Origin of the sequence: Haloarcula rara, from assembly GCF_029338235.1 — an archaeon.
GTDB lineage: Archaea > Halobacteriota > Halobacteria > Halobacteriales > Haloarculaceae > Haloarcula > Haloarcula rara.
Map to the genome: position 1 here is coordinate 170,028 of NZ_CP119785.1, position 56,593 is coordinate 226,620.

The 56,593-nt window shown below is 64.2% G+C and carries 53 protein-coding genes (2 of these 53 only partly in view); 19 read left to right on the forward strand and 34 right to left on the reverse strand.

Annotated elements, in window-relative coordinates; genetic code table 11:
- The 3 genes in view from P1K32_RS00875 to P1K32_RS00885 are tightly spaced (each overlapping or abutting the next) and all read right to left on the reverse strand, a layout consistent with a single transcriptional unit that may run on beyond the window.
- Positions 1 to 1,174: the 5' portion of a nucleotide sugar dehydrogenase gene (locus P1K32_RS00875; protein ID WP_276250849.1), read on the reverse strand. Its footprint begins 194 nt before the window's first position; the window shows 1,174 of its 1,368 coding nt (coding positions 1–1,174); the start codon lies at positions 1,172 to 1,174; its stop codon lies beyond the left edge, outside the window.
- Positions 1,155 to 2,150, reverse strand: a complete 996-nt coding sequence (locus P1K32_RS00880; RefSeq protein ID WP_276250850.1) for a Gfo/Idh/MocA family oxidoreductase — start codon at positions 2,148 to 2,150, stop codon at positions 1,155 to 1,157. Before P1K32_RS00880 ends, P1K32_RS00875 begins: the two co-directional genes overlap by 20 nt.
- Entirely contained in the window at positions 2,147 to 3,247 is a 1,101-nt protein-coding gene (locus tag P1K32_RS00885; RefSeq protein ID WP_379690594.1) for a DegT/DnrJ/EryC1/StrS family aminotransferase, read from the reverse strand. The genes P1K32_RS00880 and P1K32_RS00885 overlap by 4 nt, the downstream gene beginning before the upstream one ends.
- 809 nt (positions 3,248 to 4,056) lie before the next feature.
- Between P1K32_RS00885 and P1K32_RS00890 the strand changes: the two genes are divergently transcribed.
- Entirely contained in the window at positions 4,057 to 4,338 is a 282-nt protein-coding gene (locus P1K32_RS00890) for an ArsR/SmtB family transcription factor (protein WP_220587307.1), read from the forward strand.
- On the opposite strand, the gene P1K32_RS00895 is transcribed toward P1K32_RS00890, so the two are convergent.
- Together P1K32_RS00895 and P1K32_RS00900 are read right to left on the reverse strand one after the other, a co-directional pair.
- Entirely contained in the window at positions 4,339 to 4,470 is a 132-nt protein-coding gene (locus tag P1K32_RS00895; protein WP_276250851.1) for a hypothetical protein, read from the reverse strand.
- A gap of 104 nt (positions 4,471 to 4,574) precedes the next feature.
- Positions 4,575 to 5,768, reverse strand: a complete 1,194-nt coding sequence (locus P1K32_RS00900; protein ID WP_276250852.1) for a carboxylate--amine ligase — start codon at positions 5,766 to 5,768, stop codon at positions 4,575 to 4,577.
- Between the two features lie 302 nt (positions 5,769 to 6,070).
- On the opposite strand from P1K32_RS00900, the gene P1K32_RS00905 reads away from it, so the two are divergent.
- Together P1K32_RS00905 and P1K32_RS00910 are read left to right on the forward strand one after the other, a co-directional pair.
- Positions 6,071 to 7,171, forward strand: coding sequence for a DegT/DnrJ/EryC1/StrS family aminotransferase (locus P1K32_RS00905; protein WP_276250853.1), 1,101 nt, complete (start codon positions 6,071 to 6,073; stop codon positions 7,169 to 7,171).
- Positions 7,168 to 8,172, forward strand: coding sequence for a Gfo/Idh/MocA family protein (locus P1K32_RS00910; protein WP_276250854.1), 1,005 nt, complete (start codon positions 7,168 to 7,170; stop codon positions 8,170 to 8,172). Before P1K32_RS00905 ends, P1K32_RS00910 begins: the two co-directional genes overlap by 4 nt.
- Here the strand turns inward: P1K32_RS00910 and P1K32_RS00915 are convergent.
- The 8 genes from P1K32_RS00915 to P1K32_RS00950 form a co-directional block, all read right to left on the reverse strand.
- Positions 8,169 to 9,020, reverse strand: coding sequence for a methionyl-tRNA formyltransferase (locus tag P1K32_RS00915; RefSeq protein WP_276250855.1), 852 nt, complete (start codon positions 9,018 to 9,020; stop codon positions 8,169 to 8,171). The two genes, P1K32_RS00910 and P1K32_RS00915, sit on opposite strands and share 4 nt — an antisense overlap.
- 78 nt (positions 9,021 to 9,098) lie before the next feature.
- A complete protein-coding gene (locus P1K32_RS00920; protein WP_276250856.1) occupies positions 9,099 to 10,568 on the reverse strand; it encodes a flippase in 1,470 nt (489 codons plus the stop codon).
- Entirely contained in the window at positions 10,565 to 12,403 is a 1,839-nt protein-coding gene (locus tag P1K32_RS00925; protein WP_276250857.1) for a hypothetical protein, read from the reverse strand. The genes P1K32_RS00920 and P1K32_RS00925 overlap by 4 nt, the downstream gene beginning before the upstream one ends.
- A 105-nt stretch (positions 12,404 to 12,508) precedes the next feature.
- Entirely contained in the window at positions 12,509 to 13,453 is a 945-nt protein-coding gene (locus tag P1K32_RS00930) for a glycosyltransferase (protein WP_379691321.1), read from the reverse strand.
- A 5-nt stretch (positions 13,454 to 13,458) separates the two neighbouring features.
- On the reverse strand, positions 13,459 to 14,460 hold the full coding sequence (locus tag P1K32_RS00935) for a GNAT family N-acetyltransferase (RefSeq protein WP_276250859.1): 1,002 nt from the start codon (positions 14,458 to 14,460) through the stop codon (positions 13,459 to 13,461).
- 76 nt (positions 14,461 to 14,536) lie between these two features.
- Positions 14,537 to 15,430 (reverse strand): polysaccharide deacetylase family protein, encoded by an 894-nt coding sequence (locus tag P1K32_RS00940; protein ID WP_276250860.1) that lies wholly within the window; start codon positions 15,428 to 15,430, stop codon positions 14,537 to 14,539.
- Complete coding sequence (locus P1K32_RS00945) at positions 15,427 to 16,464, reverse strand: DUF354 domain-containing protein (RefSeq protein ID WP_276250861.1); 1,038 nt, start codon at positions 16,462 to 16,464, stop codon at positions 15,427 to 15,429. The genes P1K32_RS00940 and P1K32_RS00945 overlap by 4 nt, the downstream gene beginning before the upstream one ends.
- Positions 16,465 to 16,519: 55 nt before the next feature.
- Positions 16,520 to 17,101, reverse strand: coding sequence for an acyltransferase (locus tag P1K32_RS00950; RefSeq protein WP_276250862.1), 582 nt, complete (start codon positions 17,099 to 17,101; stop codon positions 16,520 to 16,522).
- A gap of 225 nt (positions 17,102 to 17,326) precedes the next feature.
- Here P1K32_RS00950 and P1K32_RS00955 point away from each other — a divergent pair, with 225 nt between their 5' ends.
- Positions 17,327 to 18,268: a polysaccharide deacetylase family protein gene (locus tag P1K32_RS00955; protein WP_276250863.1), complete on the forward strand. Its 942-nt coding sequence runs from the start codon at positions 17,327 to 17,329 to the stop codon at positions 18,266 to 18,268.
- A gap of 57 nt (positions 18,269 to 18,325) precedes the next feature.
- On the opposite strand, the gene aglF is transcribed toward P1K32_RS00955, so the two are convergent.
- From aglF to P1K32_RS00975, 4 genes are all read right to left on the reverse strand, one after another.
- Positions 18,326 to 19,117: a UTP--glucose-1-phosphate uridylyltransferase AglF gene (gene aglF / locus P1K32_RS00960; protein WP_276250864.1), complete on the reverse strand. Its 792-nt coding sequence runs from the start codon at positions 19,115 to 19,117 to the stop codon at positions 18,326 to 18,328.
- Between the two features lie 90 nt (positions 19,118 to 19,207).
- Entirely contained in the window at positions 19,208 to 20,080 is an 873-nt protein-coding gene (locus P1K32_RS00965) for a 3-keto-5-aminohexanoate cleavage protein (protein WP_276250865.1), read from the reverse strand.
- 65 nt (positions 20,081 to 20,145) lie between these two features.
- A complete protein-coding gene (locus tag P1K32_RS00970) occupies positions 20,146 to 20,346 on the reverse strand; it encodes a hypothetical protein (protein ID WP_276250866.1) in 201 nt (66 codons plus the stop codon).
- Positions 20,347 to 20,348: 2 nt separating this feature from the next.
- Positions 20,349 to 22,097 (reverse strand): hypothetical protein, encoded by a 1,749-nt coding sequence (locus P1K32_RS00975; protein WP_276250867.1) that lies wholly within the window; start codon positions 22,095 to 22,097, stop codon positions 20,349 to 20,351.
- A 266-nt stretch (positions 22,098 to 22,363) separates the two neighbouring features.
- On the opposite strand from P1K32_RS00975, the gene P1K32_RS00980 reads away from it, so the two are divergent.
- A complete protein-coding gene (locus P1K32_RS00980) occupies positions 22,364 to 23,974 on the forward strand; it encodes an alkaline phosphatase family protein (RefSeq protein ID WP_276250868.1) in 1,611 nt (536 codons plus the stop codon).
- Here the strand turns inward: P1K32_RS00980 and P1K32_RS00985 are convergent.
- Both P1K32_RS00985 and P1K32_RS00990 read right to left on the reverse strand, forming a co-directional pair.
- The gene (locus P1K32_RS00985) at positions 23,971 to 25,260 is read right to left on the reverse strand and encodes a hypothetical protein (protein WP_276250869.1); all 1,290 of its coding nucleotides are present in this window, start codon (positions 25,258 to 25,260) and stop codon (positions 23,971 to 23,973) included. The genes P1K32_RS00980 and P1K32_RS00985 overlap by 4 nt on opposite strands.
- Positions 25,261 to 25,467: 207 nt before the next feature.
- On the reverse strand, positions 25,468 to 26,496 hold the full coding sequence (locus tag P1K32_RS00990; protein WP_419181054.1) for a glycosyltransferase family 2 protein: 1,029 nt from the start codon (positions 26,494 to 26,496) through the stop codon (positions 25,468 to 25,470).
- Between the two features lie 304 nt (positions 26,497 to 26,800).
- Here P1K32_RS00990 and P1K32_RS00995 point away from each other — a divergent pair, with 304 nt between their 5' ends.
- Positions 26,801 to 27,910 carry a Gfo/Idh/MocA family protein gene (locus P1K32_RS00995; protein WP_276250871.1) on the forward strand — a complete coding sequence of 370 codons (1,110 nt, stop codon included), beginning with the start codon at positions 26,801 to 26,803 and terminating at the stop codon, positions 27,908 to 27,910.
- Positions 27,911 to 28,073: 163 nt separating this feature from the next.
- Here P1K32_RS00995 and P1K32_RS01000 read toward each other — a convergent pair whose 3' ends face one another.
- Positions 28,074 to 29,114 carry a DUF1616 domain-containing protein gene (locus tag P1K32_RS01000; protein WP_276250872.1) on the reverse strand — a complete coding sequence of 347 codons (1,041 nt, stop codon included), beginning with the start codon at positions 29,112 to 29,114 and terminating at the stop codon, positions 28,074 to 28,076.
- 239 nt (positions 29,115 to 29,353) lie between these two features.
- On the opposite strand from P1K32_RS01000, the gene P1K32_RS01005 reads away from it, so the two are divergent.
- Complete coding sequence (locus tag P1K32_RS01005) at positions 29,354 to 30,355, forward strand: GNAT family N-acetyltransferase (RefSeq protein ID WP_276250873.1); 1,002 nt, start codon at positions 29,354 to 29,356, stop codon at positions 30,353 to 30,355.
- A 68-nt stretch (positions 30,356 to 30,423) separates the two neighbouring features.
- Here the strand turns inward: P1K32_RS01005 and P1K32_RS01010 are convergent, their stop codons facing one another.
- Positions 30,424 to 30,768 carry a DUF7344 domain-containing protein gene (locus P1K32_RS01010; RefSeq protein WP_276250874.1) on the reverse strand — a complete coding sequence of 115 codons (345 nt, stop codon included), beginning with the start codon at positions 30,766 to 30,768 and terminating at the stop codon, positions 30,424 to 30,426.
- A gap of 397 nt (positions 30,769 to 31,165) precedes the next feature.
- Here P1K32_RS01010 and P1K32_RS01015 point away from each other — a divergent pair, with 397 nt between their 5' ends.
- Complete coding sequence (locus P1K32_RS01015) at positions 31,166 to 31,696, forward strand: HTH domain-containing protein (RefSeq protein WP_276250875.1); 531 nt, start codon at positions 31,166 to 31,168, stop codon at positions 31,694 to 31,696.
- A 63-nt stretch (positions 31,697 to 31,759) separates the two neighbouring features.
- Here the strand turns inward: P1K32_RS01015 and P1K32_RS01020 are convergent, their stop codons facing one another.
- The 6 genes from P1K32_RS01020 to P1K32_RS01045 form a co-directional block, all read right to left on the reverse strand.
- Entirely contained in the window at positions 31,760 to 32,116 is a 357-nt protein-coding gene (locus tag P1K32_RS01020; RefSeq protein WP_276250876.1) for a DUF5658 family protein, read from the reverse strand.
- 107 nt (positions 32,117 to 32,223) lie between these two features.
- Positions 32,224 to 32,562, reverse strand: coding sequence for a HalOD1 output domain-containing protein (locus tag P1K32_RS01025; RefSeq protein ID WP_276250877.1), 339 nt, complete (start codon positions 32,560 to 32,562; stop codon positions 32,224 to 32,226).
- A gap of 543 nt (positions 32,563 to 33,105) precedes the next feature.
- Complete coding sequence (locus tag P1K32_RS01030) at positions 33,106 to 33,630, reverse strand: DUF7344 domain-containing protein (protein WP_276250878.1); 525 nt, start codon at positions 33,628 to 33,630, stop codon at positions 33,106 to 33,108.
- 277 nt (positions 33,631 to 33,907) lie between these two features.
- On the reverse strand, positions 33,908 to 34,804 hold the full coding sequence (locus P1K32_RS01035) for a phosphoribosyltransferase HisG-related protein (protein WP_276250879.1): 897 nt from the start codon (positions 34,802 to 34,804) through the stop codon (positions 33,908 to 33,910).
- A 112-nt stretch (positions 34,805 to 34,916) separates the two neighbouring features.
- On the reverse strand, positions 34,917 to 36,074 hold the full coding sequence (locus tag P1K32_RS01040) for a hypothetical protein (RefSeq protein ID WP_276250880.1): 1,158 nt from the start codon (positions 36,072 to 36,074) through the stop codon (positions 34,917 to 34,919).
- 81 nt (positions 36,075 to 36,155) lie between these two features.
- Positions 36,156 to 36,986: an MBL fold metallo-hydrolase gene (locus P1K32_RS01045; RefSeq protein ID WP_276250881.1), complete on the reverse strand. Its 831-nt coding sequence runs from the start codon at positions 36,984 to 36,986 to the stop codon at positions 36,156 to 36,158.
- Positions 36,987 to 37,088: 102 nt separating this feature from the next.
- On the opposite strand from P1K32_RS01045, the gene P1K32_RS01050 reads away from it, so the two are divergent.
- Positions 37,089 to 37,370, forward strand: coding sequence for a hypothetical protein (locus P1K32_RS01050; RefSeq protein ID WP_276250882.1), 282 nt, complete (start codon positions 37,089 to 37,091; stop codon positions 37,368 to 37,370).
- Between the two features lie 54 nt (positions 37,371 to 37,424).
- Here P1K32_RS01050 and P1K32_RS01055 read toward each other — a convergent pair whose 3' ends face one another.
- Together P1K32_RS01055 and P1K32_RS01060 are read right to left on the reverse strand one after the other, a co-directional pair.
- Positions 37,425 to 37,844, reverse strand: a complete 420-nt coding sequence (locus P1K32_RS01055) for a hypothetical protein (protein ID WP_276250883.1) — start codon at positions 37,842 to 37,844, stop codon at positions 37,425 to 37,427.
- 178 nt (positions 37,845 to 38,022) lie between these two features.
- On the reverse strand, positions 38,023 to 38,421 hold the full coding sequence (locus tag P1K32_RS01060; RefSeq protein ID WP_276250884.1) for a YlbF/YmcA family competence regulator: 399 nt from the start codon (positions 38,419 to 38,421) through the stop codon (positions 38,023 to 38,025).
- A gap of 103 nt (positions 38,422 to 38,524) precedes the next feature.
- On the opposite strand from P1K32_RS01060, the gene dph2 reads away from it, so the two are divergent.
- The 3 genes from dph2 to P1K32_RS01075 all read left to right on the forward strand — a co-directional run bounded on the left by dph2 (position 38,525) and on the right by P1K32_RS01075 (position 42,263).
- Entirely contained in the window at positions 38,525 to 39,571 is a 1,047-nt protein-coding gene (dph2, locus tag P1K32_RS01065; protein ID WP_276250885.1) for a diphthamide biosynthesis enzyme Dph2, read from the forward strand.
- Between the two features lie 88 nt (positions 39,572 to 39,659).
- Positions 39,660 to 41,582 carry a PAS domain-containing sensor histidine kinase gene (locus P1K32_RS01070; RefSeq protein WP_276250886.1) on the forward strand — a complete coding sequence of 641 codons (1,923 nt, stop codon included), beginning with the start codon at positions 39,660 to 39,662 and terminating at the stop codon, positions 41,580 to 41,582.
- Positions 41,583 to 41,636: 54 nt separating this feature from the next.
- The gene (locus P1K32_RS01075) at positions 41,637 to 42,263 is read left to right on the forward strand and encodes an METTL5 family protein (RefSeq protein WP_276250887.1); all 627 of its coding nucleotides are present in this window, start codon (positions 41,637 to 41,639) and stop codon (positions 42,261 to 42,263) included.
- 7 nt (positions 42,264 to 42,270) lie between these two features.
- On the opposite strand, the gene P1K32_RS01080 is transcribed toward P1K32_RS01075, so the two are convergent.
- Both P1K32_RS01080 and P1K32_RS01085 read right to left on the reverse strand, forming a co-directional pair.
- On the reverse strand, positions 42,271 to 43,905 hold the full coding sequence (locus tag P1K32_RS01080; protein WP_276250888.1) for a rhomboid family intramembrane serine protease: 1,635 nt from the start codon (positions 43,903 to 43,905) through the stop codon (positions 42,271 to 42,273).
- A gap of 47 nt (positions 43,906 to 43,952) precedes the next feature.
- Positions 43,953 to 44,372 (reverse strand): DoxX family protein, encoded by a 420-nt coding sequence (locus P1K32_RS01085; RefSeq protein ID WP_276250889.1) that lies wholly within the window; start codon positions 44,370 to 44,372, stop codon positions 43,953 to 43,955.
- A gap of 136 nt (positions 44,373 to 44,508) precedes the next feature.
- Between P1K32_RS01085 and P1K32_RS01090 the strand changes: the two genes are divergently transcribed.
- Both P1K32_RS01090 and P1K32_RS01095 read left to right on the forward strand, forming a co-directional pair.
- Positions 44,509 to 44,883 (forward strand): winged helix-turn-helix transcriptional regulator, encoded by a 375-nt coding sequence (locus P1K32_RS01090; protein ID WP_276250890.1) that lies wholly within the window; start codon positions 44,509 to 44,511, stop codon positions 44,881 to 44,883.
- Between the two features lie 79 nt (positions 44,884 to 44,962).
- Complete coding sequence (locus tag P1K32_RS01095) at positions 44,963 to 45,289, forward strand: DUF5789 family protein (RefSeq protein ID WP_276250891.1); 327 nt, start codon at positions 44,963 to 44,965, stop codon at positions 45,287 to 45,289.
- A 45-nt stretch (positions 45,290 to 45,334) separates the two neighbouring features.
- On the opposite strand, the gene aglJ is transcribed toward P1K32_RS01095, so the two are convergent.
- Positions 45,335 to 46,339 carry an S-layer glycoprotein N-glycosyltransferase AglJ gene (gene aglJ, locus P1K32_RS01100; protein WP_276250892.1) on the reverse strand — a complete coding sequence of 335 codons (1,005 nt, stop codon included), beginning with the start codon at positions 46,337 to 46,339 and terminating at the stop codon, positions 45,335 to 45,337.
- Positions 46,340 to 47,249: 910 nt separating this feature from the next.
- Between aglJ and P1K32_RS01105 the strand changes: the two genes are divergently transcribed.
- Entirely contained in the window at positions 47,250 to 48,098 is an 849-nt protein-coding gene (locus P1K32_RS01105; RefSeq protein ID WP_276250893.1) for a TrmB family transcriptional regulator, read from the forward strand.
- Positions 48,099 to 48,159: 61 nt separating this feature from the next.
- On the opposite strand, the gene P1K32_RS01110 is transcribed toward P1K32_RS01105, so the two are convergent.
- Positions 48,160 to 49,038, reverse strand: a complete 879-nt coding sequence (locus tag P1K32_RS01110; RefSeq protein ID WP_276250894.1) for a glycosyltransferase — start codon at positions 49,036 to 49,038, stop codon at positions 48,160 to 48,162.
- A gap of 369 nt (positions 49,039 to 49,407) precedes the next feature.
- Positions 49,408 to 50,979, reverse strand: a complete 1,572-nt coding sequence (locus P1K32_RS01115) for an ArnT family glycosyltransferase (protein WP_276250895.1) — start codon at positions 50,977 to 50,979, stop codon at positions 49,408 to 49,410.
- Positions 50,980 to 51,899: 920 nt separating this feature from the next.
- Between P1K32_RS01115 and P1K32_RS01120 the strand changes: the two genes are divergently transcribed.
- The 4 genes from P1K32_RS01120 to P1K32_RS01135 form a co-directional block, all read left to right on the forward strand.
- Entirely contained in the window at positions 51,900 to 53,036 is a 1,137-nt protein-coding gene (locus P1K32_RS01120; protein ID WP_276250896.1) for a glycosyltransferase, read from the forward strand.
- Between the two features lie 580 nt (positions 53,037 to 53,616).
- A complete protein-coding gene (locus tag P1K32_RS01125; RefSeq protein ID WP_276250897.1) occupies positions 53,617 to 54,240 on the forward strand; it encodes a sulfatase-like hydrolase/transferase in 624 nt (207 codons plus the stop codon).
- Between the two features lie 3 nt (positions 54,241 to 54,243).
- The gene (locus P1K32_RS01130) at positions 54,244 to 55,104 is read left to right on the forward strand and encodes a sulfatase-like hydrolase/transferase (RefSeq protein WP_379691325.1); all 861 of its coding nucleotides are present in this window, start codon (positions 54,244 to 54,246) and stop codon (positions 55,102 to 55,104) included.
- Between the two features lie 112 nt (positions 55,105 to 55,216).
- Positions 55,217 to 56,593, forward strand: the 5' portion of a protein-coding gene (locus P1K32_RS01135; RefSeq protein WP_276250898.1) for a sulfatase-like hydrolase/transferase. The gene runs 15 nt beyond the window's last position; 1,377 of the gene's 1,392 nt are visible here — the first part of the coding sequence; it begins with the start codon at positions 55,217 to 55,219; its stop codon lies off the right edge, out of view.

Sequence of the window (56,593 nt, forward strand, 5' to 3'; positions counted from 1 at the left end):
GTAGATCTGGGACGGACGGCACGTCGACGGCCGGGTCGGCCGCCCAGACGTCCGCCCCGAGTTCGTCGAGTTCGGCGACGACGGGCCGCGTGGGCGATTTACGCGTCTCGTCGACACCGGCGCGATAGGCGACGCCAAGCACCAGGACCGTGGCGTCCTCGATAGCGACACCGTGGTCCTCTAGCAGGTCGACGGCGGCGTCGGTGACGAACGACGGCATCTGGTCGTTGACCGCGCGGCCCGTCTCGACGAGCGGCAGGTCCCTGTCGACCGTGGCCGTGAGGAAGTGCGGATACAGCGGGATACAGTGGCCCCCGACGCCGGGCCCGGGGTCGTGGATATCACAGAACGGCTGGGTGTTGGCGACCTCGATGGCCCGGGTCACGTCGACGTCGAGCGGTTCGGCTACCGTCGCGAGTTCGTTGGCAAGCGCGATGTTGACGTCGCGGTAGATGCCCTCGAACACCTTCACACACTCCGCGGTGGTGGCGTCCCCCGCGTGGATGACGTCGTTGCTCGTCAGCTCGTCGTACAGCAGGCCGGCGACGCGCTCGCTCTCGTCGTCCACGCCGCCGACCACCTTCGGGTAGGCGCCCCGTATGTCCTGGATCGCACGGCCGCTCGCGGTCCGCTCGGGACAGAAGGCGACGCCGAACTCGGTGGGGTCCAGCCCGCTACGCTCGGCCAGTCTGGGCGTGACGACGTCCCGGGTCGTGCCGGGGGGGACCGTCGATTCGATTATCACCAGGTCGCCCGTGTCGAGTCCCGTACCGATGGCGTCGACGGCCGCGAGTAACATCGAGAGGTCCGGCTCCGTCCCCTCGATGAGCGTCGGGACGATGACGACGTGGACCTGCGCGTCCGTGGCCGCCTGTCCCGACTCCCTCGTCGCCGACAGGGAGCCGTCGGCGCTCGTCTCGGCGACCAGTTCCGACAGCCCGGGCTCGCCGTCGACCGGACTCTCCCCGGCAGCGACGGCCTCGACGACCGTCTCGTCGATGTCGACGCCGACGACGTTTCCGGTGACGTCAGCCAGAACCGCGGCCAGGGGCAACCCCATCTTCCCCAGGCCGTAGACGGCGACCGGAATCTCCCCGGTGGCAAAGGCCGACTGGAGCGCCGTGCCGGCGCGGTCACCGGCGTACACCGCCGCCTCAGATTGTGCTGCGGTCACCGACGCTCACCTCCTCCAGGGCGAGAGTCCGCGAGTCCGCTATCGAGCTTATCTCGTCGGCGAGCAACATGGCGTAGAGCCCGTCGCTCCCGGTGGTCCGCGGGGTCGAACCGGTTCGAACACAGTCGACGAACGAACGCAGTTCCCGCTTGAGCGGTTCGTCACTGTCCACGGCCGGGCGCTCGATGATGCTCTCCTGGCTGTAGCGTACGTCGCCGTTCTCCGTGTGATAGGACGGGTCCGAGTGTCGATAGATGCGCACCGACTGGTCCATGAAATCGACGTTGACGTGGCACTCGCGAGCGGTCACAGAGAGATCCCTGATGCGTTCCTGCGTGACACGGCTTGCCGTCAGCGAGCAAAGCGTCCCGCCGTCGAACTCTATCTGGGCGTCGGTGTAGTCGCCGTCACAGGCACCGATGGCGGTGACACCGGCCACCGCGTCGCCGAACAGCGAACAGGCGATATCGATATCGTGTATCATCAGGTCCATCACGACGTCGTCTCTGACGTCCCGCGAGACCGGTGGGCCGAGCCGGCGGGCCGACGCCGCGATGGGTTCGACGTTCGCGAGGACGTCTTCCAGCACGTCGACGACCGGGTTGAACCGCTCGATGTGACCCACCTGCAGGGTCACGCCGGCGGCTTCAGCCCGGTCTATGAGTTCGCGGCCCTTCTCGGCGTCGGTCACGAACGGTTTCTCCACCAGTACGGAGACGCCCGCATCGATGGCCGTCGAGGCGACCTCGTAGTGGTATCGCGTGGGGACGGCGATAGAGACGAGGTCGACCATCCCCAGCAGTGTCTCCAGGTCATAGACCGTAGTCCCGTAGGTCGAGGCGACCTGGGTGGCGGCCCCCTCGTCGGCGTCTGCGATACCGACGAGTTCGACCCCCTGTATCTCGTTGTAGACGCGAGCGTGATGTCGGCCCATGCTGCCGACGCCGACGACGCCGGCGGCCAGTGGTTCGGTCATCTCGAAAACTCCGTGAGCGCGTGGGTTATCTGTCGGACGTCCTCGGTGGACAGCTCCGGGTGGACCGGGATGGAGAGGACCTCCTCGGCGGCCTGCTCGGCGACCGGTAACTCGACTGTGACATCCTGGTAGGCCGGCTCTTCGTGAATCGGTCGCGGGTAGTACACCGCCGACCCGACCCCGTACTCTTCCAGATGCGCGGCCAGGGCCGCCCGGTCGTCACAGCGGACCGTGTACTGGTGGTACGCGTGGCGACAGCCCTCGGGTGCGACCGGTCGCTGTATCGGCGCGTCCGCGATGGCGTCGTCGAACTGGGCGGCGTGGTCCCGACGGGCCGCGACGAAATCGTCGAGCTTCGAGAGCTGGACACGACCGATGGCCGCACAGAGGTCCGGCATACGGAAGTTGTGCCCGACGCGCTCGTGGCCACCGTCCGGCCCGCGGCCGTGGTCGATGAAGCTGCGACAGCGCTCGGCCACGTCGTCGTCGTCGGTGACGACCATGCCGCCTTCCCCGGTTGTCATGTTCTTCGTGGGGTAGAAGCTGAAACAGCCGGCGTCGCCGAAGCTGCCGACGGGGTCGCCCCGGTAGGTCGCGCCGTGGGCCTGCGCGCAGTCCTCGACGAGGACCGCGTCGTGTCGGTCCGCGATCGCCTGTAACTCGTCGATGGGCGCGGGACAGCCATAGAGGTGGACGGCCAGAACCGCCTCGATGCCCTCGGCGTCCGCGACGGCGGCGACGTGGTCGGGGTCTATGTTGTACGTCGCTGGGTCGATGTCAGCGAACACTGGGCGTGCGCCGACGTGCCTGATAGCGTTCGCCGTCGCGATAAACGAAAATGGCGTCGTTACCACGGTGTCACCGGGGCCGATGTCGAGCGCGGCGAGGGCCGCGTGCAGGGCGGTCGTCCCGTTCGTGGTCGGGACGCCGTGTGCGACGTCGCAGTAGGTGGCAAACTCCGCCCCGAAGGCCTCGACCGCCTCACCGCCGCTGAGCCGACCGGAACCGAGGACGTCGGCTACACTGTGGAGTTCCTCCCGGCCGACAGCTGGCGAGGCTATCGAGATGGTCGGCTCCTGCAACTGCGTCTCAGTCACGGCGCGTCACCGCCATACGGTGGGAATATACCGACTCGTCCGGTCGGTGTCGATTGGACAGCGATCACGGTTTTCGGCAAGCAAAGTATCGGCATTGTTATGTGTGGCTTGCACTGAGAAACGTCGAGTTTCGTCCGAGACGGTGTCTGCATGGGACGAGAGCGGACCAGTTCCGGTCCACGTGAGTTCCGGTTCGTTTTGCCGGAGATACCCACTCTGTATCCGGTATATGTGATACGTAACAAAGGCGGGTCCACGTGTGTATCTCCCAACAGTGGCTTCGAGGCGGGGACGTCCGCATCCACATGGAGAAATAATGAGACAGGCTTCAGTCGAGACCAGTTGTCCGCTCCGGAGAACGGTGGCCACCCGGCGCACCTCCGCCGTGGATGGGTTTATATGTCACTGTACCGAAACTATATCCCAGGCCCGGACAGCGAGGCCGACCCCGCGGACGGGTGGTGTCGCTACAACGCGTCACCGGCGGGACGATACGGTCGACACACCGACGGAGTCACCGGAGCACGGGTCGCCGACCGTCCGGAAACGCCGACCGGGCAGCTGGCACTGCGAGCCCACGTCGTCTTCGCCTCGCTGTCAGTCGCACAGCTCACGGACGAACGATATCGCCGGGGGACACGACCGCCGGACCACCAACCGATGACACACACGTGCCGACGTCGGTTCGACCGACCGACCAGCGCCAGCAGGCCCAACCGAACCCTCATGGCTACAAACACACCCGACCGACCGAGCGACCGAACCGAATCTGACAGTGACTGCGACTCGTCCGACGGGAGGAGACACAGATGAGCGAGCCCGACCCGTGGGACGACATCAGTTACGTCATCAGCTCCCGCTATCGCATCGCCACGCTGCGTCGGCTCTCAGACGGGCCGGCGACGCCGTCGCTCATCGCGGACGAGACAGACCTCAGTATCGCCCACGTCTCGCGGGCGCTCCAGGAGCTTCGCGACGCCGACCTCGTGACCCTGCTCGTCTCCGAGAACCGGCGCAAAGGACGGGTCTACGGTATCACTGACGAGGGCCTCGAGGTGTGGGAGACCATAGAGGCCGAGAACATGCTGTGATTACTGCTCGATCGATTCTCCGTCCGGCAGGCTCCCTTCGGGTAACAGCTGTTCCGGGCGACGACGGTGTTTCGGCGTGTCCGCGAACTCGTTGATGCGTCGCCACTCGTCGGCCGTTAGATGACCACTCATACAGCCACAGTGATAGGGCCGAGCGGCTTGGTAATTTAGCGGCTATCGGACGTAAGTGGGGCTTGTAGCGGCCAATGACAGCGTCCCCGGAAACGCGCCTGTCGTTACAGCCCGAGGACGGTGTTCAGTGTGTCCCGGACGAACGGACGCGGGTCGTCCAGACTGAAGACGTCGAAGTTGGGCTGTTCGAGCAGGGACCCCGCCATCCCGCTGACGGTCTCGCCGACCGATGGGCGGGGGACGAAGGCGTACTCCTCTGTGAGCACGCTGTGGAGGTGGACCAGTTCACCACGAAGGAAATGCGACGCAGTGCCCGGGTGATAGGTGGGGTCGAAGGGTCCCGTCGCCCCGTTGGCCAGCTGCCAGTAATAGTGCGGGTAGTCGACGCCGGCGTGGATATCACACGGCAGCGAGGCCCAGAACCGGGGGTTTATTTCCAGCAACTTGAAGGTCCCCGTCGCTTTCTCGCGGATGAACCCGACGGACGCCGGGCCGTGCCAGTCGAGTTCGTCGAGGATAGCGAGCCCGGCCCGCTCCAGTGCCGGGATATCGACCGCCTCGTGGTAGACGCTGGGGCCCCGCGGGTATTTCATCCCGCGCCGCAGCGCCTTCTGGGTCGAGACCACCGGCTCGCCCTCGTCGTACAGCGCGCGGATAGTGTACTCCGTCCCATCGACGTACTCCTGGACGATCGGGACGTGGCCCATCTGGTCGACGAGCGCGTCGACGTCCGGTCGCTCGTCGGGTTCGATATACTCGGTCGTGCCCGCTTCGATGGCGTTCTCGGGACCGAGGTCCTCGACGTAGCGGTCGGCCAGGAAGCCGTACCGGGCCTTGACGATGCGGCGGCCGCTCCAGTCCTCGACGTCGGTCAGGAGCTCGGTATCCGGAACGGCGACCCCGGCCGTCTCGGCCGCGTCGACGAGTGCGACCCGGTCGTGGGCCTGTGCGAGCGTCTCCGCGTCCGGCCAGAGCGTCGAGACGTGCTCGGCGAACTCGTCGCGGTATTTCGAGAGGACGTAGACGTCGGGTTCGCGGACGGGCGCGATAGTCCTGACGGCTGGCCGCTCGGCCAGCTCCAGCAGTGCGTCCCGATAGGCGACGATGTCGTCGAACGGGTCCGGCAGCCGAACCGACTCGTCGCAGTACCGCGACGCGATCGCGGGCGTCCCCTCCCGGTTGGCGGCTGCGATAGTCCGGACGCCGCGACGGCCCAGCGACCGAACGATGTTCAGCGACGCCGGCGCCTGGTTGGAGACGACGACGATAGCGTCATCCGAAGTAGAGTGTGCGCCCATGCCGTCTGACTCGGGGAGCGAGTGGAAAGTTACCTGGAAAATAGCACTTGGAAAGCCAACTATTCGTGGTAGTTGCGATGGGTTCGAAAACTGTCTAGTTACGTGTTATGTAGTGCAACGAGAGGCACACATAGCCTCTCGCTGCCTCATCATGAGTGTAGCCAGTGCGATGAATATATGAGGAGCGCGTGAACTATTGCGGTCGATTTCAGACACCTTTCTGAACCGAAGTGTACCGCAATTTTCTGCCTCGAGACGAACGGTCAGTATAACAATACGTCGGTCTCCGCTAGCCGACGCTGATGACCGAACAGGTCCCGTTTACAGACGTCTACGTCGACGACGACATCGTCGACCGGGCGACGGAGGTGCTGGAGACGCGCCGATACGTCAAAGGGCCCCGCGTCGAAGCGCTGGAAGCACAGTTCGCCGACACCTGCGACGCCGACCACGCCGTCGGCGTCAGCAGCGGTACAGCGGCGCTTTACCTCGCGATGAAGGCGGCAGGCATCGGCGAGGGCGATACGGTACTCGTCCCCGGACACACCTTCTTCGCGACGGTCAGCCCGGTCGTCGAACTCGGAGCGGAGCCGGTGTTCGTCGACGTCGACCCGCAGACGTACACCATCGACGAGACGGACCTCGCCAGAAAGGCGGCGGCCCACGACGACGCGGCCGCCGTCGCGCCGGTCCACCTCTACGGCCAACCCGCGGCGATGGGGCCGATTACGACCGTCGCCGACCGGTACGACCTCGACGTGTTCGAGGACAGCTGTCAGGCCCACGGCGCCACCTATCGGGGCGACCCGGTCGGCGGGCTCGGCACCGCCGGCTGTTTCAGTTTCTACCCGTCCAAGAACATGACCGTCGCCGGCGACGGAGGGATGCTCGTCACCGACGACGCCGACCTCGCGCGCACGGCGAGAGAACTCCGCAACCACGGCCGGGACGACGAAGGGAACCACGTGCGCCTCGGCTTGAACCACCGGATGGACGAGGTGAGCGCGGCCGTCGGGCTCGAACAGCTCTCACACCTGGCCGACTGGAACGCCGACCGCGCCGCGGCCGCCGACCGCTACCGCGAGCAACTCCGTGACGTGGAGCAGGTGACACTGCCGACGGAGCGCGACAACGCGACCCACGTCTACCACCTCTTCGTCGTGCAGGTGCCAGAGCGCGAGGCCCTCCGGGCGCACCTCGACGAGCAGGGCATCGACACGGGCATCCACTACGACCCGCCCGTCCATCTTACCCCGGCGATGCGGGAGTACCTGGACGAGGTTCCCTCGCTGCCGGAGACCGAGCGACTCTGTGACCGCATCGTCTCCCTGCCGATGCACCCGCGTATCACCGACGACGAGATAGACCGGGTCGCCGAGGAAATCCGGAGGTTTTACCGATGAGATACGGCGTCGTCGGCACCGGCTACTGGGGGAAAAACCACGTCCGCGTCGCGAAGGAGCTCATGGACGACGGGGAACTCGACGAGGTGGTGCTGTGTGATACGGACGAGAGTCGCGCCTCGAACCTCGCGGAGACGTACGGCCTGCCCTACGAGACTGACGTCGCGAATCTCGACGTCGACGCGGCGACTGTCGCCACCCCGTCGACGACCCACCGGAACGTCGCGCTGTCGCTGCTGGAGCGGGACATCGACCTGCTCGTCGAGAAACCGCTGGCGCTGACCTCGGCGGACGCCTGGGACATCGTCGAGACCGCCGACGACAACGACTGTACGCTCGGCGTGGGGCATATCTTCCGCTACCACCCAGCGCTGGTCGCGCTGAAACGGCGCATCGACCGCGGGGAGCTGGGGCGAATCAAGTACCTCCAGACCCGTCGGTTCTCGTTTCGGGTGCCTCGGACGACGACGGGCGTGCTCTACTCGCTCGCGGTCCACGACGTGGACATCTACGACTACCTGCTTGGCCGACGGCCCGACACCGTCCACGGGCAGCTCGACTCGTTCGTCCGGGAGAACATCGTCGAGACGGCGACCATCACGTTACAGTACGGCGACACCAGCGGCGTCATCAACTCCTCCTGGCAGGTGCCCGTCTTCGACAAGAAGCGCGACCTCGTCGTCGTCGGCTCCAACCGGTCGGCCTACGTCGACTACCTGGAGAACACGAAACTCGAGCTGTTCGACGCCGAGGTGTTCTCGGACCCCGACGACGGACTCAAGTCCAGAAACGACGGCGCCATCTCACACAGCACGGACGACCGCGAGCCGCTGAAAGTCGAGGTGCAGTCGTTCGTCGAAGCCAGCCGGGCGGGCGAGCAGCCACGCGCCGACGGCGCTGTCGGTGCCCGCGCCGTCGAGACCCTGGAGTACGCCGAGGAGTCGGCCCGCAAGAAGAGCGTCGTGCCCGTCAAGCGGCCCGACACCGTGGCGCAGTTTTAGTCCTGCGTGGCCGCGACGGGGTCGCCTTCGACGCTGAAGTTCGGCACCGTCGCGCCCCCGAAGAGGTCGTCGTAGTTCGTCGCCGTCAGGTAGAGTCGCCGGCCGGAAAGCTCCGTGTAGGCCGGCTCGAACGGCGGGAAATCGAGCGCGCGAATCTTGTCGTACACCGCCAGCTGAGTGGACTCGTCGTCGTCGGCCAGCCGCTCGGCGGGAATCTCTTTCTCGCCGTCGAGGCTCGCCTTGGTGTAGAAGTACCGCTCGCCGTTGTACGCCGACTGCGGCGTCGCGACCCGGTGGACGGCCCCGTCCCGGAGCGTCGTGAGCTGTTCGCGGAACAGGTCGACGGAGGCCTCGGTGACGCGGTCGTACAGGGTCCGGGCCGTGTCGGTCTCCTCGATGGGGACGAACCGGCGGGCGACGATGTCGCCGGCGTCGACCTCCGGCGCCATCACGTGCAGCGTCGTCCCGTAGCGCCAGTGGTCGTCGTCGCGGGCGTTCATGATGGCATGGGAAAAGACGTTGCTCCCGCGATAGCGGGGTAGTTCGGCCTGATGGAGGTTCAGCGGCGCGACGGTCGGGTGGTCGAGCAGTTCCTCGTCGAGTATGTTGGGGTAGTAGACGCTGACGAGGTAGTCCACGTCGTAGTCGAGCACCTCGCGTTCACTGTCTCGGGTCCGGACCCGATGGCCCAGCCCCTCGGCGCGGTCGTACAGACAGCCGTCCCACCAGGTGTCCTCGTCGGGCCCGTAGGTGACGACCAGCTCGACGTCGAAGGCGTCGTGGCCGGTCAGTTCGTCCAGGCAGCGCTCACCGAGCGGATGGCTCCCGAAGAATGCGACCGATGGCATGCTGACTCCTTCCGGAACAGCCACTGTAGTTATGCAGCGCTTGACCGGTCACGGTCCGAGAGTAGACGGCCGCGACGGTCAGGTGATAAACGAGATGACCGCGCCGGGTTCGACCAGCCCGCTGGCCACGGAGAGGGTCGCCCAGACCGCCCCACCGGTGGCGATGACGGCGGCCAGCGAGAACGGTCCGGTGACGTAGGGCAACACCGACAGCACGACGCCGGCCATGACCAGCGCGACGACGGCGACCCGGGCCAGGTCGCTGGCGAGTTCGCCGAGGTTGAACTCGAGTTCGCGGTGGATGTAGTAGACGTTGACGCCGGTGTAGGCGCTGTAGGTGATGACCGTCGCGATGCCGGCCCCCAGCGCGCCCAGGGGCGGAATGAGCAACAGATTGAGGAGGACGTTCCCCGCCGCGCTCGTGGCGCGGGCGATAGCGCGTACCCGGGCCAGCCCGAGGTAGTCCAGTGCCGACCCGGTTATCTTGTGGATGGCTCTGACGATGACGAAGAAGGCGTAGAGCTGTATCAGCACGACGGCCCCGAGATACTCCTCGCCGACGACGTACGTGACGGTGGGTTCGGCCACGATGACGAGTCCGGCCGCCGCCGGTACGTACAGCAGGAGGACGTTCCGCAGCGACTCGAGGTAGATGCGGCCCGCGACACCGGGGTTCTCGGCGGCGGACTGCTCGCCCAGCGTCGGCGTGATGGTGAAGCCAAGCGACGAGGCCGGCGCGATACAGAGGTCGGCGATCTGGCGGGCCAGGGTGTAGAAGCCGACGGCGACCGGCGTCGCCAGCACGCCGACCAGGACGGTGTCGAGCTTGCTGTCGACGACGACGCTGGCCCGCGTGGCGGCGGTGGGGACGCTGTAACGGGCGATGCGGCCCCGCAGGTCGCTCTCGGGCTGGTCGGTCGGCGGAAGGGTGCAGTAGAACCGCGTGTACAGCGCTACGAGCCCGACGGCGACGGTGACCAGGAACCCGATGACGTAGCCGGCCATCGCCCCGGTGACGCCGTAGCCAGCGACGACCAGCCCCGTCGTGACCACGAGCCTCGTGGTGCTGTTTATCACGGTCACGGCGGCGCTGTAGTCGACCCGGTTGAACGCCTGGAAGACGGATTTCAGGTAGCCAAACAGCGACCGGCCGCCGATGTAGAGCCCGCCGACCGTCAACACCGGCGCGACCGCCGGGCGACCCAGTAGGCGCGCCAGTTCGGCGCCCGCCAGCGAGACGGCCAGGGAGACGGTAATGGCGACAGTCAGGATGATAGCGAGTGACCATCGGATGATGTACCGGACCTGGGTCTCGTCGCGCTCGAAGTACTCGTTGACGTAGCGAGCCGTGGCGTTCGGGACGCCGAGCGTGCCGAACAGTTCGGCGATACCGACCACAGAGATGGCGAAATACAGCAGGCCGTACTGGTCGGGTTCGAGCAGGTACCGCGTCAGAACGAGGAGCAACAGGCCGTTGGTCGCCGCGTGGATTATCCGCGCGGCCATCGTCACCTTGAAGCCGGCGGCGATGCGGTCGGCCAGGCTCATCTGCCACACTCGTCCCCGCGGACGTAGTAGAGCCGGTAGTCACCGTTGGTCTGGACGCGCGAGACGCCGGGGTTCTGCCGGAACGAGCGGAACGCCGACTCCGAGTATCTGAAGCCGTCGTAGATGCCGACTTCGCGCTGGTAGTCGCTCGACGTCAGCGGCACGTATCGACACCGGGAGTAGTACTGTGTCGTGTTGCTCCCGAAGACGGAGAAGGGTATCATCGCCTCCTTCCCGGGGAACTCTTCTCCGCCGGGCGTGACGTCGGTCCCGGTCGTCCCGTAGTAGGCGTCGACGTACCGTCGGGGCCCCCCACGCGGGCCGGCGAAGTAGACTTCGGGGTCGCGCTGGTCGAATGAGGTGGTGTACCCCTCGTAGTACGTCTCTGGGACGTGGTCTGAGTCTTTGTACATGTACGGCGACTGGTGGAGTATCATGGCCTGTGGCACCAGCAGGACGACGAGGGCGACGGCGACGGCAGCCTGCCAGTGTCTCGCCGACAGCGAGGGAGAATACGGGATACCGTCCGTGACGGCGACGGCGGTCAGCACAGTCACGAACACCATCATGAAGCCGAGATAGCGGAACGGTTGGCGGGTGACGCTCGTGACGTAGAACAGCCCGAACAGGACGAAGACGGGGACGAAGCCGAAAGTGACGTACCGCAGCAAGCTGTTTCGGTCGGGGAAGCGGTCGTCGAGCTTGCCGGTGACGGCCAGAAGCATCACTACGCCGGCCACCGCGCTCAGCACGGCGCTGACGAGGAATATCTTGACGAACAGCTCGCCGATACCGCTGCCGAGCGTCGACAGCGAGGTACCGACCGTGGATATCTCGTCGCCGGGGTTAGCGCCGTACAGCAGGCCGTTGACCACGGCGCTGACCGTCCCGGTGGCCCGGTCGAAGCGGGGAATCCAGAGGGCGAAGAAGAGTCCGACGAGCGCTGTCTGTGGTGCCAGCGACCGGTGGTCGGTCAGCCGGTCTGTCTCCCGGTACCGGCCGTAGACTCGCGCGAGCAGTTGCAGGCCGAAGCCGGCGCCGATGAGCAGCAGGACGTTCGAGCCGGACTGTGGGTGGATGAGAATCGCCGCGATACCGGCGAGAGTCAACAGGACGCCAAGCGGTGTGGCGACGTCGTAGCCCCGGACCGTGGCCAGCGTCTCCCGTTCGCCGACGTAGCGCAAGAGCAGATACAGCGCGAAGGGGGTGAAGTAGATGGCGGCGGTGGTGGGATACGGGAAGATGTAGGTGTGGATGTTGTTGATGGGCAAGAACAGCAGCGCGAAGAACGTCCCGACGGCGGCGCCTTTCGACCGGGCCCCGATCCGTGTCACACACAGCGCGGTAAAGAGGATGTACATCGTCATGAAGACGGGGATGACGAGCTGCAGCGTCCGCCGCGGTGGGAGGCCTGTAACGCGTGTCAGCACGACCGCGATGGTGTTGATACCGGGATAGAGGAAATTCGCCGGGTTCAGCGACCCCTCGGCTATCAGCCGCGTCCACCCCAGATAGGAGAGTGCATCACCGGAGCCGTTGTAGTAGTAGTCCCGGATAATCGGCAGTATCGCGACGCTGATTCCCACGAGGGAACCGAGCAGCATAGCGAGGCGGCTCCGGAGAGTCGTCGCGGACGCGCGCAATCCGACGGCGATAGCCGCCAGAAGCGCAATAGCGCTGCCGAGCCAGAACAGGACTGGCGTGGCCCGGTAGATAGACATCTCGTACCCCGTGGGCTGGGCACCAGCGGCGACGACGAGACCGACCGTGTACGTGAAATAGCCGACGAGGAGGGCGGCGACCTGGCGCCGTCGGCGCTGCGATGTTACGGCCATCTGCGCCTTGCTGGTCGGTCGTTGGACATTGTTATTGGCGGGTTGTGTGCGGTATGGGACTGTTTCGTCGTGCGGGAGATTCCTGGGGACATATCCGTCACGGTCTCACGACGTGGCCACCGACTCGTAGACCGAGAGGAGTCGCGCCCCCATCCGTTCGACGCCGATTTCGGCGGCGTGCTCGCGACCGTTCGAGCGCTCGCCGCTCCGGAGTATCTCGACCAGCCCCGCGACGAGTTCGTCGTTGTCGTCGCTGACGGTGCTGGGCTCGACCCCGTCGAGGCGCCGGGCGACGTCGCCGACGTCGGTCGCGACCACGGGGAGGTTGCAGGCGAGCGCCTCCTTGACCGTGTTTGGCGACCCCTCGCGATGGGAGGTCAACAGCAAGGCGTCGGCGGCGTTGAGGTAGTAGGACATCCGTTCGTGTGGGATGTCCGTCGCGGTCCGTAACGACACCGGCAGGTCGAGCCGGGCGGCGACGCGGTCGACGATGGCCCGAGCGCGGGGGTGGTTCTTCACCTCGCGTTTGGGCGGGTACGGGAAGAGGATGATCCGCTCGTCGGTCGGCCAGCCGACTTCCTCGCGGGCGGCGTCGCGGTCCATCGGCTCGAACATGTCCAGGTCGACGCCGTGGGGGATGACGCGGCAGTCGCCGCCGTACACGTCAGCCATTCCCTCGGACATGACGACGACCGCGTCACACAGCGGTGCGATTCGTTTCGTCACTGGGCCGTATTGCCCCATGAGGTCCGACCCCCACAGCGAGAGCACCACCGGCAGGCGCGGCTGGGCGATAGCCATCGGCGCTGTGAGGCCGTAGTTCGCGTGGACGAGGTCGTAGCCGCCCAGCGACTGGGAAAGTACCGAGGGGTAGAACCGGGCGTAGTCCCAGACCGAGCGACTCCCTTCGGTCCCCGCGTCGACCGACTGAGAGTGATTCTCGCCGGGCACCGACAGCGTCGTCATCTCGACGCCCCGGCGTTCCAGTTCGGCGACCTGGGCCCGGAAGAACTGGGACTGCTCGTTGGTGACGAGGTTGAGGACGCGCAGGTCAGTCATCGCTTCACCGCGCTGAAGGCGGTCTTGGCCAGGTTCATCGCGGGACTGTCGGTCTCGACCTCGTAGTAGGGCACCAGGTCGCCGGCGAACTTGCCCTTGTACTCACAGAGGCGCTCGGTGTTTGCGCCCATCAGGTCGTAGCCAGTGACCGAGTCGAGTTCGGGGTCGGTGAGGACGTCCTCGACGATTCGCCAGTGGAGCAGGCTGTTGACGGCCACGTTACACTCCGCCCGCGTCCCGCCTTGCCAGAAGTACGCCGCGTCGGGCCCGAACAGCGCCGTGACGCCCGAGAGGAGTTCGCCGTCGGCGTCGCGGGCCACGTAGGTCCGGGCGCGGTCGTCCAGCCCCGCGACCAGGTCGCTGACGTACCGCCAGGACAGCGGGAACCCGCGGTCCTGCTCGGCGTAGCGGTCCCTGGTGCGCTCGAACACCGTCCGGGTCGCGTCGTGGCCCTCCACCGCGACGGTCACGTCGCTCTCGCGGGCGTTCGTGACGTCCCGGCGGAGACTCTTGCTGAAGGATTTGAGGACGCTGTCGGGGTCGGTGTCTTCGAGGTCTACGACGTAGGTGTATCGCGTCGTGAGGTCGAAGTCAGCCCAGCCGAACGGTCGGGGGTCGTCGTATCCCAGCCCAGTTAGCAGCCGCACCAGTGACAGCGGGCCGTCGGTCCCGAGCTCCGCCAGGACGGCCTCGATAAACCGCTTGTTGACCGCTTCGCGCTTGCGCTGTTTCGGGCTGGTCGGCATCACGACGGGGCCCAGCCGCGGAATGTTCATCGCGGGCGGTGGCGACATGATGGTGCGACCGACGGGCCGGTCCTGTTCGACGACCGGCAGCAACCCCACCGGTTGCTCACCCTTGAAGCCGCCGTAGAGTCGCAACTCGCCGCTTGCGTGGCGTTCGATCGCCGACAGCGCCGGCGGTGTGTGAAACACCTCGTACCCCGAGTCCGGGAGGGTCTCGGCCCACTCCGAAAGTGACAGTCGTTCGACGCGCATATAGCTCAGACCACCCTCCCGCCGGTACCGGCTTGAGTATCTGGAGCTTATGCTGCGTGGGGTCCCAGTAGGTCGCTCAGTCGTCCGCGGTGACCGCCGTCGGCGCACACAGCGAGTACAGCTCGCCGGGGGGCCCGACCCAGGCGTCCCGCGCCAGTGCGGTCGTGACGAGTCGGCGATAGAGGCGCCCGTAGCCGGGATGGTCGCGGCTGAAGTGACGCGGGTGCCAGAGTGCCGTCATCACGGCCTCGTTCGCGGCGGCCTCCGCGAGCAGCGACTCGAGAGCGGCCCAGGCCCGGTCAAAATCCTCGCCGGGGTCCGGCAGGGCGCCCTCCATCACCGTCAGAGGGAAAACGACGAACTCGTCGTCGAAGGGGCGGAACGGCTGGTAGCCGTGGGCGAAACCGTACTCGTCGGGGCTCCCGAGGGTGGTGTCGTAGTCGAGCCCGATAGCCCGGTAGTGCTCCCAGGTCGCGGGCCGTTCCAGCCGGAGGTAGTGCTGGCGCCCGCCTCGGACCGGCTCGCCGAGTACCGCTTCAAGCCGGCGTTTCTCCTCGCGCAGCATCGCTCGGTCGTCGACGGCCTCATAGGAGCCGTGTAACCCGACCTCCCAGCCGCCCCGCCGCAACGTCCCGAGCAGGCCGCGAATCGGGTCGTCCTCGATGTCGTAGCGGCCGGCGTACAGCTGCCAGCCCTCGGCCGTCAGCCACTCACGTGGCGGGCGGTCGCGGAACAGCGACTGCTCGTCGAGGAGGTAAAAGGCCGACCTGACACCGTGTTTCCGCTCGAATGCCAGGAGCTCCGGAAAGGTCCAGTAGGGCCGCCGGCCGGGCGCGAGGTCGAGCAAGTGGCTCGGGTCACGGCGGGTCAGCGCGTAGAACAGCGACTGGTAGGTCTTGTAGGGCCGGTCGACGTCGTGGGTGAGACAGAGGGCGAAGTCGTGGCCGTCGGGCACCCAGTCGCCGCTCATGCGGCCGCTCCGAGCGTCTCTTCGACGACCACGTCGGTCACGTCCTCGCGCTCGGCGAGCAGCTGGGACCGACGGCGGTTCCACGTGGCGGCGGTGTCGGTGTCCTCAACGAGTGTCTTCAGCTTCTCGATGGCCGCCCGTTCCTCGTTGAGGTTGTAGACGAGCCCATGGGATTCCAGCTCACGGAACGTCGAGAGGTCCTTGTTCCCGACGAAGGAGTTCGTCCGGATGGCGGGCGTCCCCAGCACGCCCGCCTCGATAGCCATCGTCTGTGAGTCTCCGATGTAGCCGTCGGCGTAGTACAGCAGGTCGTGGATGCGTTCGGGCGGCACCGGGAGCCGATGGGCCTCGAAGCCCCGGGGCAGTGGGGACTCGCTGGTGATGTATACCTGGCCCCGGTCGGAGAGGTAGTCGACGAGCTCGCGCTTGCCGGCCCTGGAGATGCCGGTCTCGCCAACGTCGTGGTGGGCCGCCCACGAGACAAAGCGGAGCACGTAGTAGGGCTCCTCGACGGCGACACCGTGTGTACGGAGCGGTTCGGGGTCGGGCTCGAACCGGTCGGGGTGGAGGTACGCGAGCTCGTGATAGCCGTCGTAGCGGCGGTGTTTCGTCCCGAAGTCCATCTCGAAACAGGCCGGCGTACAGACCCGTGAGGTGAAGGGGATAGTGAACTTCGAGAGCGAACGGGTCGCGACTTCGTCGTCGGTGAAGGTCACGTTCGGCGTCCCCGTGACCCTGGCGGCCTGGGCCGCGACCGGGTTGAGATGACTCACGACGACGTCCGAGCCGAACCGCCGGATGGACCGGATGAGCCGCAGTTCCCGGAGCGCCCACTCGAGCAGGAGCTCCGGGGTCGTCTCGGCCTGCGTCGAGAGGACCTCGTAGTCAATGTCGTATGCGTCAAGCAGCGCCGTCGTTACCTCCTTCTCGCGGGCGGTAACGAGGGTTCGATGGCCCGCCCTCTCCAGTTCACGGATAGCGTGCTTGAAGAGGTGGACGTGGGCCGGATGGCCGACCTCGAAGTGGGCCCGCATCGTCACCGGGTCGTGGGCCCCTGTCCGGGCAGCGGTGCGCGCGACGAGAGTTCGCTCATCGATGCACGTTGCCGGCCGCGAGCGGTTCCGGCAGGGGCCGGTGTTTCGCCGGCGTGCCGACCGCGAGCGTCGACGGCGGGACGTCCTCGGTGACGACGGCCCCCGCGGCGACGAACGAGCGCTCGCCGACGGTGACGCCGGGCAACACGGTGGCGTTCGCGCCGACGGTGACGTCGGCTTCGAGGGTCGGTCCCGCGAGGTCGACCCCCTGTCGGAGCGGGTAGGGGTCGTTCGTCAGGACGGCCCGCGGCCCGAGGAACACCCTGTCACCGAGAGTCGTCTCGGCGGGCACGTAGGCGCCGGTCTGGAGACTCACCTCGTCACCGAGGTCGCTCTGCCCGTCGACGACGACCTGTGAGCCGACGACGCAGTCGTGACCCACGGTGGTCTGCTCCCTGACGACGGCGTGGTGACCGGTCTGGAACCGGTTGCCCGTGACGACGTCCGGGTAGAGTACCGACCCCGCGCGGACGATGGAGTCCGACCCGATTCTCGCCGGCGACTGGCCCCCCTCCGGCGGGAGGATATCCGCCGACTCCGCGATGCGACAGCCGTCACCGAGCTGGCACTTACTCATTGGTAGGTCTCCCGGCGTGGCGCGTTCTCCGTCACTGGCCCGTTCTGGCTATGGTTCGTACCGGTCATCTGAACTCAGTCCGGGATTTCCGACAGTTCACTGCTTTGTTATACTGTTCCTGTGACGTGCGCGACTGGAGCGCGCAGGCGTAGCAATGTACTACCCGTTCCGGGCCGACATCATCGCGCGGTATAACTTAGACGGGGCGGGGTCACTCGGGAACAAATGGGAGCAGTCGTCATCTCTATCGACGCGGAGCTGGGCTGGGGGTTCCACGACTACCCGGCCGACGAACGGCCGACCGAACGCATCGCGCGCTCGCGGTGGGGGTGGGAGCGACTGGCCGAGACGCTCTCGGAGTACGATATCCCGGCCACCTGGGCGGTGGTGGGCCATCTCTTCGAACACGACTGTGCCGGCGCCCACGTCGGCCATCCCTCGCCGTCGGGCTGGTTCGCCCACGAGCGCGGCGACGACCCGATGGACGACCAGTACCGCTTCGCCCCGGACTTACTCGGAGACCTCGCCGAGAGCGACGTCGGCCACGACATCGGCTCTCACACCTACTCGCACGTCGAATTCGACGCCGACTACGCCACCGAGGCCCTCGCGCGCGCGGAGTGTGACCGAGCCGTCGAAGCAGCCGAGGCTGCAGGCGTCACGATGGACTCGTTTGTCTTCCCCCGCAACCGTATCGGCCACCGGGAGATACTGGCCGAGTCTGGCTTTCGCTGCTACCGCGGGACCGGGCCGGAGACGACCGCCGACGGCCCCTACTCGGCGCCGCTTCGCAAGCTCGCCCAGGCGACGGTCGTTCGGGACCCGCCGCCGCTCGTCGAACCGACCGTTGACGAGTACGGGCTGGTGAACATCCCCGCGTCGCTGTACCTGTTCGGGTTCGAAGGCCCCGCCCGGCGGGTGCTCTCAGCGACGGTGGGGGACCCGGTCGTCAAACAGGCCAGGCTCGGCGTCGACGCCGCGGCCGCGGGCAAGGGTATCTGTCACCTCTGGCTCCACCCAAACAACCTCACAACGGAGGCCGACATCGCGCGGTTCCGGGCTATCTGTGCCCACATCGACAGCGTGCGGGCCGACACCGACCTCACGGTCGAGACGATGCGGTCGGTCGCGGACCGCGTGGTCACGGAAGACGCCACCGCTGCGTAGCTGGGAGCCAGCCACACGCTGACTGTCGCGAAATAGACGGCGAGAAAAGCGACGCCGTTACTCGGAGGACGGGACGGACGCGACGTCCTCGACCGCAGCCTCGTCGGATTGGGCCTCCTCGGTCTGGGCCTCTTCGGTCTCACTCTGGAGGCGCTGTTCGGCCTCGTCGCGGTCCTCGGGGTACCCGATGTCGTTGCGCCAGCCGTCCATCCGGATGGCGTCGATGGTGCGCCCGGAGTGTAAGAGCAGGTCGATGGCGTCGCTTATCTCGTACTCGCCCCGGTTGGAGGGCTGGACGAGCTGGCAGGCGTGGAAGATAGCCGGCGTAAACGTGTAGAAGCCGGTCATCACGAGGTTCGACGGCGGGTCCTCCGGTTTCTCGATGACCTCCGTTATCTCACCGTACTTGTTCGTGTCACAGACGCCGTACCGTGAGGCTTCGTCCCAGGGAACTTCCTCGACGAGGAAGGCGGCGTCGGCCCGCTGCTCTTGCTGGCGGTTGACCACGTCGCTGAGGTTCGCCTGGAAGATGTTGTCCCCCAGCATCAGCATGAAGTCGTCGTCGATGTGTTCCTCGACCGTCAGCAGGGCGTGGGCCAGCCCGTTCTGTTCGCGCTGGTGCGTGTACGTTATCGGGACGCCCTGGTACTCGTCCTCGTAGTAGTTGATGATGTTCTGTTTCTTATAGCCCACGACGACGTACAGCTCCTCTGCACCGAGTTCGATGAGCTGGTCGAAACAATGGGTCAGTATCGGTTTGCCGTCCACTTCGACCATCCCCTTTGGCTTGTCGTCGGTGAGTGGGCGGAGTCGAGTCCCCTGTCCGGCCGCGAGTATCACTGCGTCCATCGTATCCGGAGCGCGACGCCCGTAAGGAAAGGTATACACCGCCTTCGGCGGTTTCGCGGCCGTTACCACCGTCCGACGGTCCCGTGACCGTTACGCTTCGACGTCGTTCCCCTCGGCGACGGCCGGGGGGATGGTCAGGCGACGGCTCGCGTCCTCGATATCGGCGAGCGACCGCAGCGACCGCTGTGCCAGCTGGGCGACCGTCCGCACGAGCTGCGCGTTGCGCTCGACCGGCGTCTCACGGTCGAAAAAGAGGTTATCTGCCATGCCGACCACGGGATGGGCGCCCATGAAGAAGGCGAGGGTCGTCAGCGGGTACTGGTTGGGCCCGGTCGCGCGGGCGAAGACGTGTGCCCCGTCGGGGACGGCGTCGAGGAGCGAAAGCAGGGACAGCGGCGTCCCGACAGCCCCGCTAGGCGCGCCCAGCAGAACCGTCACCACGGGCGGGTCGGGGAGGAGCGACTGCTCGCACAGCCGGGCGAGTTCGTGGCAGTCGGCGCCACCTGTCACGAGCACGTTCGGGGTGATGCCCCGTTCGGTCAGCGCGGCGACGAACTGCTCCGTGTCCCGGCGGCTCGTCTCCGACACCGTCCGATACCCCGTCTGTGTGGGACCCAGCCGGACAGTGGCGAGGTCGGGGACCAGGTCCCCGTCGAGCGCGTCGAGGAAATCGCCCAGCGGTGCGTCCGGTCGGGCGACGTACTCGAGCAAGACGTCGTCCCCACACAGCTCCCGGACCGCCCGACCGAAGGCGGGCAGGCGGGTCGGGTCGGGGTTGCCCTCGGCGTCACGGCCGTGGAGGTGTGCAACAGTGGCCCCCAGCGCCATCGACTCGTAGACGTGTGTCGCGACTGATTCGGGCTCGACCGGGAGGGCGTCGTTCACGTCAGTCGAGTAGCGATAGCCGGTCGGAGCGACGCCGAGAGTCACCTCGTCGCCGCGCATATACTCACGGTAAGTCATCGGAGGCCCGACGCTGGGGCGGGTTGCCTGACAGGAGGCGGGTCGCGGGGTTAGTTATCGATTTCCTACTGTTCCAGATCGGCGAGCGCGTCCTCCGCAGCGACGATGAACGCCTCCTCCAGCAGGTGTGACTCTTCGGCCGGCAGGAAGACGTACTGGTCGTTGGTCTCGGACCGGATGACAGTCAGCTCCTCTAACTCGTAGCCGAGGTTCTCGTGTGGGTCGGGGTCTTCGGGGACCTGGTCCCACTCTGTTTTCGAGAACATGGTCACCCGTGGTAGACGTTAACGTCGGCGTCACCGTCGATTTCGATACGCTCCAGCTGACCGCTGTAGAAGAACGCGTCCACGCCGTTGCGGACGTGGCCGCTTACCGTCCCCTCGCTGATATCGCCGGTCAACCACAGCGTCTCGCCGTTCCCGACGACAGTCCGCCCCTCGTCGAGTGTGAGGTCCCCGGTGACCGAGAAGTCGTAGTAGGCGCTCTCCTCGGCGTCACCGGTGCCGTCGACCTCGATGCGGTTCGGGAGGGACTCGGGGCCGGTGTCGTCACCGTCTCCACGGTCCTGGTCGTCGACGAGTTCATCGATAGTCACCGGCTCGCCGTCTCGGGTCACGCTGACCTCGTACCCCTCGGTGACCGAGAAGGCCGTGATGGTCCCCGAGACCAGATACGAGTCGAGCGCGTCGGGGTTCATCTCGACGCTGGTCGCCGTGTAGCTCCCGTCGTCGTTCTCGACGATACGGTCGGTGTCAGGCTCCGCCTCGTCGCCGTACTCTATCTCACCCGTCGCGGTAAAGGTCACGTCACAGTTGGTGTCGGGGTTGTCCGGACTCGCCTGGATGCGGAGTTCGGCGGGCTCGGAATCCGACTCCCCGACCGGCGCGGCGTCGGTCTCACTGCCGCCGCTGGACTCGCCATCGACCGGGGTCCAGACGCTGTAATCGGTGTTCGGTGCCGCTGCGCTGTCGCCGGTGACAGTCTCGAAGTGGTCCGGGACGTCGAGGTTCCCGCTACCGGTGAGGTGGATGTCCTCCCCGCTCCAGTTGCCGTCGGTCTCCCAGTCCTCCTGGATAGCGTCGCTGTCGCCGTCGTTGTAGATGCGGACGTTCCGGATGGTACCCGACCCGCCCTCCCCGCGGTAGTGGAGTCGGATTGGGTTGGCCCCGCGCGTGAAGTAGAAGTCACAGTCTTCGATGAGCGCGCCGGTACCGGCGTCGTCGACCTTGATACCCCGGAGCGTGGTGCCGCCGGTGTGGTCCGACGGCGGTTCTTCGGTCCCCTCGAAGTAACAGCCCCGGACGACGCTGTCGGTCGGCGCAAAGCGGACCATCGAGGAGTTGCTGTTTCGGAAGACGCAGTCCTCGACGACGACTTTGCCGTCTCCGCCAGTGTAGGCGTCCGAGACGTACATCGCGACGTTACCCAGCTGTTCGAAGTAACAGGCCTTGCAGTGGAGGGTCCCGGCGTGGTCCGTCCCGGCGTACAGCCCCGTCGAGTCAGACCCGTCGATGGTGCCGTCAGGGACGTTCACGTTGAAGACCTCCATCGTCGCGCCCTCCTCGGCGCCGACACGCCAGCGGGACTGGGCCTCGCCGCGTTTGCCGCGGATAGTGATGTTCTCGATTCGGACCGTCCCGTCGGTGGCCATGATGGTCGGCCGGACCTCGACTTCCGGGTCCTCCGGACGATTGAACGTGACGCCGTCGGCCGACCCGACGAGCGCACAGTTGCCTTTCTCCCCGCCCAGTCCATCGCCGGTGTAGTCGTACTCCCCGGCCGGAATCCGCACCTCGTTGCCGTCGGTGAAGTATTCCTCGAGGTAGGGGTCGATTAGGTCGCCGTTACCAAGCCCTTCCGTCCCGAGGTCGACGGTGTTCTCGGTTCCGACAGCACCGCCTGTCGAGGCTGTACCGACTGCTGTGGCCGCCGCGCCGGCGCCGACGAGACGCATGAACGTTCGTCGACTGGTAGACTGTGCTTTCTCGTTTGTCCCGTTGCCAGGGTTGCCTGCCATACCGGTCAGGATATGCCTACCAGAAAAGGGGTTCTGGCCACCTTGTCAGTAAGGTGTGCCTGGTTGTGAGAAGCTGATACCCAGCTACGTACGTGATACGTACCAGCCCATCTTTCTCTAGCACAGCAGTGTGAAAATTTAATCACGTCGCGGGAACGCGAATAAAGTGTAATTATACCATACTGTCTCTCTGGGCCTAGTGTTTACCGCGTCTGAGCCAGGTAAGTGTTAAATTACAAATCATTCTCGCCTCGGCGGTCAAACCGATGCGGACTCTGTTACTCGGACTCGACGGGGTGTCGTTACCCGTACTCGATTCGGTCAGCGACAGCGGTGTCGTGCCGACCATCGAGTCACTGGTCGACCGCAGCGCGACGGGACCGCTCACCTCACAGCTCCCGCCGTGGACGCCGAGCGCCTGGCCGTCGCTGTACACCGGCGTCAATCCGGGGAAACACGGGGTGTACGGCTTTCTCACGTTCGACGGCTACGACCACGACGTCGTCGACGCGACAGACGTCCACGCCCACGCGCTCTGGGAGCTGCTGGACCAGCGCGGCCACGGCAGTGTCGTCGTGAACGTCCCCGTCACAGCGCCGGCGCGGGCCATCGACGGGGCGATAATCCCGGGTTACATCTCGCCGGCAGACCCGCCGGGCCATCCGGCCGGGATACTAGAAGACGTTCGGGACGCGACGGGCGAGTACAGCGTCTACGGCCCGATGGACACGCCCGGAAAGGCGGCGTTACCGGTGATTCGAGACCACGCCCGTTCACGCGGGGACGCCTTCGCGTACCTGGTCGAACGGTTCGACCCCGACTTCGGCTTTCTGGAGTTCCAGCAGACCGACACCGTCTTTCACCGACGCCCCGAGGACCGGGAGGCCGTCGAGTGCGTGTTCGGTGCGGTCGACGACGCCGTCGAAACGGCGCTGTCCGCGGCCGACCCGGACACCGTCGTCGTCGTTAGCGACCACGGCATCGGGGAGTACGACGGCTACGAGGTGCGGCTCAACGAGATACTGCGCGAGTGGGGCCACGTCGCGACGACCGCCGAGGGCGAGGGGATGCCGTCCTGGGACGCCATCGCCCGAAAGCGCCTCCAGCAGGGCGAGCCCGGCGGGACGCCCGACCCCGGACTGGCCGAGCGCGGCGTCGCGTTGCTTGCGCGGCTTGGCCTGACCAGCCAGCGTATCGAACGCGTCCTCGAACCGCTGGGACTGGCCGAACCGGTGGCGAAACTGGCCCCCACCGACGCTGTTCGCGCCGGGACCGAACAGGTCGATTTCCCCGCCTCCGAAGCCTATATACGCGACCGTATCGAGCTGGGCGTCCGCCTCAATCTCGCTGGTCGGGAGCCCGAGGGCGTGGTCCCGGCCGCCGAGTACGACGCCGTCCGCGACCGGCTCGTAGCGCGGCTCCGTGAACTCACTGACCCGGACGGCCGTCCGGTGTTCGAGCGCGTCGCACCTCGGGAAGCCGTCTTCGAGGGCCCGTACACGGAGGAAGCACCCGATATCGTAGTCGTCCCGCGGGCCTTCGAGAACTTCCTCAACGGCTCCCTGCTGGGCGAGCACTTCGGGACGCCGCGGGAGCCCTGGAACCACAAGCGCGACGGTCTGGTAGCCATCAACGGACCGCAAGTCGACGCCGCGGCGTCGCTGGCCGATGCGCATCTGTTCGACGTCGCGCCCACGGTTCTTTCGACCTTTGGAGTAGCCCGTCCGGAGCGGCTAGACGGACAGCCGCTCCCGGTGGTCTCGCCGACACCGGTCGAGACGTATCCGCCGTACGAGGAGATGGACGGCGCCGCTGGTGCGGGCGAAGACGTCGCCGAACGACTCGCTCACCTGGGCTACATCTCCGAGGACCGCTAGCGGTTCTTCGGACAGGAACACGACGAGGAACTGCTCGCCGTGGACTCGAGCGAGAGGTTGTCTCGCCTGACTGAGCGCTCGCCGGTCGCGAGGGGCTGGCCCGAGACGGTGATAGCAGACCCCCGGACGGTGGTTCCGTCGGCTCCGGAGACAGCGATGCCGTCGCGTCCGTCCCCGTGCTGACAGATACAGAGGTCCGAGAGCAGGGTGTCGCTGCGCTCGGAGATGCGGACCGCCGCGCCGCTGCTTGCCGACCCGTCGATGCGAACCGACTGGATCTGAATTGGGTGGTCTCGCACGTTCGACCGGTTGCCGCTGGGCGGTTTGGCCCAGATTGCGGGGACGTCGTCGGCGTTTACGGTGATGTGGGTGTTCCGGATGGTCGCGGCCTCGAGCCATTCGGCACAGGTTATCGCCCCGTCGCTCGAGGTCACGGTGTCGAAGACGAGCCGGCTGTTCTCGACGACGACGTCGCTGCCGCCTCTGAGACGGATGCCACGCATGTTCTCGACACCGTCGCGGGCTTCGTCACAGCGGACGACCACCCCGCGAACGGTCGAGGGCCCGCTGACCCGGATATTGGCGACGCCGCTGTTGCGATACTGGCCACCGACGACGTTGACCCGGCCCTTCGCTGGGGAGGCATAGAGTCCGTTGTCGGGGAATCCGTCGAAGCGGCAGTTCTGAAAGCGGAGCTCACCGACGTGGCTCTCACCGACGTAACAGCCGGTGTTCTTGTACTCCGGGTCACCGCCGTCGGGCATGCGGAGGTTCCAGACGACGCCGTGGCCGTCTTTCTCGACGACGTCGAAGCGCATCCCGTCCTGGTCTATGTCCATCTCCCCGCGGACGGTGACGTTATCGATACGCATCCGGTCGGTGACGCGGCCGTTGATAGGGCGCGGTCCGGTGTCTTCGGGCGTCAGGTCGAAGGTGAACCCGCCGACGAAGAGGTCGGCGACCGCCCCGTCGGTGCCGAGACTGAACAGCGGCCCCGTAAACTCCTCGACGGTCGTGATGGTCGCCTCGGGCCCGTACAGCCCGAGACGCTCTGCCCCCTTTGGGCCCCAGGTGTCGTCCATGAAGTAGGTCCCCTTCGGGAACCGGACGAGCGTGTTCGAGGTGTCGATGTCCTCGAGCGTCGAGACGATGGACTCCTCACCGTCGGCGTCGGCGCCGGCTTCGGTGATGTCGACGACTGTCTCGTACGCCTCGGGTTCTGGACGGTCCCGGTCGGCCTGGGTACCGTCGGTCGTGGGGGTCCCGACAGGGGAGGGCGTATCCATGTCGGGCCCGTCGGTGCCGGGACACCCGGCGAGGGCACCGAGAAGGGCTACCCCACCGAGCCGCGAGACATACTGTCGCCGTGTCCAATCAGGGGTCACATCCGGACAAACGGCGGCCCAGTCATTGTTATAGCCAGCGTGTGCCCCCGACAGCGCGGATAGGGAACTCCTGTAGTCCCAGCGTCGGCCCGTCGGTCGGCGGTCTCTCTAGTCCTGTTCGACTGGGGTGGCGGGCGTCGACTCCGACTCGGTCGGCTCCGGCCGCTGGAGCGCCTCACGGCGCCGGTCGAGCGCGGCGTCGTGGCTCCGGTCGAGCGCCAGGGCGGCGACGAGACACAGCCCGGCAGTGAGGAGCACCACCGCAGCCCGTCCCAGTCCGCTCGTCCCCTCGCTGCGAACCGCTCGGCGGGCGGCATACAGCGCACCCGCGGCGCTGGCGGCGTAGAGCCCGACCATCGGGTGGGGGTCCGCCCGGACGTGTTTGCGCCAGAGCCGCCGGAGGAACCCCCGGAACAGCATCACCGAGACCTTCGGGACGTAGGAGCGGTAGTCGATGTGGCTCTCCTCCTCGCCGTAGTTCGCCGGGCGAGGGATATCCATCACCCGCAGGCCCGCGACGTTACACCTGACGAGCAGGTCGTTACAGTAGCCGTAGTACTCGTACATCTCTTCGATACCGGCCGTCTCCAGCGCGTGCAGGGAGATCGCGGTGTAACCGTTCTGCGGGTCGCCGATGGTCCAGTAGCCGCTGGCGATTCTGGTGAGCCACGTCAGGATGCGGTTGCCGACGTAGCGAAAGCGGGGCATCCCCTCCCGATGGTCGGCGTTCAGTAACCGATTCCCCTTGACGTAGTCTGCCTCGTCGGCCACGATGGGGTCGATGACGCCAGCGAGCAGCTCCGGCCGCATCTGTGCGTCACCGCCCATCACCGCTGTGACGTCGATTCGGTCGTCGCGGGCGGCGAGATAGCCGGTCTTGATGGCGCCGCCGACGCCCCGGTTTTCCTCGTGGCGGATGGGGACGACGCGGCGGTCGAACGCACCCTCCGACGTGGCCTCGGCGTTGATACGCCGGGCGGTCACCCGTATCTCGTCCCACGTGTCGTCGGTCGAACCGTCCTCGACCACGTACACGCGGTCGACGTAGTCGGGGACCGTCTCGATGACGCCCCCGACCAGACCGGATTCGTTGTACGCCGGAACGACCACCGCGACCGTCGCACCGTCGTAGGTCACGCCCACACCTCGTGATACAGGTTGTTGTAGCTGTGTATCGGTACTCGCCCCTCCGGTATCGTCGATACCGGGACGAGACTACAACAGTTCGTCTGAAAACAGTTGGCGGCCATGCTCGGCCGATTCGTGAATCTGTTCGAGTATTGTTATATCTATCTTTCGTGCCAGTGGAACTCTTACAGAGTGCATTTATCATTATTCCAATATTCTCGTCGTGACGAATTTCCTCGGTCTCTCGGTAGCAATCAGCTACCCCCTGACATCACGGGTATAACAATATATTCACACGCGGGGAGATGGGACGATGACACTGGAAACCGCGGTCGTCGGCGGCGGCGTGGTGTCCGATTACCACCTCTCGGGGCTCACGCAGTGTCCCGACACCGAGCTTGTCGCCATCTGCGACCTGGACGAATCACGAGCCAGGGAGAAAGCCACCGAGTACGACATCAACGCCTACGCCGATTTCGAGGGGATGTTGGCACGGGAGTCGCTGGACTGGATACACCTCTGTACGCCGGTCGGAACACACCTCGAACTGGCCCGGATGGCCATGGAGGACGGCATCCCCGTCCTGATAGAGAAACCAGTCACCGAGACCGTCGCGGAGGCCGAGGAACTGGAACGGCTCGTCGAAGAGCACGACGCCACTGTCTCGGTGGTCCACAACCACAACTTCTCGCCGGCCATGCGGAAGGCCCGCGGGCTCATCGAGGATGGCACCATCGGGCGGCTACGTTCCGTCGACCTGCTGTACGCCGGCGAGACCTTCCCCGACGACGTCCGTCGGGGGGCGTGGGCGTTCGAACTCCCCGGCGGCGAGTTCGAGGAGGGGTTACCCCACCCGATATACATGGTCCTGAACCTCGGCGGGTACCCCGAAAGCACCGACTCGATCCAGGCGAACACCTCGCTCGCGAACGAGTACACCCAGGAGTTCGCTTACGATAGCGTCCAGTTCCAGTACACCACCGACGACGGCGTCCTCTGTAGCGGGACGGTACTGGCCAGCGACGTCCCCCACAAGGTCATCCAGGTCCACGGCGACCGCGGGAGCATCGAGATAGACGTCGTCTCCCAGTCGGTGACGGTGCTGGACCGCGACTATCAGGCCTCGCCGAAGACCCGCGCGCTGGCCAACGTCGACCACATCCTCGGCCGTGTCCAGGGGACAGTCGAGAACCTCGTCGCCGTCGGTCGCCGGACCGTCGACGACGACTGGGACTCGGTCCGGAACCTGGACTCACACAGCTACCAGTTCGGCGAGGAAGTCAGGGCGATTCAGCGCGGCGAGCCGATGGCGGTCCCGGTCACCGAAGGGACGTGGACGCTCCGCATCATCGAGGCCGTTCGCGAGGCGGCGGCAGCGGCCGACGGGGAACAGACCGTCCCGCTGAGTACCGATAACACGTAGATAGTATCGGCCGAGCGGTTGCGCGTCGAGGCGACAGTTGTACCGTTCCGGAACGCTTCTGAGGCCTGTCCGGTCCACAGGTACCGCGTGTCCGCACCGACCGCCCGACTGATTCGTCACGACCGGACCGTTCCGACCAGTCCCTGCTGACCGAGCCTGTCACTCACCGCTGGCCAGTAGTGTTGCCAGTTGGGTTCCCCGCCCCGTTCGGGAAGACGTCGAGGCGCAGATACAGCACCTCGTCTGCCGTCGATTGGGAGACGGTCTCGGGCACCGAGCCGCGGTAAACGAAGTAGGTCAGTCTGAGGTCCTGGCCGGCAAACGGCGGCGTCACGGTGTGGTTCTGCGTCCAGGTCTCGTTGACGCCGACGCGCGTTTGTCCCTGCCAGACCCGCTTTCCGGACTGGACGGTCCCACCCTCGACCCGCTGGAGCCTGGTCACGACGGTGTAGTCGGCCGCCGTGTCGTGGTTATTTGTCACACGGACGACCAGCGGGACCGCGTCCCCCTGGGAGACGTTGGCCGGATAGCCACTCGCCACTGGCTCCCCGTTCTGGCCAGTGGTCAGCAGCGAGGCACTCGTGTAGGACATCGACTGGGACGGGCCGGCGATAGCGACAGAGAACGCCCCCAGGGCGACGACGACCATACAGCAGAGACCGACTGTGAGCAGCGTCGTCGTCGAATCGTCAGCGAGGGGACGGCCGGTGCCGACGCGCTGAGCGACCATCAGCAGGTCGAACCGTTCCCGCTCGGGCAGCGCGAGTCGCCGGAGCGTCCCGACGACGGCCCCGACACCGACGATACCCCAGACCGCCGCGAGTATCGACGTCGTCGTCAGCGAGACGCCGACGGCGCCGAAGCCGACGGCCACGATGGGAAGCAGGAGCACGCTCACGCCGAAGGCGAGCGCCAGCCGTTCCCTGACCAACACGCCGTCGTGTGGCCGCGCGAGCGCGAGCACGCTGGTCGGCTGGCGCTCCTCGCGCTGTCGGGGACGACCAGGGAACAGCGCCGCGACGACGGTGTACCCGGGTGCGAACAGGACCAGTCCGACGCCGATGAGAAACTGGACGGTCGACCCCTGGCCAGTCTCGACGGCCGCGGTTGCGAACGTCACGTACGCGAGGACGAGCACGAGGTCGATAGGGACGAGCGACAGTGTCGAGCTGACCACGCGACGGGCCGTCTCGGACACTGTCACTACGGTGTCACCCGGATTCCAGGCCCAGCGCTGACAACAGACATAGTACGAGTTGGGGGTATCGGGAGACGTCGTTTTGTTATGGCTATCGTACCGGGAGCCGCTTTCGGACAGGGGTGAGCGACCTGTTGGGCGGGTGTAGACGGTAAGACGACTATACTTACCGCCGGCCACAGCCAGGGTTCACCCGACAGATGCTAGTACACGAGCGCCGGATGCAGACAGCGCGGTGGCCGTAGATGGCCCTAGAGATAACCGAGCTCGCCCGCAACGAGGCGGGAAAATGGAACGACGCACTGGGACGGACGCGGGAACGGACGCCGTTCCACCGCTTCGAGGCCCTCGAGGTGTTCGCCGACCACGCCGGTGCCGACTTCCACCCGCTACTGGCCTACAAGGGTGAACAGCCGGTCGGGCTCTTTCCGTTCTTCACACTCCGGAAGGGACCGATAACGGCGGCCTTTTCCCCGCCGCCGGAGCTGAAGGTGAGCTATCTCGGCCCGGTCGTCATCGCACAGCCGGGAATGAAACCCCACAGTACGGAGAAGCGCCGGCGGCGGCTCGTCGACGGCTGTCTCGACTGGCTGGACACCGAGTACGACCCGGAGTACGTCCACGTCCGCACGTCGATGAGTACGCCCGACGTCCGCCCGTTCGGCTGGGCGACGTTCGATGAGACGCCCCGATTCACCTACGTCGTCGACCTCGACGCCGAGCCCGACAGCCTGCGTGACCGGTTCAGTCGCGACGCGCGCTCGAACGTCCGCGACGCGGCCGACGCCTGTACGGTCGAGGAATCCGGCGCTGAAACGGCGCGCCGGGTCATCACGCAGGTCCAGGACCGACACGAGGAACAGGACCTCGACTTCCCGCTTTCCGCCGACTTCGTGGGAGACCTCTACGGGGCGCTCCCAGATGGCTACCTCCGGCCGTACGCCTGCCGCGTGGCGGGTGAGTTCGTCGGCGGCTCGCTGATACTGGACGACGGCGAGCGGGTGTACAACTGGCAGGGGACGGTCAAACAGAATCTCGACTACGACGTGAACGACCTGCTACACTGGGAGGTGCTGCGGGCGGCAGCCGACCGGGGACACAGCGCCTACGACCTGGTCGGCGCGAACGACCCGCGGCTCTCCCGGTACAAGTCGAAGTTCGCCCCCACCCTCCGGACGTATCACTCGCTCGAACGGAGTTCGACGGGGCTGGGTACCGCGGCACGACTGTACCGACAGCTCTCGTGATAGCGAGCCGGGGCGACAGAACTCACAGGACAGCGAGCCGGAAACGAAGGACAGACAGTAGCTGGTCGTCACCGGCCCGTCGTATCGAGGAGCCAGTCGAGTTGCCCATCGCCGGTACACTCGACGACGTTTTGCTGCGGATCGTAGTCGACGATATCTGCCGCGTCGAGTTTCGGCAGGTGGACGTGGTGGAGAAACAGACACACGCGGTGGGCCGGATGCGCACTGAGGTCTGTTCCCTGTTCGGTCTGTGTTATCGCTGTCGCCAGCGATTCGAGCGTATGCACGTCGTCGTCGGCCGTCGCAAGCAGTTCGAGCAGCGTCTGGCGACGCTTCGAGGCCAGCAGCTCCAGTTGTTCGGGCTGTGATTGCGGTTCCGTCTCGGCCACACCGTCGGGGTCGTCGGTCACCATTGTTTGGAATACAGAGCGGCGCGTTCGGTCGTCACAACCGGAGACGCGTGATTAGTTATGCTGCGCTTTCGGCCGGTGTCAGCCCGTGCAACCGACCAGTCGGAGTACCCGCCTGTCGTGTGGAAGACCTTACCGGGACTAACCACGGAGTAACAATTATACAGGGGTCTGTGGGTCCTATCGCGGGGAGAGCACCCATCCGCACGTACTGGCCACCGGTCCATCCCTTGCCAACTCACCCACCCCACCCCCACCGAGGCCATACACGACGGCGGCCGTCGTCGTCCGGTCTGCGTTGTTGCTCTCCCCCAACTTTCCTTAGAAATCCGGTAAGATGCTTCTATCCGTCGAAAACGTCCTGTCCGTTTATCACCACTGTAGAGCCTTCGCTACACAGATGAGAGCAGACGACGCCACCGACCCGACGCTCGATGCACTGTTGCCACCGACAGACAGCGTCCTCACGGCGACTGTCTTCGTTCACTCTCTCGGCCCGGCCGAGTGCAAGTCAGACCAGGACCAGCTGGTGACGGAGGTAGCGAGTCTCGCCGAGCGAGGCGTCCTCGACGATATCGACCTGGTCGTCTGGGGCAACAGCATCTGTACGGCCAGCCCGCTCACGGAAGTCGGGAACGGCAAGCGAATCCTCGACGCTATCGGTGAGTTCTACGAGCTGGCAGCGAACAGCGAGCTCTCCATCGCCCCGTTTTTCAACGTCTCGACGGTGACGACGGAGTACAACCCAGACGCGTTCAGTCGCATCGTCCCGCCGTCACGAGCGGTCGCTATCTACGAAGAGGGTGAGCTGGCAGCCGTCTTCCCCTGTCTCCTCGATGGAACCGCCTACACGCCCGAGAACCTCGTCTCGCATCTGGCACGGGAGCGCACGGAGGGCACTGGGGCGGTTGTCCTCGACGAGTCGGCCTGACCGGCAGGTCTTCCCCGTAGAGCGCTCGCAACCTCCCGTGGTCTTTCGATGTCGCCGGCCGTCTCACGGACAGTCGGCTGCGTGTTGCGCGAGGAGCAACCCGTTGTGCGAGACGGCGAACAGCTGTGGTGTGAAAAAGGCGACCAGCGCCGCGCGGCGAAACAGGGGACGGACCGTCCGGTAGACAGCAAACAGCACCGCAAGGGCGGCAAGTTTCAGTCCGACCAGTCCGGCGTGCCCGGCGACGTCGATGAACGCTCGCGCGATCGGATTCGCTTCGGTGAAACACAGCGACAGTCCCGCGAACGTCAGCACCACGTCGCCGGCTGCGGCCGCGAGGACGAGCGCCCACAGCAGATAGTCACACCGGAGCCTGGTGTCGGCGACGTACACCGCGTCCTCGCTGAGCAACTGTTGCACGCCGACGGAGACGCCGGGCACGGTAATCGTAACCGAGTGCGTAACGGGGAGATTGGGCGGAGAACTGCACTGGCCCGGGACCTGTGTGTCGGCGCGGCCCGGGAACGTCACTCGGGCGGGGTGATTTCGATGCGACGGGACCCGGTGACGACGACTTCGAACCCGTCGATATGCATCGTCACACAGAGCTGGTCCGATCCTGACGCGACGAGACGGTCCAGCGCGTCGGGGTCGACCGAACAGTATAGCGGGTCGAGCTCCGTCGGCTCGCAGTGCCGAACGGAAGCGAGCGCCTCCATGACCGCGACGCTCGCCGACTCCGTCTCGAATATCCCGACGTACGTGTCTGTCTTCGGGTCGTACGTCGGACCGTCGTCGGTCACGCGCTCGGCCCCCTCCAAGCCGGGACTGCCACCGAGTGCGTGCCACGGGTCCAGACCACTCATTTGTACTATCGGAATGATAAATTCAGCCACTGTTAAAATTTCCGGTACTTTCGGCCGCTCCGGTCGGATCAGTGCGGTCCCGACAGCACTAGAGTCCTAACTGGCGACGAGCACGCCGTCGAGACCGACCCGACACCACGACTGCGGCCGACATCGACGCCGCTCGCGACGCTGTAACCCATCGGAGGCGACACTCCCCGGCCGGCTGTTATCCACCGTATACCTGGCCGCTAATCGGGTCTGAGAGCTGTCAAACGGGTGACTGCTGGGCACCAGGGACCCTGTCGTTCGCGACAGCAGTATAGCGTTCATTCCGGATACTATGAACTCAATTACTAACCGCCCCCCTGCAGAGCAAACCTATGATGCCAGAACACATCACTGAGAGCGAGCTCGAGCGGATGACGGAATTTGCGAACACGCCGACGTATCTACGAACGCCCGAGCAACTGTTGCCCGAAGACGCCGACTGAGACGGCCTGTTGTGGTCTGGGCCGATCCGGTCGCGATCAATCGAACCGACGCTTCACCAGCTGTATACTCTCACTCGCGGAACTCGGCTGGGGGTGACTGCTGGCGCCACTCGTACACCACGTGGACGACTGTCAGGAGTACGAACGCGGCGATGATTCCCACGGCGAGGGCGACCTGTGGGATGGCCAGCCCTGCCACCGACGCCACGACCAGGAGCGTACTCAACACCGCCAGCCCGAAGTAGTAGATGTACCAGGCCGGCTCCTGGCGCTGTTCGCCCAGCAGTGGGTCTATCTCGCTCGCTTTCGCGGCGATAGAGACGTCACCGGACTCCTCGTCGTAGTTGACGAGTCCTGACTCGGCCAGTTTCGGGAGATGCGTCTGGTACAGCGAGACGTAGACGCGCTTTCGCTGCTGGGTCGATAACTCCTCGACGGTCGTATCGTTCTCCCAGGCAGCGACGTGCTCCGCCAGGTCGGTCAGCTGAATCGGGTTCGGCTCCGTCCGCAGGAAGTAGAGCACGTACCGTCTCCGGGGACTACTGAGTATGTCGAAGATGCGATCGCGTGTGAGTTCGGTGTTGTTTTGATCCATCGCATACGTCGCCGTGGTTGCTGGTGGAGCGGTTCATCAGGCGATTGACAGCTACGTTACGAGCAAACCGAGCGCCGGGTACCCATTTGTTACAGCGTCGTTACCCGGCAGACGGCGAGAGTTACCGGCGTTGTAGGTCCCAGTAACGGAGTACTCGACTGCGCGGCGACGGAACGAGCGGCCTGTAGATACCGACAGCCAAAATAGTCGGCCACCGCTTTGCCGAGGATAACGGTCCACGGCCGCGTCGCGACCGGCCGACAGGGGCGGCCTACTTCTAGAGCGACTGGAGCGCGGTGGCTTCAGGTTCGGTGAACAGTTCTGCGACCTGTTCGGTTGCCGGGGTTCGCTCGGAACGGTTCTCTAGCAAGACGGTCTCGCTGGGGAAGAGTCGGTCGCCAAGTTCGAGGTCGTGGTCCCGGGCGGTCGAGCCGGTGACTGTGAGATAGACGCCGAGACCGGTGTCGGCGATAGCCGCCTCCTCCTCCTGCCCGTTCTCGGGGTAGGTGAAGGTGATATCGTCCAGCGCGGCCGTCCCGACGACGGCTTCGATGAGCCGTTCGTACCGCGGGGAGATACAGAGCTCACCCGCGTAGTTCCGGACGAACTCTCGGTCGAGCGGCCGGTCCTGGCTGTCGACGACGGCCGGCGTGGCAAGCAGCGTGTGGTAGACCGTATCGCCGAGCCCGGTCGCCACCCGGACGTCGGTGTCCAGCGGGTCGATGCGGTCGTTTATCTCGTCGATAGCCCGCAGGGGGTCGTCCTGCAGTTCGACGACCTCCTCCAGCACGAGGTCGGCGCTGTCAAAGCCCAGCGCGAACTCGTGGGTCCGCAGGGCCCGGAACGGCTCTTCGCGACCGACGAGTTGCACGTCGCCGCGGTCGGTCTGGACGGTGACGCTGTCGAAGACGACCCGTCGGGGCATCCCGTCGCGGTCGTCCCGCAGCAACGTGAATTCGGGTCGAGTCGGGTCCTCGATGTCGGAGTAGTCGGCGATACGAGCGTAGATATCCTCGTCGGCGGACTGGTTCCCCTTCGTCAGGTCCTTCTCGTAGCGAAGCGTCGAGATAATCTCGTCGGCCAGCTCGGTGGTCCCGGTCCGGGCTGCGAGACGCTCCAGTACGGCTTCGAGAGGCCGACCTTTGCGGGGGACGGCCACTCTGGTCGTCGTCATTACCCCACTCAATCGTCGGCGCGAATAAAACGAGTTCGGTTATACTGCCGGCTGTAAGTTCGTAAAGATATTCGCCACCGCGAATTACTTCAGTTTGTTACAGCCGGCAGTATTACTCGCCGCCGCCGATGACCGAGGAGAGCTGCTCGCGCCACTCCTTGAGCTGCACGATGTCGTCCTCGACGGTCGAGAGCCGGTCGTCCAGCTCCCCGTCGCCGAGTTCCTCCCGGACGTCCTCGATTTCGGCTTCGAGGTTGTCCAGCTCGCCCTCCACGGCGTCGACGGAGCCCTCGACGTCTTCGAGGCCATCCTCGAGCGAGTCGACGTCACCACCGAGTTCGTCTATCTCGTCAGTGGCGGCCTCGGCAGCCGATTTGGCGCTCTCTATCTCCGATTCGAAGGAGTCGAGCTGGCTCTCGAAGCTGTCGAGCCGTTCGCCGAACTCCTCGATTATCTCGTCACCGGTGCCGTTCTCGGCGAGGAACTCCTCGAGCGCGTCAGTGTAAGCGCGCAGATCCGCGATATCGTTCTGGATGCGGTTGATACGAGCCGTGTTGACACCGCCTTCGGGGTCGGTGTCCTGAGAGACAGCGTCGAGGGCCCGCTTCAGGAGTTTGACGTCCTGTGCCGAGACGTTGTTCTGTCGTATCTCGTTGGCCATCGCGGCGACCACGTTGCCCGTCGCTTGCGCCTCCCCGTCGGCGGCCGCCCCGCCGTCCTCGCCGTCTGCACTGGCCTCCCCGTCGTCGTCCGGTTCCCCCTCGCTGTTGGGGTCTTTCAGATTCAGCGTCTCGATATCCTCGTCGTCTTCCTCCTCGAGCCCGGGTACGCTGTCGGATTCGCCCGCGATGACGTCTTTGACGGCGTCGTTACCGCTGCCGACGAGGTCGTCCTCGTCCTCGTCCAGGGGCGGGTCGACGCTCTCGATCGTCGGCTCCGTGAGGAACTTCTCGACGTCGTCGGTACCAGTGGCCCGGATACCGTACACCGTGGTGTAGTCGCTGTCGGCCTCGACCTCTTTCTCGAAGGTTATCTGGTCGTCGTTGATGTCCCAGAACTCGGAGCCGTACTCGGGGTGAAAGCCCAGGTCCTCGACGGCCACGTCGCCCGGGACTGTATCGACCAGCCGGAGGTTGACGGTCTCGGAGCGTTTCGACACGACGTTGAACGCGATAGCGGGCACGGGGAACTCGTCGGCCTCGAATCGCTTGGTGACACTGACCCCATCCGAGGCGACAGTAATCGCCTCATACGCTTGCGAATCACTCATGTATGGTACTCCATACCCCTCGAGTAATAAAGGTACTCCGACGCCGTCAGATTGTGAGTGGCCACTCGAATCGACGACCGATTACAGGTCGACGCGGTCGCCGATCTCGACGATCTGTAGCGTCTCCGGGTAGTCGAAGCTCGCTGCGTGGTTGTGCAGTACCGTCGGCTCCGTAGTCATCCCCTTCCACATGTCCCAGTGGCTCGGGACCAGGGTGTCGAGCCCCAGTTCGTTGGCCGCCTCGATTATCATGTTCTCGTCGTTGTACCACTTGGTCCGTTTCGGCTCACGGGTCTCTGAGTCAGGAATCATCCCCACGGTGCCAAACGCCAGCACACCGAGGTCGATGTCGTATCGCTCCCCGACCGGCTCGAAAGCGCCGGGGCGGGAGTCGCCGCCGTGGAAGAACGTCCCCGACTCGTGCTCGAAGACGAACGAGACAGGGTGGTCGGCGTCGGGGTCGTTGGCAGGCTCGACGTGGATGGTCAGGTCACCGAGTTCGAGCGTGTCGCCCTCCTCGATCTCTTCGAGCTGGTCGTCGGTGACCGACCAGTTCCCCGTCCAGTCCTCCTCGTTGATGACCTCGTGCCCGCTATCCGTCGTGTAGTAGGTGGCGCCCGTCGCCGCGAGGATGGGCGCCTGCGAGGGGCCGTGGACGTGGTCGGTGTGTTCGTGGGTTCCCAGGACGGCGTCGGCCTCGGTCACGTCCGAGGGTTCGAACGGCACCGGCACCATCCGGACGGTCCGGGGCGGGTCGCCGATACCCAGATACGGGTCGATAAACACCGTCACGCCGCCACTCGATTTGACGATGAAGCCGTTACAGCCCAGATACCAGATAGCCAGCCCGTCGGGGTCGGCGTCTTCGACCGCGCGCAGGAGCCAATCGCCCCAGTCAGAGTCGACTGTCATACCGTGGACTGCGAAGGGCGGTGGCTAAGGCCTTACGCAACTGCGAGTCGGCCCCCTACCGTGGCCGGTGAATTTTTCAGTCGGTGTGGCGTGAAACTGGCCATGCCCTCCAGACTGTCGGTTGATGTGTTGGGGAGCGACACGTCGATACCTGTCGGTCGAATCGCTCGCTTCGCGCTGTTGGCCCTCGCCATCTTTGCAGCGGGCGAGGTCGTTGCGACCGTCGTGGGACAACTGCTCGCACAGCTCAGGTTCCTCATCGTACCGCTCAGTGAACCGCTCGGGCGGTTGTTCGCCGACGGCGTCCGGCTCCTCGAACGGGGTATCAGAGTCTTCGCGTTACTCGTCGGTGTCGGCGTCTTCCTCTCGCAGTTCGAACGGTAGGAGCATACGTCGTCCTCGCTCACCCGACGGAAGGGTCGGAGCCGACAGTTCGTCTCACGCGGGCGTCTGAGCGCGGCCCATAATCGTCAACAGGGAGAGAAACAGGATCATCGGGACGTGACAGACGATAATCGCCGTGATGACGTACCGGAGCTGTGCCCCCCACTCGAAGCGGGTCGCGAGTTCGGGGACGGCCCACCACGAGACCGCCGCGAGGACGAAGGCCAGGTCGACGAAGACTGAGTACACGTCGGTCACATCGAAAAAGAAGTTGGTGTACCGCTCGACGCCTTCGCTAATAAAAAACAGCGACGTGACCAGGACCAGCGCCACCGTGCCGACGGTCGCCAGCAGGGCGATGTTCGCGACCAGTGTGGACAGGCCCCGGTTGAGGTAGAGAAACGGGGGCAGCGACAGGAGAAGATATAGGCTAACGAACGTCGTGATGTCCCTGACCGGGTGTGCCCCCACCATGCTGTTGTAGCGTATTCTCCCCGGTGTGTAAATGCTTTATTACGAGTGGCTGGGACTCGCTACGTGCGGAGTCAGTCGCGGGCCGGACCGATTCGGACGTGACTGGCGAACGTAGCGGAGCGACGGGCCGAGTACCGTCGCCACTACCCGGCGAAAGAACGGTAGAATCAGTTGCGGCTCAGTCCTGACAGCAGCCGCCGGCCTTCTCGCCGAAGTCGACCGCCAGCTGGTCGGAGACGAGGTCGTTTATCTCCGCGAGACGAACCTCGAGTTCGTTCTGGACTTCGAGGTACTCGCTCATCGAGGCGATGTCGTGGAGCTCCTCCTGGGCCTCCTGGACCTTCCGGAGGTCCTCCTGGGTGGCCTGGCCGGTCTGGCGGGCCAGCTGGAACTCCTCGCGGAGCTGCTCGAACTCTTCGATGGCTCGCTGGGCGTCGGCGTCGTTCTCGACTTTCGCTTTCGCCTGCAGGTACTCCTGGTAGACCGGGAGCTGGGCGATGCTCTCGCCGAGTTCGGCCGCGAGCTGGTCGACGTGGTCGTCGTCGATTTCGGTGACGTTCTCGGTTTCGACGCTCATTATCACCGGATTGGGACTCGTGCGGTATAGATGTGCCGAACGGGAAGGGCGGTCCCGGTTGGAAACGCCGAGGTTATCCCACTCGAACCGATACAGGAGTGCAATGAGCCAAGACCGAACCGAGGGGGACCTTCGCAATACGGGCCTCTCGCTGAAGCACGACCGGGAGTGGGACTACGAGATAGACCGTATCGTCGAGGCTGTCGAGGAGCGCGACGCCGAGACCGTCGGACTGCAGTTCCCCGAGGGACTGAAGCGTCGGGGGCCTGCAGTGACCGACGACCTGCGCCAGCGCCTCCCCGAGGACGTCCAGGTGATGATGTCGGGCCAACCCTGTTATGGCGCCTGTGACCTCGACACCTACATGATGCGGCGTACGGACGTCTTCGTTCACTTCGGCCACTCCCCCATGAAGGAGTCGGACAAAATAATCTACGTCCCCCTGTTTTCCAACGTCGAAGTCACGCCCATCATGGAGCAGGCCTTCGATGAGGAGCTCACCGACCCGGACGAGGACCCCGACGTGGGGCTCGTGACGACGGCCCAGCACATGAACAAGTTCGGCGAGATGCGCGAGTGGCTTGAAGAGCGGGGCTACACCGTCCACACCCAGCGTGGCGACGAACGGCTCACCCACGAAGGACAGGTGCTTGGCTGTAACTACGCCAGCGCCGACGTCGACGCCGACCAGATTCTGTACGTCGGCGGCGGGAAGTTCCACCCGCTCGGACTCGCGATGGAACACCCCGATAAGAACGTCATCATCGCCGACCCGGTCAACAACAGCGTCACCATCGCGGACACGGAGAAGTTCATGAAACAGCGCTACGGCGCCGTCCACCGCGCGATGGACGCCGAGAGCTGGGGCGTCATCTTCTGTACGAAAATCGGCCAGGGCCGCTGGGACGAGGCCCAGGAGATCGTCGAGAACAACGACGACGCCTACCTCATCACGATGGACGAGGTCACCCCCGACCGGCTCACGAACTTCGGCATGGACGCCTACGTCAACACCGGCTGTCCCCGCATCACGACCGACGACGGGCCGCAGTTCAAGAACCCGATGCTCACCCCCGGCGAGTACGAGATCGCCATCGGCGAGAAGGAACTGGAGGAACTGGAGTTCGACACCTTCCACGGCACGTGGTAGCCCGACACCGACCCCCCATTTCAGTTCGTAAGAACTGCGGGGATACTGTCTTGTGACCCGTCACTGATACTCGTATATGCCCGCGGATATGGACGACAGTATCTATGCGGATATTTTCGACGTGACGCCGGAGCCGCTCATGGTTCACGACCCCGAGACCGGCCGTATACTCGACGCCAATCAGGCGGCCTGTGCGCTCGTCGGTCGGGACCGCGAGCAGCTGGTGGGAGCGACGGTCGGCGAGATAAGCACGGCGGCGTTCACGACCGATGAGGCGGTCGCCGCAATCAGGCGAGCGGCCGACGACGGCGACCACCAGGTGGCGTGGGAGGTCGTCGGGCCCGAGGGACAGCGACGCTCCGTCGAGGTCACGCTAGAGCGTCTCGACGTCGACGGAACGGTCCGAGTCGTCGCCTTCATTCGGGAGCCGGCCGACGGCCGTGAGCGCGACCGGGACCGAATCCAGTGGAACGAGCAGGTCCGGACGATGGTGAACAACCTCCCGGTCGTCGTCTTCGCGCTCGACGCGGACGGGACCTTCACCCACTCGGCCGGGAAGGGACTCAGTGCGCTGGGGCTGGAGCAGGGGGAGTTGACCGGGGCCTCTATCTTCGACCTCTACGCCGACTACCCGGAGATTATCGACGCCGCCCGGGAGGCGCTGGCGGGCGACGAGGTGCGGGTGACACAGTCGGTCGACGACCTGGTGTTCGAGACCTGGTACCAGCCCGTCTTCGAGGGCGGCGAGGTCGTCCAGGTCGTCGGTGTCTCCCGCAATATCACGGAGCTGAAACGCCGGGAAGAGCGGGTCGACGAACTCAGCGAGGCCACCAACGACCTGCTCTACACCCACACCGAAGCGGCCGTCGCAGAGCGGGTCACGGAGATAGCCGAGCGAGTCATCGACCGGCCCATCGCGGCGATGTGGGCCCACGACGACGACGATAACGTTCTCTACCCCATCGGCGCCACGGAAACAGCGATCGAGTTCGCCGGCGTCGACATCGCGAAGCACCTCCCGGACATGGAGCCGGGCTCCGACGAGAAGGCCATCTTCGACGCGGGCGAACCCGCTGTCATCGAGGACTACACCGAGCTCGACGCCCCGTCGGCGCCCGGCGTCCCCCTCGGAACGTTGCTGTGTCTGCCGCTCGACGACCACGGGCTGTTGTGTGTCGGCTCGACGACCGTCGAGCCGTTCGACGAGTCCGAGCGCCACCTCCTCGATATCCTCTCGAGTACGGCGACCGCGGCGCTCGACCGGGTCGCCCGCGAGACGGAGCTGGACGACCAGCGGGCGGAACTCGCGGCCTCGAACGAGGCGTTGCAACGTCGTCGCGACCAGATGGAGTTTTTCAACAGCATCCTGCGCCACGACATCCTCAACGGCATGAACGTCATCCGCGCCCGGGGCGACCTGCTCGCCTCGGAGCTGGACGGCGACCAGGAGGCGTACGCCGAGACCATCGTCGAGTGGAGCGACGATATCGTCGACCTCACGCGGAAGGTCCGGTCCGTGTTACAGACGCTCTCTGATGAGGCCGCCGCCGAGACCAAACCGGTCGAGCTGGCCCCGGTCGTCGAATCGGCTGCACGCAGGGCCGCCTCGATGGCACCCGGCGCGACGGTCGACGTCTCGGTCCACAGCGACGTCGCGGTGACCGCCGACGACCTCCTGCACGACGTCTTCGGCAACATCCTCACCAATGCAGTAGAACACGGGTCGACAGACAGCCACGACCCCGACGACGAGCCGGGCGTCGCGGTGGAGGTGACGTCCGGGGTCGACGCGGAGGCGGTCACCGTCAGAATCGCGGACGACGGACCGGGTATCGCCCCGGGCGTCAGGGAGCGAATCTTCGAGCGCGGCGGCAAGAGTACTGACTCCGGCGGCACCGGCTTTGGCCTCTACTTCGTCGACGCGATGATAGCGAGCTACGGCGGGCAGATACGCGTCGAGGAGAGCGACACCGGCGGTGCGGCCTTCGTCGTCGAACTCCCGCAGGCATGATAACCATCATGCATTGTAAAAAGGTTTTTACATGATTCAGGTGTATTACACCTGATGGCGACAAAAAGCGCGCTCGCACAGCAACTCGGCGTCGTCGCCGGTTTCACCGACCCGAGAGCCGACCTCGAACAGTACCGGACCCCGCCGGACCTGGCGGCACACCTGGTCCATCGAGCCGACCTGGAGGGCGACGTGCAGGACCGGACGGTGGTGGACCTGGGCTGTGGGACCGGGATGCTCGCGCTCGCAGCGGCGCTGCGCGGTCCCGAGACCGTCGTTGGCGTGGATATCGACCCTGACCCGCTGTCGACGGCTCGGAAAAACGAGCGGAAGGTCGGCTCGACGACGTCGGTGTCGTGGGTCCGCGCCGACGCGACGGCGGTCCCGCTCTGTCCGCCGGCCGCCGAGACGACGGTCGTGATGAACCCGCCTTTCGGCGCCCAGTCGGGCAACGAGCACGCCGACCGCGCGTTTCTCGCGACCGCCGCCGAGATAGCGAGCGTCTCCTACTCCCTGCACAACGCCGGCAGCAGCGAGTTCGTGGAGTCCTTTGTGGCCGACAACGGTGGCGGGGTGACCCACGCTTTCGCCGCCGAGTTCGACGTCCCCCGCCAGTTCGACTTCCACGAGGACGACCGCCGGAGCATCGACGCCGAACTCTACCGTATCGAGTGGCGTTGATTCGTCGCTAGTTCCCCGCCCGCGCGACGATGAACCGCGTCCCGTTGTTGGCAGCGTACAGCTTCGAGCGGTTTCGCTCGAACGTGATGCCACCGATATCGCGACTCGACATGTTCGCCGGCACCGGACCGCGGCCGACGGTGGTGCCGTTCCAGTGGACTGAAATTTCGAAGCCGCTGCCGACCGGCTGGACGGTGAGGTTGCGCCCCGCGATACGCCCGTCGACCGTCGAGGGCGAAGACGTGTAGACGGTCCGAGACGGGCCGTTCTGTCGTGCCAGCGCCACGCTGTAGACGCTGTCGTTGCCCGCTATCGACCAGCTTTGCCGGTCGACCCGGACCGTCTCGCGCCAGTCGGCGCCGCCGACGGTGACGGTCGCATCCCCCTGGAGGGCCAGTCGCGACCGAGAGACCGCGACCGTCCATATCTCGCGGTCGGCGCTGGCGACGATGACGCCGCTCTCGGTGATATTCTGCTGGGCCGTCGGCGGCAGCGGCATACTGTCGACGTAGGCGTTGCGAACGTCCTCCTCGTAGGTGACGACGTAATCGCGGACCTGCAGTCCGTCCTCGGGGAGGTCCCCGTCGCCCAGCGAGGCCCCGTTTGCCGGTACCGACGCGAGACAGAGGGCCGCGAGGGCGACGATGAGCGCAAAGCCCGCGACCGACGGCCACCCGCCGTCGAAGTCCGGGAGCGCCCGCCGGTCGGTGTACAGCGTCGCGGCGGAGACCAGCACTGCGAGCAGGAGTACGAGTGCGGTGCCGAGCCAGCGAAACAGAGTGTACTGGCCGTTACCGACCGGGATGTACACCGCCCAGAGGCCCTGGACCACGGCGAAGACCAGCGTGGCGAAAAACACCGCCCCTGGACCCGGCCGCTCGGAGCGCGCTCGCAACAACGCCGTCCCGAGGAACACGCCGGCCAGGAGCCCGATGGCGTGGCCCTGGATAGCGATGTTGGCCCACGACGGCGTGACGTACTGGACGCTCCCGCCGACGGTCGGCTCCGGTGACAGCAGCGCACTCAAGACGAGGTCGATGATACGGCTCCCCAGGAACGCCCCGAGGAACAGGTACGGGCGCGTCACCAGCGCGAAGCCGGCCAGTGCGAACACGACGCCGGAGAAGCCGACGATCGGGCCGATCGCGAAAACCCCGGTGAACACGCCCACGAGGACCATCACAACCGGGACGACCAGGATTCGAGCGAAGGGGTTCGTCCGAACCGAACTGAACGACGCCTCGCCCCGTTTCTGAGGGTAGTGCCCCCAGGCGTACTCGACGACCGTTCCGTAGACGAGCGTTCCGAGAAGGTTGCCGGTAACGTGGCCGACGCTCGCGTGTGTGAACGGCCCCATGAGCAGCCCCAGCGGATAATAGTACGACCACGTCCGGAACGGCGTCACGAGCAGGTCCGAGTGCCAGTACGCCCCCTGGACGAATAGATAGACCGCGAGGACGCCGGTTATCGTCAGCAGCGTCCCCCACGGCACGCCGAGCAACAGGCGTCTTCGGAGCCCGGCAGTGAGCCGTTCGCCGACGAGCCGCCGGACGGCGACGGCGGTCGCGAGAACCGCGAAAACGACGACCAGCGGCCGGACGGGCACGAGGGCCAGCGACTCGACGAGCGAGGACTGGAACATTCAGGCGCACATCGGTACCGGGGGGGTTTGAAATTGGCGACAGCGGGTCAGAAGATGCCGACTGCCAGGCTGTACGGCCAGGCCGTCCCGGCGACGGCAAGCAGGGCGACGGCGCCGCCCGCCATCGCGACGTTCTTCAGGAACTGCGTCAGCTCGTCTTGCTGTTGGTCCTCGGGAACCGTCCAGAAGTCGTGCATTATAACGGCCGACCCCAGCAGGAAGGTCGCGAGCGCGCCCGCCGCGAGGACGGGATAGGCGCCGACGATGAGGAGCAGGCCACTGAACACGAGCAGGCCACCGCTCCCGTAGACGGCCCCCGCCGGCGCGGGCAGTCCCTTCGCCTCGGCGTACGGTATCATCCCCTCGGCGCTCATGAAGTGGTTCAGGCCGGTAAAGGCAAGCACCCCGCCGAAGAGGAGTCGTGCGACCAGGAAGAGTTCGGCCGCGCCGGCGGTCTCGAAGGCCATCAGGCCGACACCGCCGGACGGCGGGCTGTCGTGTGTCGATTCGTCAGTGTCCGGACGTGTGGTTTCATTACGTTACTTGGTTCGGATGCGAACCTATATATCGATTCCCGGACATAGGAGATACCAGGTCACACCGATGTCATCAGAGATCTTCGCAGACGAACAAGCGACGAACGACGACGCCTGCCCCGTCATCGAGTCGATCGAACAGGTCGGGTCGAAGTGGCGCCTCGTCGTCCTCCACGAACTCCAGAACGGGGAGCGACGATTCAACGAACTCAAACGGGCCACCGACGCCAGTTCCCGCACACTCTCCCGGGTCCTCGATGACCTCCAGGAGACCGGGTTCGTCGACCGCCGCCTGGAGGAAGACGCACCGGTCGCGACGTACTACCGACTCACCCCGAAAGGCGAGTCGCTGTGTCCGGTGTTCGACGAGATAACCGCCTGGGCCGAGGAGTGGCTCGTCACCTGCGATGGGTCAGCGGACGAGAGCGAGACGGCCGACTGAACCGCAGTGTAGTCACGTGGGCGATGCTATGCCCTGTCGAACACAGCCTTTTCCACGCTGAAGCCCCACGGTACTGACAATGGGTGTACAGCCACCGACCGACGACACCGAGGAGCCGACCGCAATCGAGTTCGGTATCGCGGCGCTGGACGCCAAACTCGGCGAGGAGACTATCGACTACCCCGCGACCGCCCGTGAGGTGCGCGAGCAGGCGGGCGACATCACTGTGCCATACGACTCCGCCGGCCACAGCATGACCGTGGGGGAAGCCCTGGAAATGGCGACGGCGACACAGTTCGACTCGGAACAGGAGCTGTTCAACGCCCTGCATCCCACGTTCGAGCGCAAGCGGGCATCGGCGTCCAACAGCCTGCTGACACAGCTGCGGGCGCTGGTTCCGTTCTGAGACGGACCGACCGGCAGTCCTACAAGTCGACGCACCACAGCCACGTCAGTTCTGCCGGTTCTCCGGCGTCGGTGGCGCGTCCGTTTCGGTGTCGGGCGGAGACTGCTGGGCGGTCTGGCGCTCGTCGTTCAGTCGATTCGCGATCTCTTCGAGTTGCTGTGTCTGTTCCCGGTTCACCGTCACGATCATATCGGAGAGGACACCGAACATCAGCAGCTGAATCCCGAGTACGACAGCGATGCCGCCGAGAGTTGCGATTATCTCGTGTGAGATACCGTTGGCAAACCAGTCATAGAGAACGTAGACGCCCAGCAGCGCACCCGCTGTGATTGCCGAGACGCCGACACTCCCGAAATAAAAGAGGGGATTGTTCGTCTTGGCCATCCGATACAGCGTCACGAGTATCAGCCCGCCGTCCCGAACGGGCCGGAGATTCGTCTCGGACTCGTCGGGCCGTGGGAGGTAGGTGATCGGGACCACGACGGTGCGGACGCCGTGTTTCACGCACTCGACAGCCATCTCGGTCTCGATGCCAAACCCCTCCGCAGACAGTGAGAGCCGCAGGAACGACTCGCGAGTGAACGCGCGGTAGCCACTGAGGATGTCGGCGTAGTCGTAGCCGTGGATGAGCGAGAACGCCCCGTTGATGAGTCGGTTGCCGATTCGGTTGAGTCGCGTCATCGCGTCGGGTTTCATGTCGGCGAAGCGGTCGCCGATGACATGCTCGGCCTGTCCCTCGAAGAGCGGCTCGAGCATCCGGTCCGCATCGCCCGCCCGATACGTCTCGTCGGCGTCAGCCATCAACACGTACGGCGCCTCGATGTATCGGTGGACCGCTTCACGGATGGCCTGCCCTTTCCCCTCACCGGACTGCTCGAAGACGCGGGCACCGGCGGCTTCGGCGAGTGCGTACGTGTCGTCCGTGCTCCCGCCGTCGACGACGAGGACGTTCTCGAACCCCTGCTCGTGAAATCCCTCGATGACGGACTCGATAGTCTCGGCCTCGTTGTAGGCGGGGAGCAGCACACAGACGTCGTCACGGTCGGCCATTGTCGACCATCTGCCACGCGCACTCAAATAAATGCGGGTCCTAGGGTGTGGACTCGTGTGTACCCGCTCGACCCGGCTAGTAACAGTTACCGACCACGGCTGGACTCACCTGTGGCACTTGGAAGCCCTCCCCCGCTCGACCCGGCTAGTAACAGTTACCGACCACGGCTGGACTCACCTGTGGCACTTGGAAGCCCTCACCCGCTCGACCCGGCTGTGCGGGATATCCTCGCTTCGCTCGGATAGGGCCCGCGCAGCCGGGTCGACCGGGTTCGCCCTTCCAGTCCACCAGGCTCTCCGCCACCAACCTGCCCTTCCCCGACTCAGCCGATGAAACGGCTTCGCGGCCGGGAGTGCGCTCTGTCGCACGACCCGGGGAAAGGCAGGCGATTCCTGGTGGACTGAAAGGGCGAGGCGGGTCGCAGGCGCTGAGGCGGCACTACCGAGCGAAGCGAGGTATCCGTCACAGCGCCTGCGAGCAGCCGAGGGCTTTCTGGGAGTGAGTGGGTGGGTAGGAGTCGAAGACAAATTGAGTCCTAGCGAGCAGCCGAGGGCTTTCTGGGAGTGAGTGGGTAGGGTAGGAGTCGAAGACAAATTGAGTCCTAGCGAGCAGCCGAGGGCTTTCTGGAGGTGGATAAGTGCGCGAGATGCTACTGCTAGCGAGTCGGCGAGACCGACAGCAGAGAGAAGATCGAGACTCTCGTCGAGGTTACTCCTCGCGGTCCTCGCTCATGTGTTCCCACACTTCGACACAGCCACAGCCGTCATCGACGTCCTGGAGGTGTGCATCGTCGCGCTCGCGGGTTTCGGATTGCTGGTTACTCACGTTGCGAGTAACTATCTTGAGCACCCAATAAATACTTTCGGGGAGTTCCCGCGCGTTTTACCTTCCGGGCGATGAAGAAGGAGTATGACCGAAGCGTCCGACGTGTTCGACCGCGTTGGGCTGACCGAGTACGAGACGACGGCCATCGAGCAGTTGCTGACGCTCGGACGAACTACCGCACCGAACCTCGCGGAGGCGACCGGTATCCCGAAAGCGCGCATCTACGGCGTGCTGGAGTCCCTGGCCGACCGCGGATTCATCAAGGTAATCCCCGGCCGACCCAAGGAGTACCAGCCCAAGGCGCCCGACGAGATACTGGACCGGGCCATCGAGAACAGCCGACAGTCCTACGAGGCGTTCACGGCCGACATCGAAGAAAACCGCGAGGCGTTCCTCTCTGAGTACGGCCCGCAGTTCGAGCGCGCCAGCGGGGACATCTCCCCGACCGCCGAGCTGTTCCACGTCGTCGACGTCGGCGAACCCAGCGAGCGCGAGACCCGCCGACTCTATGCCGACGCCGAGGAGACGCTCGGCATCATCACCAACAGCTTCGCCTACCTCGACAGCGTCGAGAGCGCCCTGGCCGACGCCGTCGAACGCGGCGTCGACGTGTCGGTGCTGTTCCTGCATCCGGACCGGCTCCCACCGGAGAAAGCCGCGGTCCAGGCGGAGATGGTCGAGCGGCTGGAAACCGAGCTCCCCGAGGTCGGTGTGCGTTTCAGCACCGAGAAGCTCCCGTGGCGCGGCACGCTCGTCGACCCGAGCATGGACTACGATGGCGGAGAAGCCATCCTGCTGGTCGAGGAACCCGACGTGCCAAACCACATGCGAAAGGCCGCATTGACCGAGAACGGCTCCTTCGTCGCGGGCATGAAGCGGTACTTCGACCTGGTGTGGGAGTACGAGGGCAAAGAAAGTCCTGACCAGTACTGAGGGGGTTGGCGGACAGGTGTGCTAGTCGGCTGCGGGTCGCTAACGAGCGGTATGTCTCAGCTCACGTCTTGCCGTAGAGAAAGCCCGAACCGACCGCACCGGTGAGCAAGAGGAGCATCGCGACCTCGCCGAGATTCCGTGTCGTCGGCCGCTTGAGACGCCGGGGAATCGAGTCACAGAGGAGGTCCTGCAGAAACGAGGACTCGTCGGACATATCATCTGCGAGTTCGGCCTTCGAGTAGCCCTGCCAGAACGCCCGTTTCAGGAGATACTCCGTCGATAGCTGGTGTGTGTCGACCTTGTGACGGACAGTAGCGTGAGGCGTGTACCAGAACTCGCCGTCGAGTCGCTCACAGAACTCCGCCTCCTCTCCCTGTAACGGTTTGTCGGTGTTCTTCCCGAGGTCCTCACGAAAGCCGCCCTTTTTTATGAAGACATCGCGGTCGAAGGAGATGTTGCACCCGAACGTGTTCCGAACCGGCTGGGGCTCGGCGACGTCGACGAAGTTGTCGTGCATCACACCCACGAGCCAGTAGAACTCGTCTGGGAGATACCCCGAATTTCCCGCCGGCCAGATCGGGACAGCTCGACCGCCCACGCCGTCTGGTTCGTGGGCCTCGTAGGTCTGGACGATATGGGACAGCCAGTCCGGTTCGGCGATGACGTCGTCGTCAGTGAAGACGACAATATCCCCCTCGGAAACCTCCGCGCCGTAGTTCCGTGCCGTGCTCAGCCCGTCGTCGTCTTCGAGTGCGACGATACGCACGTTCTCGAGTCGGCCGTACGACTCAGCAATCTCCGCTTCGAGACTCGGGGCATCCGAGACGACGACGACCACCTCCATGTCGTCGTACTCCTGGCCGAGAACACTGTCGGTGGCTTCACAGAAGCCGTCGAAATCTGTCCCCTGGTGGACATTGAGTACGACCGACGCTTTCATGCCCATGGGTTTCTCCTTGCCAGACTTAAGAATAGTCCATGGCGGCCCGACAGATGGCTATAGTCTGCGCTACCAGCCCACAGTGTCGAACATGTGCCAATTGCTCCCGGTTAGCAGTCGTCTGTGATGAAACGAGCACCCTGCCACCGTTGCGCCCGAGTTGCTGGTCACTCGCTCATCTGTATTCGGGTAAGCCAAAGAGTGGAAAGATTCCACTCGTTTGAGGGCGGTATCGGGGTCAATTACAGACAGAGCAGTTTTCCTAACGGTACTATCTATGAAGGGCCTCGTTGTACACGGACTCGGTTTCCTCATTTCTCCGACAATGACGTCGTCAAAACGGCCAGTGTAGGGCAGTTCTTCTCTTAGCTAAACGCGGATGGTTTCAGAACTATGCTGTTCTTTTTTATTGGTACTGTTAACGACTTTATAGAAATACCATGTCCGATCAAGCGTAGTTACCGTGGTCCCTCCGAATTTTATTTTCTTCGTTACTTCGATAGTTTCAGCATGTCTCAGGGTCCCAGAAGCAAGCGCATTGTCGATTCGAGCCTGTGCTCTCGGGTCAGCGTCATCGTTGGAAATCACCCAGTCGGCTCGATCACTAACAACTTCAGTGAAGTTCTCAGAGGGATGAATGTAACCTTCTTTTGATGAGATAGTGATAAATTTGTATTGTGGATCTACGCGATATGCCATCCCGCGATCGTCTCGTGACATATATATCACTTCGTCGTGCTCGATGTTTTCATCTACCCACTCTGTTGCAGGCTCCCATGTAGTCTGCATATATGTTGTCTGAACCGCTGCTACAGCACCCATCTGGGTCAAGAGAGTAAGCACTATTAACACACCAGCTACACGTTTTAAATTTACGTTGACCGGGAGGCTACGGTATCCCATTACTAATGTCAAACAAAATATTGGTGTTAGTGTTACGAAGTGTCTGTATTTAAGTGCGGTCCCACCACCTGAAGCGACTCGCTGGACGAAATATAGGAGAACGAACGTGGCAAACCAGATCCGGGCAGCGACGTTGAGGCGGTTCGTTCGAACGCCATAGACCATTACAAAAACAATTAGCAGTGGCAAAGCAAGCCATAGAATCGGCAATAACGAATGAAGACTCCCGAGTTGGTCTGTGACTGCCTGAGGAGGCTGTATACCGAGTGCACGAGGGAAAAATAGTTGGAGTTCTTTCCATGTCGGAACCAGTACGTGGATTCCGTTTACAGGTGGTTGAGTGTTGCCAACAACATCGCGTCCGGTAACTTTCGGCACGGGACTACCGGTCAACAATATGTTACGGATTGGCCACGGCAGTGACGCGAGAACTCCGGCAGCCAGTGGGGTCGCCGTTGTCCGAAGCGTTTCAGTGAGAGAATCACGACGTATCCATAATAAATGGAACAGAATAATGCCCGCTGCAAGCGGTCCGTAGGTCTTCACTGCCGAGAGCCCACCTCCGGTAATGAAAGCCGCATAAAGGTAGCGTCGATCATCACGTTCTAAATACGTGAAATACAACACCATCGTAAGCAGAAACCCGGCAGTTATTGTCGTACCAACGTACATACGCGCACTCCAGAGCACGAAAAATGGGTTGAGCGCCAATACGAGCGCCGTCGACAACCCCAGAGTTCGATTGTACCAGAGACTCACGAGTCGGTATGTGAGAACAATTGAGAAAGCACCGGAAGCTGCAGGAGCCGCGAGATACGACCCTGTCAGCTTTTTCGATACTGCTCCTAAAACGTGAAACGCTGGTGGGTAAACGTAGGACTTCTTCTGATCGAACGCGTATTCATCAAATGGGAACCATCCATGATTGAGTATCCACTGGCTGCGGATGATATGGATTGGGGCATCAGTATGCTGTGGGTATATTAAACCGAATCCAAACGTGGCAAAAAAAAAGCTCCGCCGAGTATGAGTGCCCATTTAGTCTCTACGGACCACGAATCGATCCGGTTACGCAGCGCTGTGAGACTCACCAACCGATCACCCGTGTGAGATAGTGCGGTTGTAAAATATAGGACATTGTGGAATGGATACAGATTCGACAATGATATGACTTTCGTATTTAGCTAAGACACCTTTTTGTTAGTTTACAGTGATGAGTCCCCCCACATTCCTTTGACAAAGGGTTCCGTATAAGCCGATGCTATCATTTGGACTTTCAGTCGAGTGACGACGGAGGGGCGAGCACTTTTTCTGATGTTGTCGCCGTGAGATTTCGGTTACCTTGTGAAATGACTTGATTCGTATTCCCTTCGGATGGGGAGTGATGCAGAAACGTTATAGCCTTCGTGTGGCCGTAATCACGTCAGCGCGAGCATAGCTAACGGTGGTGACGAGCAGTAGCATCAAACGAAGGGAAACTACCGTTGTGTCGGGTTCAGATCTGGACCACCCACTACCATATTCCCATTTTAGCGGACGCTGACACGCTCAGCGGTATCTGGAGATACCACGATGAACGAGCCTCGAGGCGGAAAACAACCGGAGGTGCTATTGTGACGAGAGAACGCACGGTGTTTAATCACGCTTCCAATATATTCGGACTCGTTGCCAGTGGGAACCACTACTGTGCTGTGTTGGTTGGCGACCACTATCGACCTTCCTTCGTCTCCAGATAAGGTTGCGTTCGCCACTCTATCACTTCTTGAACCGGGACGGGGCCGGTCTCAGAGGTTTTTTATTGCCGGAACGCGACTTATATCTATGACTTCCCGTCACACTACTTCAGTAGTCGTCTCCGCTATCGCTTTCGCTGTCTTGCGCTTCTGAACTCTGTTCCTGGATTTGTCCGTCGACGCCACTACGGAAGGCCTACGAATGAGCCTACCCCACGATTCACCATGAGTGATTCCGATACGAGAGAGAACACGACAGACAGCGTGGCAATCCTCCACGATCGGTTCCCCGGAATCGGGGGCGGGGAGAAGTTCGCCATTGAGGCGGCCCGGGTGCTCGACGCACCCCTCTACACGATGTACGTCTATCCCGGGACGGAAATCCCAGATGACATTGACGTCGTCCCGATCCGTCAGGACAAGTACACCGGCCAGCTCTCGAGACAGGTACTCGGCTGGAAGAACGAGGGCACAAACCCGCTAGAGACCCTCAGCGTCGCGATGGACATGACCGACGCCCACCCAGACCTGCAAGAGTACGACGTAGTCCTCTCCAGTGCCCCCCTGAGCAAGAACTATGTGCCGAGCACGGACCAGCGGATCGTACACTACCCGCACAGTCCACCGCGGTGGCTATACGACCTCTTTCAAGACCGCCTCTCCTCGTTCGACTACCCGGGCGTCCGGTTCGTTCTGAAGGCCTACGCGAAGTGTTGGCGCGCACTCGACAAGGAGGCTAACGACTACGTCGACACCTTCGTCGCCAACAGCGAACTCATCCGGGATCGCATCCGGAAGTACTACAACAGGGACGCCGAAGTCGTCTACCCGCCGATAAGCGGCGACTGGCGACACGAAGACGATGATGGGTACTTCCTCACGTGGTCGCGACTCGCACCGGAAAAGCGGATTGAACTTATTGTAGAGGCATTTACCGAACTCGACGAGCGACTTGTCGTCGCAGGCGATGGGGAGCAGCGAGAAAGACTGGAGAATATCGCCCGTGGCCACGATAACATCGAGATACGTGGATTCGTCGAGGACATCGAGTCGCTCGTCGCCCGAGCGACAGCGGTGGTCTATGCACCCAAACAGGAGGACTTCGGGATGGTAGGAGCGGAGACACTGCTGGCCGGGAAGCCGCTGATCGGTGTAAACGAGGGGTTCACGAGATATCAGGTCACAGAAGGGACGACGGGCGAGCTGTTTGAGCCGTCTGTTGTCTCACTCCGTGAGACGGTGCGGGCCTTCGACCCGGACGACTACGACCACGATGAGATCCAATCGATGGCATCGAAGTACCGGTACGAGAACTTCGAGCGGGACCTACGCCGTGTTGTCGGAATCCAGGCGGACAGGTAGCATGGCTCTCGGAGTCCGCTAGACTGGGACAGTACGGCGCAAAAATCAGGGACTCAAAACGCTTAAATTAGCTGCCATCGCTCCGTTCTCACGTGTCGTTCTCCGACTGGCTCGCGGAAAGCAGACGGAAATATTCAAACTCGGGTCACAGTATTAGCGCGAAAGGTGCCATCCAGAATCTCTAGCAAGATTTCTCAAGCGTGCGTTCTCCCGCCCCAACTGGCGGGTCTCGGTCTGGGTGCGGGATTAGGACGTGCTCGTCATCCTGGATGGCTGTCGAGACGACGAGTCGCGGTCCGTCGTCGCCAATGACGACCCGTTCCCGGACGAGGTATGACGGGTGGTCTCGACACCACGGTTGAAACTAGTGCCCTACCAGTATGCGCACGCGAACCGGAATCATACAGCCCGACCTACGAACTCGAGAAGACGACCCCGAAAAACGGGTCGGCGTCGACGATCAGCTTTCGTCGCTGGGCAGTAAGTGACACCACAGACCGTGACCGCGTCGGGGGGCTTGCGGAGGTGTTTCGGCGACCACCGTCAGAACGAAGTTCCGCGGTGGAGAGTACTACACCAGATGAAGCCGAATGTCGTCATGCTTCTGCTGGACGCGACCCGGGCAGATCATTTGTCTTGCTACGGCTACGACAGGGAAACGACGCCGTTCCTCGAGGATCTCGCGGCGGAAAGTGTCGTCTACGACAGAGCCTACGCCTCGTCCATCTGGACGCTGCCGTCATGTTCGTCTCTCTTCACCGGAAAGTACCCTTCAGAACATGGAGTTGTCGACTGGGGCAAAAAGATACGCGACACGACGTTCATGGACAACCTCCAGAAGACCGGTTACTCCACCCATACGATATCGGCGCACATCGGGGCATCCGACGGGTTCGGCATCGCGGACTCGTTCGATACCCGGACCCGGATCGAGAACCGGTCGCGCGGATTTCTCTTCGAGGACGACCCGGTGTTCGAGGAGATGGAAGAGCGGCGAAAGGCAGATACCTACGACTCGACTGTCAGCCGCTACCTTGCGGCTGCACACTTGGCGCTTTCGAAACGGTCGCTGAAGTCGATTCCGAACGCTGTTTACCACCAGTACCAGATGCTCCGCCGGCGTCGCGGCTTCTGGACCGATAACGGAGCAAGTGAAACACTATCTCGCGCGCAGAGCCTCGTTACAGAGGCGGATTCTCCGTAATTCCTGTTCCTCGACTTCCTCGAGGCTCACCAACCGTACCGGCCGCCGCGGGGATACATCGACAAGTTTCTTCCAGACGACGTCACGATAAACGAGATGAACGCCGCCGTTGACGCAAACCACGTCGGAAGAACAATAACGGGGAAGGGGTTCGACGAGCGCGAGCGACAGATCCTGCAGGGCCTGTACGACGGGACGATCAGCTATCTGGACGACCAGATCAAGTCATTCTATCGGTTCCTCGAGGCGGAAGGCGAATTGGAGAACACCGTCTTCATTGTGCTTGCAGACCACGGCGACCTCTTCGGCGAGTGGAATCTTTGGGGACATCAAGGCCGGATACACAACCGGCTCTGTCACGTCCCACTGCTGATCCGTTATCCGTGGGGCGATGGCCACCGTGAGGACGGCGTCACGGAACTCCGCCAGTTGTTCGATCACCTGACGAGACTAGGAAAAGGCGTCGACCCCGACCAGGACCCGTATATGAAACCACAGGGCGAGGCCCTGACCGAGTATTATGGACTGGACACGCAGGTTTCAATAACGCCCTGGGAGGAGTACAGCGACGCGACTAGATCGGAGTGGGGGAGCTATCAGGCGAGTCTCGTCCGAGACAACTGGCGGTTGCTCGAAGACGTCTCGACAGGACCGGCGCTGTACGACGTTGTGGCCGACCCGAGTGAAGAACGGAACGTCGTCGAGAACAACGAAGACGTCCGAACAGAGATGCGAGAGCGCATCGTGTCACTGGTCGGGCATCCGGAAGAGAACCACAAACGGTACCGGGGAGCTGAGGGGGATGAGTCGTTCGGCCTCGACCAAAAGACAGTCGAACATCTGGAAGAACTGGGGTATATGTAGCGGGGACCCGCTTTCAGCTCCCGGTCGTCGTTGGGCATCCCATACTGGAAGGCGGCTAGGTCAGAAGAATAAAGCGACGCTTGGCTGTATAGAAACCGAAGGTGCCGAAGACATGACTGATCCCCACGTCGTGGTCGCCTGCCTTGACACGGTTCGAAAAGACTTCTACGAGCGATTCGCCAGCCGACTCTCGGAGCTCGCGACCTACCGTTTCCAGGAGATGCGGGCGGCGTCCTCGTGGAGCGTTCCCAGTCACGCGGCGATGTTCGGTGGTCGGCTCCCCAGCGAGACAGATATCCACACGTACAACAGAAACTTCGAGACCCTCGGTCCCGAGAACACCTGGCTCGGCGGACTCGACGGCTACCGCACAGTCGCGGTCTCCGCGAACACGTTCGCCAGCCCCGCGTTCGGCTTCGATACGCTGTTCGACGACTGTACATCGATTTCACCGTCGTGTCGCCTACCAGAGGGTATAGATGTGAACGGGTTTATTAGGAACAACGCTGGTGAAGGGATAGTAGACTTCATCGGGGCGGCCCTGGACCACCCTAATCCACTCCACTCGGTCGCAAACGCAGTCCTGTTCAAGTGCTACGAGGCGACGCAAGGCCGCTCGATAAAACAGCCGTTCGACTTCGGCGGGGCAGCCATCGCCCGCCGGGTACGGAGCGAACTCAACGGGGCCTCAGAGCCGACCTTTGTGTTCGCGAACTTCATGGACGCACACAGCCCCCACACGCCGTTCCGGGGGATCAATGACGATCACCACGACGCACCCGCGTCATTTACATCACTCAATGTGGACGAGGAGGAAATCAACGCCGCAACGGACCTGGGCGGCGAGGAGGCGGCCGTCGAGCACATACGCGGGTTGTACGGCGGCGCAATCGCGTACCTCGACAACATAGTCGCCGACCTGGCGATCTGGTGTCAGGACCACCTCGAACGGGACACTATTCTTGTTATCACCTCCGATCATGGAGAGAACCTCGGCTTCCCCGACGACGACCACATGATCGGGCACACGAACAGCCTATCCGAGGGACTGCTGCACGTTCCGTTCGACGTTATTGGGCCTGTCGAGCCGGGCGAGACCACTGTTCGCACCTCGCTTCTGGACCTGGGCCAAATTGTCAAGCAACTCCGCGACGACGACCAACCACGACCCCCAGGTCGCGAGCTCGTGACCGCCGAGATCGCCGGCCACAGCGCAGACGGGACGAGCGAAGATCTGAGGGGCGTTCAACCCGCCCGTCGGGCGGCGTACGTCGGGGACCGGAAGGTGGTCTGGACGAGCGACGGCGACCGCACTGTCTACGATATTGGGGGGGCACCGAACGCCCAGTCCGTCCTCGACGACCGAAAAATCGATCAGGAGCGAATCGAGACGGCGTTCTCGGTATCGCTGAGCGAATTCGCCCAGACCGCACGCGAACAAGAGGAAACATTGCGAGTCGACGCCGACGTAGAGAGCCGGCTCGAACGC

Excerpts from the sequence above, each read along its gene's own strand:
- P1K32_RS00880 (WP_276250850.1), bottom strand. The coding sequence starts at position 2,150 with ATGACCGAACCACTGGCCGCCGGCGTCGTCGGCGTCGGCAGCATGGGC.
- P1K32_RS00890 (WP_220587307.1), top strand. The coding sequence starts at position 4,057 with ATGAGCGAGCCCGACCCGTGGGACGACATCAGTTACGTCATCAGCTCC.
- P1K32_RS00895 (WP_276250851.1), bottom strand. The coding sequence starts at position 4,470 with ATGAGTGGTCATCTAACGGCCGACGAGTGGCGACGCATCAACGAGTTC.
- P1K32_RS00900 (WP_276250852.1), bottom strand. The coding sequence starts at position 5,768 with ATGGGCGCACACTCTACTTCGGATGACGCTATCGTCGTCGTCTCCAAC.
- P1K32_RS00905 (WP_276250853.1), top strand. The coding sequence starts at position 6,071 with ATGACCGAACAGGTCCCGTTTACAGACGTCTACGTCGACGACGACATC.
- P1K32_RS00910 (WP_276250854.1), top strand. The coding sequence starts at position 7,168 with ATGAGATACGGCGTCGTCGGCACCGGCTACTGGGGGAAAAACCACGTC.
- P1K32_RS00915 (WP_276250855.1), bottom strand. The coding sequence starts at position 9,020 with ATGCCATCGGTCGCATTCTTCGGGAGCCATCCGCTCGGTGAGCGCTGC.
- P1K32_RS00920 (WP_276250856.1), bottom strand. The coding sequence starts at position 10,568 with ATGAGCCTGGCCGACCGCATCGCCGCCGGCTTCAAGGTGACGATGGCC.
- P1K32_RS00925 (WP_276250857.1), bottom strand. The coding sequence starts at position 12,403 with ATGGCCGTAACATCGCAGCGCCGACGGCGCCAGGTCGCCGCCCTCCTC.
- P1K32_RS00935 (WP_276250859.1), bottom strand. The coding sequence starts at position 14,460 with ATGCGCGTCGAACGACTGTCACTTTCGGAGTGGGCCGAGACCCTCCCG.
- P1K32_RS00940 (WP_276250860.1), bottom strand. The coding sequence starts at position 15,430 with ATGAGCGGCGACTGGGTGCCCGACGGCCACGACTTCGCCCTCTGTCTC.
- P1K32_RS00945 (WP_276250861.1), bottom strand. The coding sequence starts at position 16,464 with ATGCGGGCCCACTTCGAGGTCGGCCATCCGGCCCACGTCCACCTCTTC.
- P1K32_RS00950 (WP_276250862.1), bottom strand. The coding sequence starts at position 17,101 with ATGAGTAAGTGCCAGCTCGGTGACGGCTGTCGCATCGCGGAGTCGGCG.
- P1K32_RS00955 (WP_276250863.1), top strand. The coding sequence starts at position 17,327 with ATGGGAGCAGTCGTCATCTCTATCGACGCGGAGCTGGGCTGGGGGTTC.
- aglF (WP_276250864.1), bottom strand. The coding sequence starts at position 19,117 with ATGGACGCAGTGATACTCGCGGCCGGACAGGGGACTCGACTCCGCCCA.
- P1K32_RS00965 (WP_276250865.1), bottom strand. The coding sequence starts at position 20,080 with ATGACTTACCGTGAGTATATGCGCGGCGACGAGGTGACTCTCGGCGTC.
- P1K32_RS00970 (WP_276250866.1), bottom strand. The coding sequence starts at position 20,346 with ATGTTCTCGAAAACAGAGTGGGACCAGGTCCCCGAAGACCCCGACCCA.
- P1K32_RS00975 (WP_276250867.1), bottom strand. The coding sequence starts at position 22,097 with ATGGCAGGCAACCCTGGCAACGGGACAAACGAGAAAGCACAGTCTACC.
- P1K32_RS00980 (WP_276250868.1), top strand. The coding sequence starts at position 22,364 with ATGCGGACTCTGTTACTCGGACTCGACGGGGTGTCGTTACCCGTACTC.
- P1K32_RS00985 (WP_276250869.1), bottom strand. The coding sequence starts at position 25,260 with ATGGATACGCCCTCCCCTGTCGGGACCCCCACGACCGACGGTACCCAG.
- P1K32_RS00995 (WP_276250871.1), top strand. The coding sequence starts at position 26,801 with ATGACACTGGAAACCGCGGTCGTCGGCGGCGGCGTGGTGTCCGATTAC.
- P1K32_RS01005 (WP_276250873.1), top strand. The coding sequence starts at position 29,354 with ATGGCCCTAGAGATAACCGAGCTCGCCCGCAACGAGGCGGGAAAATGG.
- P1K32_RS01010 (WP_276250874.1), bottom strand. The coding sequence starts at position 30,768 with ATGGTGACCGACGACCCCGACGGTGTGGCCGAGACGGAACCGCAATCA.
- P1K32_RS01015 (WP_276250875.1), top strand. The coding sequence starts at position 31,166 with ATGAGAGCAGACGACGCCACCGACCCGACGCTCGATGCACTGTTGCCA.
- P1K32_RS01025 (WP_276250877.1), bottom strand. The coding sequence starts at position 32,562 with ATGAGTGGTCTGGACCCGTGGCACGCACTCGGTGGCAGTCCCGGCTTG.
- P1K32_RS01030 (WP_276250878.1), bottom strand. The coding sequence starts at position 33,630 with ATGGATCAAAACAACACCGAACTCACACGCGATCGCATCTTCGACATA.
- P1K32_RS01035 (WP_276250879.1), bottom strand. The coding sequence starts at position 34,804 with ATGACGACGACCAGAGTGGCCGTCCCCCGCAAAGGTCGGCCTCTCGAA.
- P1K32_RS01040 (WP_276250880.1), bottom strand. The coding sequence starts at position 36,074 with ATGAGTGATTCGCAAGCGTATGAGGCGATTACTGTCGCCTCGGATGGG.
- P1K32_RS01045 (WP_276250881.1), bottom strand. The coding sequence starts at position 36,986 with ATGACAGTCGACTCTGACTGGGGCGATTGGCTCCTGCGCGCGGTCGAA.
- P1K32_RS01050 (WP_276250882.1), top strand. The coding sequence starts at position 37,089 with ATGCCCTCCAGACTGTCGGTTGATGTGTTGGGGAGCGACACGTCGATA.
- P1K32_RS01055 (WP_276250883.1), bottom strand. The coding sequence starts at position 37,844 with ATGGTGGGGGCACACCCGGTCAGGGACATCACGACGTTCGTTAGCCTA.
- P1K32_RS01060 (WP_276250884.1), bottom strand. The coding sequence starts at position 38,421 with ATGAGCGTCGAAACCGAGAACGTCACCGAAATCGACGACGACCACGTC.
- dph2 (WP_276250885.1), top strand. The coding sequence starts at position 38,525 with ATGAGCCAAGACCGAACCGAGGGGGACCTTCGCAATACGGGCCTCTCG.
- P1K32_RS01070 (WP_276250886.1), top strand. The coding sequence starts at position 39,660 with ATGGACGACAGTATCTATGCGGATATTTTCGACGTGACGCCGGAGCCG.
- P1K32_RS01075 (WP_276250887.1), top strand. The coding sequence starts at position 41,637 with ATGGCGACAAAAAGCGCGCTCGCACAGCAACTCGGCGTCGTCGCCGGT.
- P1K32_RS01080 (WP_276250888.1), bottom strand. The coding sequence starts at position 43,905 with ATGTTCCAGTCCTCGCTCGTCGAGTCGCTGGCCCTCGTGCCCGTCCGG.
- P1K32_RS01085 (WP_276250889.1), bottom strand. The coding sequence starts at position 44,372 with ATGGCCTTCGAGACCGCCGGCGCGGCCGAACTCTTCCTGGTCGCACGA.
- P1K32_RS01090 (WP_276250890.1), top strand. The coding sequence starts at position 44,509 with ATGTCATCAGAGATCTTCGCAGACGAACAAGCGACGAACGACGACGCC.
- P1K32_RS01095 (WP_276250891.1), top strand. The coding sequence starts at position 44,963 with ATGGGTGTACAGCCACCGACCGACGACACCGAGGAGCCGACCGCAATC.
- aglJ (WP_276250892.1), bottom strand. The coding sequence starts at position 46,339 with ATGGCCGACCGTGACGACGTCTGTGTGCTGCTCCCCGCCTACAACGAG.
- P1K32_RS01105 (WP_276250893.1), top strand. The coding sequence starts at position 47,250 with ATGACCGAAGCGTCCGACGTGTTCGACCGCGTTGGGCTGACCGAGTAC.
- P1K32_RS01110 (WP_276250894.1), bottom strand. The coding sequence starts at position 49,038 with ATGAAAGCGTCGGTCGTACTCAATGTCCACCAGGGGACAGATTTCGAC.
- P1K32_RS01115 (WP_276250895.1), bottom strand. The coding sequence starts at position 50,979 with ATGGGCACTCATACTCGGCGGAGCTTTTTTTTTGCCACGTTTGGATTC.
- P1K32_RS01120 (WP_276250896.1), top strand. The coding sequence starts at position 51,900 with ATGAGTGATTCCGATACGAGAGAGAACACGACAGACAGCGTGGCAATC.
- P1K32_RS01125 (WP_276250897.1), top strand. The coding sequence starts at position 53,617 with ATGAAGCCGAATGTCGTCATGCTTCTGCTGGACGCGACCCGGGCAGAT.